General features: G+C 64.8%; 50 protein-coding genes and 1 pseudogene. 30 read left to right on the forward strand and 21 right to left on the reverse strand.

Annotated features, from left to right (window positions below; translation table 11 throughout):
* Together AOT83_RS26575 and AOT83_RS00805 are read left to right on the forward strand one after the other, a co-directional pair.
* A pseudogene (locus tag AOT83_RS26575) lies at nucleotides 1–447 on the forward strand (hypothetical protein); the annotation flags it as partial.
* Nucleotides 448–544: 97 nt separating this feature from the next.
* Nucleotides 545–1,885, forward strand: coding sequence for a UDP-glucose/GDP-mannose dehydrogenase family protein (locus AOT83_RS00805; protein WP_057965435.1), 1,341 nt, complete (start codon nucleotides 545–547; stop codon nucleotides 1,883–1,885).
* 13 nt (nucleotides 1,886–1,898) lie between these two features.
* On the opposite strand, the gene AOT83_RS27575 is transcribed toward AOT83_RS00805, so the two are convergent.
* From AOT83_RS27575 to AOT83_RS00830, 6 genes are all read right to left on the reverse strand, one after another.
* Nucleotides 1,899–2,570 carry a hypothetical protein gene (locus AOT83_RS27575; RefSeq protein ID WP_131726927.1) on the reverse strand — a complete coding sequence of 224 codons (672 nt, stop codon included), beginning with the start codon at nucleotides 2,568–2,570 and terminating at the stop codon, nucleotides 1,899–1,901.
* A gap of 39 nt (nucleotides 2,571–2,609) precedes the next feature.
* On the reverse strand, nucleotides 2,610–3,368 hold the full coding sequence (locus tag AOT83_RS00810) for a GAD-like domain-containing protein (protein WP_057965434.1): 759 nt from the start codon (nucleotides 3,366–3,368) through the stop codon (nucleotides 2,610–2,612).
* Between the two features lie 247 nt (nucleotides 3,369–3,615).
* On the reverse strand, nucleotides 3,616–4,926 hold the full coding sequence (locus tag AOT83_RS00815; RefSeq protein ID WP_044105377.1) for a pyridoxal phosphate-dependent aminotransferase: 1,311 nt from the start codon (nucleotides 4,924–4,926) through the stop codon (nucleotides 3,616–3,618).
* 7 nt (nucleotides 4,927–4,933) lie between these two features.
* Nucleotides 4,934–7,627 (reverse strand): (Fe-S)-binding protein, encoded by a 2,694-nt coding sequence (locus AOT83_RS00820; protein WP_057980004.1) that lies wholly within the window; start codon nucleotides 7,625–7,627, stop codon nucleotides 4,934–4,936.
* A 162-nt stretch (nucleotides 7,628–7,789) separates the two neighbouring features.
* Nucleotides 7,790–10,186, reverse strand: a complete 2,397-nt coding sequence (iniR, locus tag AOT83_RS00825) for an isoniazid response ATPase/transcriptional regulator IniR (protein ID WP_057966219.1) — start codon at nucleotides 10,184–10,186, stop codon at nucleotides 7,790–7,792.
* 74 nt (nucleotides 10,187–10,260) lie between these two features.
* Entirely contained in the window at nucleotides 10,261–12,105 is a 1,845-nt protein-coding gene (locus AOT83_RS00830; protein ID WP_057966220.1) for an Hsp70 family protein, read from the reverse strand.
* Between the two features lie 180 nt (nucleotides 12,106–12,285).
* Here AOT83_RS00830 and AOT83_RS00835 point away from each other — a divergent pair, with 180 nt between their 5' ends.
* The gene (locus AOT83_RS00835) at nucleotides 12,286–12,930 is read left to right on the forward strand and encodes an IniB N-terminal domain-containing protein (RefSeq protein ID WP_057966221.1); all 645 of its coding nucleotides are present in this window, start codon (nucleotides 12,286–12,288) and stop codon (nucleotides 12,928–12,930) included.
* Here AOT83_RS00835 and AOT83_RS00840 read toward each other — a convergent pair.
* The 5 genes from AOT83_RS00840 to AOT83_RS00860 are packed head-to-tail and all read right to left on the reverse strand — an operon-like array spanning nucleotide 12,927 to nucleotide 16,248.
* Nucleotides 12,927–13,352, reverse strand: coding sequence for a DoxX family protein (locus AOT83_RS00840; RefSeq protein WP_057966222.1), 426 nt, complete (start codon nucleotides 13,350–13,352; stop codon nucleotides 12,927–12,929). The genes AOT83_RS00835 and AOT83_RS00840 overlap by 4 nt on opposite strands.
* Nucleotides 13,353–13,380: 28 nt before the next feature.
* On the reverse strand, nucleotides 13,381–14,304 hold the full coding sequence (locus tag AOT83_RS00845) for a M56 family metallopeptidase (RefSeq protein WP_057966223.1): 924 nt from the start codon (nucleotides 14,302–14,304) through the stop codon (nucleotides 13,381–13,383).
* The gene (locus AOT83_RS00850; RefSeq protein WP_078284891.1) at nucleotides 14,301–14,663 is read right to left on the reverse strand and encodes a BlaI/MecI/CopY family transcriptional regulator; all 363 of its coding nucleotides are present in this window, start codon (nucleotides 14,661–14,663) and stop codon (nucleotides 14,301–14,303) included. The genes AOT83_RS00845 and AOT83_RS00850 overlap by 4 nt, the downstream gene beginning before the upstream one ends.
* Before the next feature lie 17 nt (nucleotides 14,664–14,680).
* Nucleotides 14,681–15,562, reverse strand: a complete 882-nt coding sequence (locus AOT83_RS00855) for a cytochrome c biogenesis CcdA family protein (RefSeq protein WP_057966224.1) — start codon at nucleotides 15,560–15,562, stop codon at nucleotides 14,681–14,683.
* Nucleotides 15,559–16,248 carry a thioredoxin domain-containing protein gene (locus tag AOT83_RS00860; RefSeq protein WP_057966225.1) on the reverse strand — a complete coding sequence of 230 codons (690 nt, stop codon included), beginning with the start codon at nucleotides 16,246–16,248 and terminating at the stop codon, nucleotides 15,559–15,561. The genes AOT83_RS00855 and AOT83_RS00860 overlap by 4 nt, the downstream gene beginning before the upstream one ends.
* Before the next feature lie 344 nt (nucleotides 16,249–16,592).
* On the opposite strand from AOT83_RS00860, the gene AOT83_RS00865 reads away from it, so the two are divergent.
* The 6 genes from AOT83_RS00865 (at nucleotide 16,593) to AOT83_RS00890 (ending at nucleotide 23,090) form a co-directional block, all read left to right on the forward strand.
* The gene (locus AOT83_RS00865; RefSeq protein ID WP_030097179.1) at nucleotides 16,593–17,810 is read left to right on the forward strand and encodes an IniB N-terminal domain-containing protein; all 1,218 of its coding nucleotides are present in this window, start codon (nucleotides 16,593–16,595) and stop codon (nucleotides 17,808–17,810) included.
* 126 nt (nucleotides 17,811–17,936) lie between these two features.
* Nucleotides 17,937–19,796 (forward strand): dynamin-like GTPase family protein, encoded by a 1,860-nt coding sequence (locus tag AOT83_RS00870; protein ID WP_030097178.1) that lies wholly within the window; start codon nucleotides 17,937–17,939, stop codon nucleotides 19,794–19,796.
* Entirely contained in the window at nucleotides 19,793–21,295 is a 1,503-nt protein-coding gene (locus tag AOT83_RS00875) for a dynamin family protein (RefSeq protein WP_057966226.1), read from the forward strand. The genes AOT83_RS00870 and AOT83_RS00875 overlap by 4 nt, the downstream gene beginning before the upstream one ends.
* Nucleotides 21,296–21,299: 4 nt before the next feature.
* Nucleotides 21,300–21,956 (forward strand): hypothetical protein, encoded by a 657-nt coding sequence (locus AOT83_RS00880; RefSeq protein ID WP_030097176.1) that lies wholly within the window; start codon nucleotides 21,300–21,302, stop codon nucleotides 21,954–21,956.
* 18 nt (nucleotides 21,957–21,974) lie between these two features.
* Nucleotides 21,975–22,628, forward strand: a complete 654-nt coding sequence (locus tag AOT83_RS00885) for a hypothetical protein (RefSeq protein ID WP_030097175.1) — start codon at nucleotides 21,975–21,977, stop codon at nucleotides 22,626–22,628.
* 78 nt (nucleotides 22,629–22,706) lie between these two features.
* The gene (locus AOT83_RS00890) at nucleotides 22,707–23,090 is read left to right on the forward strand and encodes a hypothetical protein (protein ID WP_057966227.1); all 384 of its coding nucleotides are present in this window, start codon (nucleotides 22,707–22,709) and stop codon (nucleotides 23,088–23,090) included.
* Here AOT83_RS00890 and AOT83_RS00895 read toward each other — a convergent pair.
* The 3 genes from AOT83_RS00895 to AOT83_RS00905 are packed head-to-tail and all read right to left on the reverse strand — an operon-like array spanning nucleotide 23,084 to nucleotide 25,057.
* Nucleotides 23,084–23,566 carry a hypothetical protein gene (locus AOT83_RS00895; RefSeq protein WP_030097173.1) on the reverse strand — a complete coding sequence of 161 codons (483 nt, stop codon included), beginning with the start codon at nucleotides 23,564–23,566 and terminating at the stop codon, nucleotides 23,084–23,086. The two genes, AOT83_RS00890 and AOT83_RS00895, sit on opposite strands and share 7 nt — an antisense overlap.
* Before the next feature lie 57 nt (nucleotides 23,567–23,623).
* Nucleotides 23,624–24,097, reverse strand: coding sequence for a hypothetical protein (locus tag AOT83_RS00900; RefSeq protein ID WP_030097172.1), 474 nt, complete (start codon nucleotides 24,095–24,097; stop codon nucleotides 23,624–23,626).
* A 24-nt stretch (nucleotides 24,098–24,121) separates the two neighbouring features.
* Nucleotides 24,122–25,057 (reverse strand): LLM class F420-dependent oxidoreductase, encoded by a 936-nt coding sequence (locus AOT83_RS00905; RefSeq protein WP_030097171.1) that lies wholly within the window; start codon nucleotides 25,055–25,057, stop codon nucleotides 24,122–24,124.
* Between the two features lie 113 nt (nucleotides 25,058–25,170).
* Between AOT83_RS00905 and AOT83_RS00910 the strand changes: the two genes are divergently transcribed.
* Together AOT83_RS00910 and AOT83_RS00915 are read left to right on the forward strand one after the other, a co-directional pair.
* Nucleotides 25,171–25,686 (forward strand): redoxin domain-containing protein, encoded by a 516-nt coding sequence (locus AOT83_RS00910; protein WP_030097170.1) that lies wholly within the window; start codon nucleotides 25,171–25,173, stop codon nucleotides 25,684–25,686.
* A gap of 15 nt (nucleotides 25,687–25,701) precedes the next feature.
* Nucleotides 25,702–26,553 (forward strand): cytochrome c biogenesis CcdA family protein, encoded by an 852-nt coding sequence (locus AOT83_RS00915; protein ID WP_030097169.1) that lies wholly within the window; start codon nucleotides 25,702–25,704, stop codon nucleotides 26,551–26,553.
* Nucleotides 26,554–26,557: 4 nt separating this feature from the next.
* Here AOT83_RS00915 and AOT83_RS00920 read toward each other — a convergent pair whose 3' ends face one another.
* Nucleotides 26,558–26,926, reverse strand: a complete 369-nt coding sequence (locus tag AOT83_RS00920) for a hypothetical protein (RefSeq protein WP_030097168.1) — start codon at nucleotides 26,924–26,926, stop codon at nucleotides 26,558–26,560.
* Nucleotides 26,927–27,349: 423 nt separating this feature from the next.
* On the opposite strand from AOT83_RS00920, the gene dnaK reads away from it, so the two are divergent.
* Genes dnaK through AOT83_RS00940 form a run of 4 tightly spaced genes read left to right on the forward strand, consistent with a single transcriptional unit; the run spans nucleotide 27,350 to nucleotide 31,526 of the window.
* Complete coding sequence (dnaK, locus tag AOT83_RS00925; protein ID WP_030097167.1) at nucleotides 27,350–29,218, forward strand: molecular chaperone DnaK; 1,869 nt, start codon at nucleotides 27,350–27,352, stop codon at nucleotides 29,216–29,218.
* A complete protein-coding gene (grpE, locus tag AOT83_RS00930; RefSeq protein ID WP_030097166.1) occupies nucleotides 29,215–29,907 on the forward strand; it encodes a nucleotide exchange factor GrpE in 693 nt (230 codons plus the stop codon). Before dnaK ends, grpE begins: the two co-directional genes overlap by 4 nt.
* Nucleotides 29,908–29,952: 45 nt before the next feature.
* Nucleotides 29,953–31,137 (forward strand): molecular chaperone DnaJ, encoded by a 1,185-nt coding sequence (gene dnaJ, locus AOT83_RS00935; protein ID WP_030097165.1) that lies wholly within the window; start codon nucleotides 29,953–29,955, stop codon nucleotides 31,135–31,137.
* Nucleotides 31,134–31,526 carry a MerR family transcriptional regulator gene (locus AOT83_RS00940; RefSeq protein ID WP_044105369.1) on the forward strand — a complete coding sequence of 131 codons (393 nt, stop codon included), beginning with the start codon at nucleotides 31,134–31,136 and terminating at the stop codon, nucleotides 31,524–31,526. Before dnaJ ends, AOT83_RS00940 begins: the two co-directional genes overlap by 4 nt.
* On the opposite strand, the gene AOT83_RS00945 is transcribed toward AOT83_RS00940, so the two are convergent.
* Together AOT83_RS00945 and AOT83_RS00950 are read right to left on the reverse strand one after the other, a co-directional pair.
* Nucleotides 31,523–32,677 (reverse strand): FAD-binding oxidoreductase, encoded by a 1,155-nt coding sequence (locus tag AOT83_RS00945; RefSeq protein WP_030097163.1) that lies wholly within the window; start codon nucleotides 32,675–32,677, stop codon nucleotides 31,523–31,525. The two genes, AOT83_RS00940 and AOT83_RS00945, sit on opposite strands and share 4 nt — an antisense overlap.
* 312 nt (nucleotides 32,678–32,989) lie before the next feature.
* Nucleotides 32,990–34,024: an ABC transporter permease gene (locus tag AOT83_RS00950; protein WP_057966232.1), complete on the reverse strand. Its 1,035-nt coding sequence runs from the start codon at nucleotides 34,022–34,024 to the stop codon at nucleotides 32,990–32,992.
* A 97-nt stretch (nucleotides 34,025–34,121) separates the two neighbouring features.
* Between AOT83_RS00950 and AOT83_RS00955 the strand changes: the two genes are divergently transcribed.
* From AOT83_RS00955 to ttfA, 6 genes are all read left to right on the forward strand, one after another.
* On the forward strand, nucleotides 34,122–34,745 hold the full coding sequence (locus tag AOT83_RS00955; RefSeq protein WP_030097161.1) for a TetR family transcriptional regulator: 624 nt from the start codon (nucleotides 34,122–34,124) through the stop codon (nucleotides 34,743–34,745).
* A gap of 72 nt (nucleotides 34,746–34,817) precedes the next feature.
* Entirely contained in the window at nucleotides 34,818–35,303 is a 486-nt protein-coding gene (locus AOT83_RS00960) for an SRPBCC domain-containing protein (RefSeq protein ID WP_232783365.1), read from the forward strand.
* A gap of 59 nt (nucleotides 35,304–35,362) precedes the next feature.
* Nucleotides 35,363–35,899: an SRPBCC domain-containing protein gene (locus AOT83_RS00965; RefSeq protein ID WP_030097159.1), complete on the forward strand. Its 537-nt coding sequence runs from the start codon at nucleotides 35,363–35,365 to the stop codon at nucleotides 35,897–35,899.
* Between the two features lie 39 nt (nucleotides 35,900–35,938).
* Nucleotides 35,939–36,856: an SRPBCC domain-containing protein gene (locus AOT83_RS00970; protein WP_030097158.1), complete on the forward strand. Its 918-nt coding sequence runs from the start codon at nucleotides 35,939–35,941 to the stop codon at nucleotides 36,854–36,856.
* Between the two features lie 141 nt (nucleotides 36,857–36,997).
* Nucleotides 36,998–39,544 (forward strand): ATP-dependent chaperone ClpB, encoded by a 2,547-nt coding sequence (clpB, locus tag AOT83_RS00975; RefSeq protein WP_030097157.1) that lies wholly within the window; start codon nucleotides 36,998–37,000, stop codon nucleotides 39,542–39,544.
* Nucleotides 39,545–39,702: 158 nt separating this feature from the next.
* On the forward strand, nucleotides 39,703–40,437 hold the full coding sequence (gene ttfA / locus AOT83_RS00980; RefSeq protein WP_030097156.1) for a trehalose monomycolate transport factor TtfA: 735 nt from the start codon (nucleotides 39,703–39,705) through the stop codon (nucleotides 40,435–40,437).
* On the opposite strand, the gene AOT83_RS00985 is transcribed toward ttfA, so the two are convergent.
* Both AOT83_RS00985 and AOT83_RS00990 read right to left on the reverse strand, forming a co-directional pair.
* Nucleotides 40,434–43,232, reverse strand: a complete 2,799-nt coding sequence (locus AOT83_RS00985) for an RND family transporter (RefSeq protein ID WP_057966228.1) — start codon at nucleotides 43,230–43,232, stop codon at nucleotides 40,434–40,436. The two genes, ttfA and AOT83_RS00985, sit on opposite strands and share 4 nt — an antisense overlap.
* Nucleotides 43,232–43,699: an MmpS family transport accessory protein gene (locus tag AOT83_RS00990; RefSeq protein ID WP_030097154.1), complete on the reverse strand. Its 468-nt coding sequence runs from the start codon at nucleotides 43,697–43,699 to the stop codon at nucleotides 43,232–43,234. Before AOT83_RS00990 ends, AOT83_RS00985 begins: the two co-directional genes overlap by 1 nt.
* Nucleotides 43,700–43,821: 122 nt before the next feature.
* Here AOT83_RS00990 and AOT83_RS00995 point away from each other — a divergent pair, with 122 nt between their 5' ends.
* The 6 genes from AOT83_RS00995 to AOT83_RS01020 are packed head-to-tail and all read left to right on the forward strand — an operon-like array spanning nucleotide 43,822 to nucleotide 48,318.
* A complete protein-coding gene (locus AOT83_RS00995) occupies nucleotides 43,822–44,613 on the forward strand; it encodes an SDR family NAD(P)-dependent oxidoreductase (RefSeq protein ID WP_057966229.1) in 792 nt (263 codons plus the stop codon).
* Nucleotides 44,600–45,172: an orotate phosphoribosyltransferase gene (gene pyrE, locus AOT83_RS01000; protein WP_030097152.1), complete on the forward strand. Its 573-nt coding sequence runs from the start codon at nucleotides 44,600–44,602 to the stop codon at nucleotides 45,170–45,172. The genes AOT83_RS00995 and pyrE overlap by 14 nt, the downstream gene beginning before the upstream one ends.
* Nucleotides 45,169–46,083: a hypothetical protein gene (locus AOT83_RS01005; protein WP_030097151.1), complete on the forward strand. Its 915-nt coding sequence runs from the start codon at nucleotides 45,169–45,171 to the stop codon at nucleotides 46,081–46,083. The genes pyrE and AOT83_RS01005 overlap by 4 nt, the downstream gene beginning before the upstream one ends.
* Nucleotides 46,076–46,759: an RNA methyltransferase gene (locus AOT83_RS01010; protein WP_044105366.1), complete on the forward strand. Its 684-nt coding sequence runs from the start codon at nucleotides 46,076–46,078 to the stop codon at nucleotides 46,757–46,759. The genes AOT83_RS01005 and AOT83_RS01010 overlap by 8 nt, the downstream gene beginning before the upstream one ends.
* A gap of 31 nt (nucleotides 46,760–46,790) precedes the next feature.
* The gene (locus AOT83_RS01015) at nucleotides 46,791–47,888 is read left to right on the forward strand and encodes a glycoside hydrolase family 76 protein (protein ID WP_057966230.1); all 1,098 of its coding nucleotides are present in this window, start codon (nucleotides 46,791–46,793) and stop codon (nucleotides 47,886–47,888) included.
* A gap of 1 nt (nucleotide 47,889) precedes the next feature.
* Nucleotides 47,890–48,318, forward strand: coding sequence for a thioesterase family protein (locus AOT83_RS01020; protein ID WP_030097148.1), 429 nt, complete (start codon nucleotides 47,890–47,892; stop codon nucleotides 48,316–48,318).
* A gap of 15 nt (nucleotides 48,319–48,333) precedes the next feature.
* Here the strand turns inward: AOT83_RS01020 and AOT83_RS01025 are convergent, their stop codons facing one another.
* The gene (locus tag AOT83_RS01025) at nucleotides 48,334–48,798 is read right to left on the reverse strand and encodes a hypothetical protein (protein WP_030097147.1); all 465 of its coding nucleotides are present in this window, start codon (nucleotides 48,796–48,798) and stop codon (nucleotides 48,334–48,336) included.
* 102 nt (nucleotides 48,799–48,900) lie between these two features.
* Nucleotides 48,901–49,560: a VTT domain-containing protein gene (locus AOT83_RS01030; protein WP_044105479.1), complete on the reverse strand. Its 660-nt coding sequence runs from the start codon at nucleotides 49,558–49,560 to the stop codon at nucleotides 48,901–48,903.
* 119 nt (nucleotides 49,561–49,679) lie between these two features.
* Between AOT83_RS01030 and fbaA the strand changes: the two genes are divergently transcribed.
* From fbaA to AOT83_RS01045, 3 genes are all read left to right on the forward strand, one after another.
* Entirely contained in the window at nucleotides 49,680–50,738 is a 1,059-nt protein-coding gene (gene fbaA / locus AOT83_RS01035; protein ID WP_109365472.1) for a class II fructose-bisphosphate aldolase, read from the forward strand.
* A 93-nt stretch (nucleotides 50,739–50,831) separates the two neighbouring features.
* On the forward strand, nucleotides 50,832–51,326 hold the full coding sequence (locus AOT83_RS01040; protein WP_232783366.1) for a hypothetical protein: 495 nt from the start codon (nucleotides 50,832–50,834) through the stop codon (nucleotides 51,324–51,326).
* Nucleotides 51,327–51,614: 288 nt separating this feature from the next.
* The coding region (locus AOT83_RS01045; RefSeq protein WP_205626752.1) for a hypothetical protein at nucleotides 51,615–54,032 on the forward strand (2,418 nt) is incomplete at its 3' end.

The following is a 54,032-nucleotide window of genomic DNA, read 5'->3' on the forward strand; positions in this document are numbered from 1 at the left end:
CCCCAGGCCCCGGCACCCGCGCCAGAGGCGCCCCCGCCACCGGCAGCACCAGCCCCCGAGGAACCCGCGCCGGTAGCACCCCCACCGGCCATCGTGCCGGTGCCGATTCCGTTGTTCCCGCCCGTATGGGAGCAGCCGCGGCGCCAAGAGAATCCGTGGTGGGCACCCCCGCGTAACCGGCCGACCTATACGCCGCCGGAGTACACCCCGACGTGGACACCGCCCGCTCAGACGCAGCAGCCGCCCATCATCTCGATTCCGGGCCTTCCTCCCATTGGCGGTGGAAACTCCGACGGCGGGTCCCGTGGCGGCTCACGCGGTGGTTCCGACAGCGGATCCGGTCGCGGTAGTTGGGGCGACGGCGGCGGCTCCCACGGAGGTGGATCGGGCGGCGGATCCGGCGGCGGCTCCAACTCGGGTTTTCCCTGGCAGTTTGGCGGCCATTAATCCGTAATTCACAGTGCTTTTCGCCGTACATCCGGCGTTAGGACACCGATGGTGCGGCGTATCCAGGTTGCTAACCCTGGAGGCCTATATAGGCAGTATGAGATGCACCGTTTTCGGAACCGGATACCTCGGCGCCACCCATGCAGCCTGCATGGCCGAGCTTGGCCACGAGGTGCTCGGCATTGACATCGACCCAGGTAAGGTCGCCAAACTCTCTGGCGGCGACATCCCGTTCTACGAGCCCGGCCTTCGAAAGATATTGCAGAGCAACATCGCATCGGGTCGGCTGCGTTTCACCACCAGCTATGCCGAGGCTGCGGAATTCGCCGACGTGCATTTTCTGGGCGTCGGTACGCCGCAGAAGAAGGGTGAATACGGCGCGGACCTGAGTCACGTCCACTCGGTGATCGACACCCTGGTTCCGCTGCTGACCCAGTCGGCGGTCATCATCGGCAAGTCGACCGTCCCGGTGGGCACCGCACGCGAACTTGGTCAGCGGGCAGCCGGATTCGCGGCCGAAGGCGTTGACGTCGAGGTGGCCTGGAACCCCGAGTTCCTGCGCGAAGGCTATGCCGTCAAGGACACCCTGCACCCGGATCGCATCGTGCTCGGGGTGCAGCAGAATTCGGACCGTGCCGAGAAGCTGGTCCGCGAACTGTACGGACCGATCCTCGACGAGGAAGTTCCCTTCCTGGTGACCGATCTGGAAACCGCCGAACTGGTGAAGGTTTCGGCCAACGCATTCCTGGCGACCAAGATCTCGTTCATCAACGCCATCTCCGAGGTGTGCGAGGCGGTGGGTGCCGACGTGACCACACTGGCCGATGCGCTGGGGTACGACCCGCGCATCGGGCGGCGATTCCTCAATGCGGGCTTGGGTTTCGGCGGCGGATGCCTGCCCAAGGACATCCGGGCCTTCATGGCCCGCGCGGGTGAGCTGGGCGCCAGCCACGCCCTGACCTTCCTACGTGAGGTCGACAGCATCAACATGCGCCGGCGCACCCGGATGGTGGAGCTTGCCACCAAGGCCTGCGGCGGATCGCTGCTGGGCGCCAACATCGCGGTGCTGGGTGCGGCCTTCAAACCTGAGTCCGATGACGTCCGCGACTCGCCCGCGCTCAATGTCGCGGGGCTGCTGCAGCTCAATGGCGCCGCGGTCAACGTGTATGACCCCAAGGCCCTGGAGAATTCGCGCCGCCTGTTCCCGACGCTGAACTACGCCACCTCGGTAGTGGAGGCCGCCGATCGTGCCGACGCCGTGCTGCTGCTCACCGAATGGCAGGAGTTCGTCGACTTCGACCCGGACGAGCTGGCCAAGGTTGTGCGCACCAAAGTCATTGTGGACGGGCGCAATTGCCTGGACGCCGCGAAATGGGTCAACGCCGGATGGCGGGTGTTCTGCCTGGGCAAGCGCGTGGAAGAACTAGCCCACGCCTGACTGGCGCGGGACATCATCCTTTACGGAATAGTCGCCTCCACCATTTCGGCTTGCTGGCCGATGACATGCTGATTTGCATGGTGTTGGGTGAAAAATGTTGCGTACGTACGAGCTGAGCATCTACTAGATTCAGCTTTTCTTGAATCCGCTTCATGGAGATCAGTTCCCAAGAAGGCAATGTGCCTGCGGACGTGCGACGCGGATAGTGTTGCGGTGTAGTGGATTCTGCCGCCAGTGACCCATGCTTTCGCCAGGGCATCCGGCGCCGGGGCTTACCTACCGGTTTCCATTTCGCGGGTTTGGCGGCATCAAACGCATCGAGCAGGGCGTCAGTAGCCGCGGCGAGATTGGTAAGCGCTTCTGCGCTGAACAGTGCCCGCACTGTAGACGTGTCGGGACGATCGATCCTGACCGCCAATCGTTGTTCTGCCACGTTGGCAGCACAGAGTCTGGCGGAAGCCTCATGCACGCTGAAGCCACGATCAAAGAAGGCCGGACCGGGGCAGTTCACCATTAGCCAGTCGATGAGATGGAAAACAGTTGAAGCATGTCCAACACCTCGGCTCGGGCCTCGGGGCGCTGAGCCTGCGACGGTGGCGTTTTGGAGCGCATCGAACAGACGAAGAAAATCATCTTCATCGAGGTCGATGACAGCACCGTCATGGAAGGCATTCACCAACTCCATTACGTGTTCCTCATCGGCCTGCTCGGTGATAGCACGGGGCTAATACGTACGCCAGCCACCGTTTATCGGTTTGGGGGTTGCTGATGTGCTAGCCGAGTCCGCCCAGAAGGCTTTGATACTCACTGGCGCATCGGGATCCTGGGTTTTCAACCAGGCCACGAACGCCTCCCTATCGGCTATCGCGGCACGCAGTAACGCCATGTGCGCGTGAATCTCAAACAGGTGGGTGTTTTCCGGCACAACCGGCCCGCCGAGCACGATGCCGGGGGCGAATCCATACACCTGATCGAACTGCAGTGGCCCGAGACGCTTGGAGACACGATCAAACATGTACTCCTCACTATTGTCCAGAAAATCGAACCTATCCTTCTTTGCGCCTCCGGAGAAGAATGCTTGAACTGCTGAATCGAGATCGCTGTTGGGACGACTAGCCTGCAGGGCGCGAGGGAAGGCTGTTCCGTCAGCCGGCTCGAGGATGAGAGTGATGCCGTAGCCGGGTGTCCAGAACCAGACCTTGCCGAAGGCGCTGCGGGCGATGGGGATGAACTGCGCATCTTCAGGTAGTTGCGGATGCCGGAGGCCGTCGAGTAGGAGTTCGGCGGTGGCTTTCCACTCGATGGGGTCGACAAACCACACGATTCCGTCACCGAAACCGGAGAACCCGAACTCTTGCCAATAGGAGATCAGAGCATCGGGAACCAGGCCCTTATAGGTGTTGACATGTTCGGCAGTACAGGCAGGACCGACCGCTGACAGCGGGAGCTTAGTCAGAAAATATTGAAAGTATTCGTCAGCCATAGCCGCCGCCCTGAGTAATTCTCCCACCGCATGAAACGCTGTGAAAAACCCTATTCACTCGCGCGGACGAAAGTTATCAACCGGAGTGCTTGTGCGCAATACCTACCCCTGGGCGCGATTCGACATACGGTGAATGTTCATAATGTCTATAAACAGTCGCCGTATTCAACTAAATTGCTAGCAATTCCTTCTAATACGCTTTTGTTGGAGGAAGCGCCCTTGATCGGTTTGCCGGGTTCGAATGCGCTTACTGGCGGTAGCTCACCAGGAAGTTACCGAGCCGCTCGATAGCGACCGCAAGGTCGCGGGCCCACGGCAGCGTGACGATCCGAAGATGATCGGGCTCAGGCCAATTGAAGCCCGTGCCCTGCGTGAGCAGGATCTTCTCGTTGAGCAGCAGATCCAGGACCAGCTGGTCGTCGTCGTGGATCTCGTGCACTTCGGGGTCCAGCCGCGGGAAGGCGTACAGCGCACCCTTCGGCTTCACGCAGGAGACGCCGGGAATCTCGTTGAGCTTGGTCCACGCCACATCGCGTTGCTCCAGGAGCCGACCGCCCGGCAGCACCAGGTCGTCGATGCTTTGATGCCCGCCGAGGGCAACCTGAATCGCATGCTGCGCAGGAACATTCGGGCACAGGCGCATATTGGCCAGCAGGTTGACGCCTTCCAGCAGGCTGGCGGCGTGATCCTTGGGGCCGGTGATGGCCAGCCATGCCGATCGGTAGCCTGCCACCCGGTAGGCCTTGGACAGGCCATTGAAGGTGAAACACAACAGGTCCGGGGCCAGCGATGCCACGCTGATGTGCTCGGCGTCGTCGTAGAGGATCTTGTCGTAGATCTCGTCGGCCAGCAGCAGCAGTTGATGCTTGCGCGCCAGTTCCACCATCTTGGTGAGGATTTCGCGCGTGTACACCGCGCCGGTGGGGTTGTTCGGATTGATGATGACCAGGGCCTTGGTGCGCTCGGTGATCTTGGATTCCAGATCCTCGATGTCCGGCATCCAGCCGTTGGTCTCGTCGCACAGGTAATGCACCGCGGTGCCGCCGGCCAGCGAGGTCGCGGCGGTCCACAGCGGATAGTCGGGCGCGGGGATGAGCACCTGATCGCCGTTGTCGAGCAGCGCCTGGGTGGTCATGGTGATGAGCTCGGAAACCCCGTTGCCCAGGTAGACGTCGTCCACGTCCAGGTACGGGAATCCCTCGACCAGTTCGTAGCGAGTCACCACCGCGCGCCGCGCGGGCAGGATGCCCTTGGAGTCGGAGTACCCCTGCGCATAGGGCAGCGCCTGGATGATGTCGCGCATGATGACATCGGGCGCCTCGAAACCGAACGGTGCCGGGTTGCCGATATTGAGCTTGAGGATGCGGTGCCCCTCGGCCTCCAGCCGGGCGGCGTGAGCGTGTACCGGACCCCTGATTTCGTACAGGACGTCTTGCAGCTTGGTGGACTGAGCAAAGACCCGTTGATGCTGCCGCGGGGAAAGACCGGGCACGCGCGGGGGCACGTCAGTCGGCAAGTTATCGGTACTCACGGTCTCAATGGTGGCATTGCTGTCCAGCCAATATCTAATTTCGGCGGCCTGGACGGCGTGCTCCCGGGGCCATACCCAGGCCCTTCACCGGTGGTTCCGGGGCCGTGCGGGCCTCGGTGGTCTCTTCCACAGCCTCTTCCGCAGGCTCGGCTTCGGCCGGTGCGACAGGTTCCGGCGTGGCCGCGGGCTGCTCAGGTTCTGCTGCGGGACTAGCCGCGGCAGGGGCCGCTTTCTTGGCGCCGGGACGCCGTGCACCGGCGGCAATGCCGAGACCCTTGACGGGAGGCTCTGGAGTTGCGGGAGCTGCCGGTGTTGCGGGCGCGGAAGGTGCCTCTGCCTCTGACTCAGCTTCAGGCTCGGGCGTCGGTGCGGGCGCAGACGCTGCTGGGGCAGCGGCGGGAGCCGCCTTCTTGGCTCCGGGGCGCTTGGCCCCGGTCGCCATGCCCAGACCCTTGACGGGCTTGGCATCGGCCGCAGGCGCTGCCGCTGTGGCCTCCGCTGCCGGTGCTTCCTCTTCGGCGACAACAGGTTCGGGCTCCGCGGCCTGGGTGGCGGCCTTCTCGGCCGCCGCGGCAGCGGCAGTGCCCTTGGCGGGCAATGCCTTCCGGACGTCATCGGTACGGCCCACGGATTCGAGCAGCAACTGCGCGACGTCGACGACCTCCACGGCAGCGGAATCGTCGCGGGCGGTCACACCGTCGGTCAGCATCACGCGGCAGAACGGGCAGCCCGTCGCGATCTTGGACGCCGGTGTGGCAAGGGCCTCGTCGACGCGGTCGATATTGATGCGCTTACCCAGCTGCTCTTCCATCCACATGCGGGCGCCACCGGCGCCACAGCACATGGAACGCTCTCCGTGCCTTGGCATTTCGGTGAGTGCGGCACCCGAGGCGCCGATCAGCTCACGCGGCGCGGTGTACACCTTGTTGTGACGGCCCAGGTAGCACGGGTCGTGGTAGGTGACGTCTTGTGAAACCGGTGCGACGGGAACCAGCTTCTTATCGCGCACCAGGCGGTTCAGCAGCTGCGTGTGGTGCACCACCTGGTAGTCACCACCGACCTGTGGGTATTCGTTGCCGAGTGCGTTGAAGCAGTGCGCGCAGGTCACCACGATCTTGCGCTGCTTGTGCTCCACGCCCTCGAACACCGAATTGAGCAGCTCGATGTTCTGCATGGCCAGCTGCTGGAACAGGAACTCGTTACCGGCGCGGCGGGCGGAGTCACCCGTGCAGGTCTCGTCGGCGCCCAGCACCAGGAACTTGGTTCCGGCGAGCGCGAGCAGCTCGGCGACGGCCTTGGTGGTCTTCTTCGCGCGGTCCTCGTAGGCACCCGCGCAACCCACCCAGAACAGGTACTCGAAGTCGGCGAAGCTGTCCACGTCCTGGCCGAACACCGGGACGTCGAAGTCGACCTCTTCGATCCAGTTGAGACGATCCTTGGAGTTCTGGCCCCAGGGGTTGCCCTTGTTCTCCAGGTTCTTGAACAGGCCCGCGAGCTCTCCGGGGAACTCCGATTCGATGAGCACCTGGTAGCGGCGCATGTCGATGATGTGGTCGACGTGCTCGATGTCGACGGGGCACTGTTCGACACAGGCACCACAGGTGGTGCAGCTCCACAGCACCTCGTGGTCGATGACGGCACCCTCGCCGCCGACCAGCTGACGCTCGCCCTCGGCGACCTCGGCCTCACTCAGCTTGGACTTGTCCTCACCGGCCAGCAGGTAGGGCGCCTTGGCGTAGGTGTGGTCGCGCAGCGAGGTGATCAGCAGCTTGGGGGACAGCGGCTTACCGGTGTTCCAGGCGGGGCACTGGCTCTGGCAGCGACCGCACTCGGTGCACGTCGTGATGTCCAGCAGGTCTTTCCAGCTGAAGTCCTCGACCTTGCCGGCGCCGAAGGCGTCGACGTCCGGATCGGCGCTCTCCATTTCCAGGACCTTGCCGCCGGACATCATCGGCTTGGCCGCGCCCAGCGCGACGCTGCCGTCTGCGTTGCGCTTGAAGTAGATGTTGAAGAAGGCTGCGAACCGGTGCCAGGCCACACCCCAGACGAGCTTGCGCCCGACCAGAAGCAGGAACATGCCGCCGGACACCATCTTGATGAAGGCGAAGATGGAGACCATCAACGGGCTCTCGGGCAGCAGCTGCGCGACGTTCATGGTGAAGAAGTCCGATGACACGTGTCCGCCGCCGAAGGTGGCGATCTTGCCGGACTTCACCAGCACCATGCCCAGGCCCTCGACCAGCACGATCGATTCGATGGTGTACGCCGCGATGAAGCTGGAGCCGCCGAAGCGGGACAGCCGTTCGGGCTTGCGGGGGTGATTGAGCTGCCGGATGACGATCAGCGTCACGATGCCGATGACCGTGCCGATACCGAGAATCTCGTCCCACAGGTGCCAGAGGAACGTGTCACCGATGATCGGCCAGTGAAACTCCGGATTGAAGGTCTGGCCGTAGGACTCGAAGTACAGCGGGAAGCCGCCCAGGAAGCCGACCATCACCAGCCAGTGCGCCCAGCCCACGGTGCGGAATTTGTTCATCCGGGTGTGTGCGACAACCTCGACGATGAGCGTCTTGACGCGTGGGACGATCGGACGCCAGCGGGTGCCGTCCGGCTGTCCGGAGAGGATGACGCGGATCATCTTCACCACGCCGCCGAAGAATGAGCCCCAGGCAACCAGGCTGAAGGTAACGCCGATGATTCCGAGAATGATCGTCGCGGTACTCACGGTGGTGCTGACCTCCCGGTCCCGAGAAGTTACTCGTCAGTAACAAGTGTAATGTTACTCGCGGGTAACTTGTGTCAGATGCGAGGTCATCGTCGCATTGACAGGGTCGAAAGTCCTAGTCAGGCTTACCTAACCCGCCGTACAGGGTGAACTTTGTCGCATTTATGGGGTCAGGATCGACCGCAACATCGAGAACATGTCAGAGCGCGATTCCGCCCCGAGGCGACGGCGAATACGGGCGACGTGATGCTCGACGGTCTTCGCCGAAATGAACAGCTGCGCACCGATATCGCGATAGGGAAGGCCGCGTAGCAGCAGCTCGGCGACCTCGCGCTCGCGATCCGACAGACGTGTGGATGTTGGCGAGTCGGCGGCCGAGGACGGCGCCGCGGCCGGGTCGGGACCGTCAGTATTGGCCGACGGCGTCCGCAGATCGCGGGCCAGCGCGAGCATCGCGGCGGCCACCTTCGGGTCGTTCGCGTGCAGCGCGGCCTGGCTGGCCAAGCGGGTCGCATCCCAGCCGAGGCCGGTATCGGCCAGCATCCGGGCGGCGCCATCGACCTCGGCGCCGTCCACCTGGTTGGCGAGCACCCGCAGCCACGTGCGCCCGGCCGTCGCCAGGGTGCGCGCATACGGGCTGACTCCCGCGGCCGCGGCGAGCGCCTGCCCGTGCGGGGCGAGATTCTCCGGAGAGTTGGTCAGGATCGCGGCATGCACGCCTGCCCATCGCAAGGGGGCAGACCAGGCGATGGGATCGCCGAGCTGCGCCAGAATCGCGAATGCGCGGTCGACATGATGCGTGACGGCATCCAGGGTGCGCAGCCGTGCCGCCGCCACCCAGAGCTCGCCAACCGGAAGCAATGTGTAGAGGTCGATCGAATACGCCGACAACGCATCCATAGCGGCCTGCCAGTGCTGGCGTAGCGGACCGGTGTCGCCGTGGCGCCGGGCGATGCCGGTCCGTAGCGATTCGGCGAACAGGCGATCGCGCCGGGAGAACTCGGCGTCGGCCTCAGGCAGCCATTGCGCGGCGCCGGTCAGATCACCGGACAGCATGGCAATCCAGGCGGCGAGCAGGCGATGCCGCACCGCGAACACGTCGTGGGGCAGGTCGGTACGGATCGCCCCGGCGAGAACGCCGCGGGCCCGCGCCGTCTCGCCGCTGTGCAGCATGGTCAACGCAGCCAGGGCGACGGTGCTGTCCGGGGTGAAGGAAGACGACGACGGCTGCTGCGTGACGGCCTGACCGAGCAGGGACAGCGCCTCGTGGCCACGGCCCTCAACCGACGCGATGACCCCCTGGGCGGCATTGCGCGTCGCGGTGGCCGATGTCGTAGGGGGCGCCCCCACGTTGTCTTCCAAGACTTTCCGTGCATTCGTCAACTGTCCGACACCCACGAAAACCGGCGCAGCGGACAGGGCCGTCAGGCCGTCCAGGCCGGTACCCAGCCAGTCGTACAACGCGACCGCCTGACCGGAGTCCCCGTTGTGGCACGCGATGGCCGCCGCGATACGCACGGCAGCCGCGCGATGTCCTGGATCGGTGGCGTTAAGCACCTCATCGGCCTGGGTGGCCGCCGCGGTCAGATCACCCGCGCGCGCCAGCGACTCGGCCAGCGGCACCCTGATCGGGCCCGGCTCGGCGCCCGCGGTCAGCGCGGCGCGGTACAGATCCGCCGCGGTGACGGGGTCGGATTCGGTTGCGGCCCACTCGGCGAGCAGTCCGGGGATCTGCGTATCGCGCAATCCGTGGGCTACCAGGGCCAGAGCCAGGTCGGTGGACACCGAACCGATGTCGAGCTGCGTGCGCAACAGCGATCGTTCGAGATCGAGGTGCCGCGCCGCACCCAGCAGTCGTGTGGCGCAGCCGTGCACTCTGGCCGCGAAGGCGATCTGACCAGGGGAGGGCACCAGCCCGCTTCCCAGAGCCTCGTCGACCAGATCCTCGGCGTCGGAAAGTGCAAGCGCCGCAGCGATATCTGAGGCCCCGATGCCGGGGTCCAGGGACATCAGCAGCACGGCGGCCTGGGCCGACGGCGAGAGGCGGCGCAGTTGTTCGTCGATGCGGGAATCGATCGCACGCAGTGCGGATTCGAGTGAATCTGCGCCGTCCAGGCGATCGACGGCCGCCGCCACCAGAGCCAGCACTCCGCCGGTGGCGGTCGCGATCTCATCGGCGAAGGCTGCTGAGCGAGCCGAAAGCCTGGCGATATCACCCTTGTCGACGGGACCGAGCGCGATGGTGGGTGATTCGCGCTCCAAGGACTGAAACAGTGCACGTAGCGCAGGCTGGCGCCGGGGTGTCGCGGCCACCACCACGATGGCCGTCGGATCGTTCTCCACGACGGCACGCAGGGTATCGAGCTGTGGGCCGCTGAGCGAGTCGGCGTCGTCGATGACGAATGGACCCAAGCCTTTTCCGGTCGTTGTCTCCGGGACATGGTTGACCGGCGCGGAGCCCGTGGTGCTCAGGACATCTCGAACCCGCGCCAGAATCGACGTCTTTCCGCTGCCGGCGGTGCCGCTGATGAGCACCTTCGCCGCGCCGCCCGCGGACAGCGCCTGCGTGATAGTCGTTACCGCCGAGGCGATTCCATCGAATGTCCCGGAGGTTCCGCTTTCCCGAGGGGCGCTCAGTTGCGCGGACCGATCGGGATCGGCGGCAACCCCGGGATCGTGATCATGGGGCGCGACGTGGACGTGGAGGGCGGCTGCGTGGTTGTTGTCGGCGGCTGAGTGGTCGTCGTGGTTGGTGGTGTCGTTGTGGTGGTCGGCGGGGTGGTAGTTGTCGTGGTCGTCGTTGTGGTGGTGGTTGTCGTGGTGGTCGGAGGTGTGGTTGTCGTCGTCGGTGGAGGCGGCGGAGGAGGCTCCGGCGAGGGCGGCGGCGGTTGCACCGACTGCGTCACGGTGTGGGTCTGCGGTGGTGGCGGAGGTTCGGGCGACGGGGGCGGCTCGGCCGGGGCATCGCCTGTGCTCGGCACCACGCTCACACTCGGTGTGGTTGGGGCGGGAGCCGGCGACTCATTGCTGGTCAGCGACACCATCATTCCGGTGAAGGCGATGCCGGCCACCGCCGCCGCAGCGATGAACCACACCAGCGGCCGGCGGTACCACGGCAGCGGCGGGTAGTCGTCGTAATCGTCGTCGGCCGCATACGGTTCGTGGCTGAACTGAAGCTCGGGACGGGCGGTGGTGGGTTCGGCCGGACCCTGGTACTCGTCGTCGAGGTCGACGGTGTATCCGGTGCTGTATCCGCTCTGGTAGCCGGTCTCTTGCAGCGGAGCCAGGTCGGGGGCCGAATCATCTTGGGACCACGCCAATTCCGGTGCATCGTTGGCGGCCGCAGCCACCGGAGCGGCAAAGGTTCCGGTGCCGGTGGGCGCCGGGCGCATCATGGTGGCATCGCCCGGCGGTTGCTCGACCGGCCGCATCGTGGTGGCATCTTGCGGCGGCAGATCGGGCCGGGTGGCCAGTAAGGCCACGCCCTGGGCGGCCGCGAGCTGTGGCTGGGGTCCGGTGATGACCGGTACTCGCATCCGCTCGGAAAGTTGTTGGGTGACAAGAGGAATGTTGGCACCACCACCCACCGAGGCGACCGCGTTGATGTTCGCCGGATGAATACCGTTGCGTTCCACGGTGTCCTGAATGGCGTTGATCAAGCTGGAGAGCGGGCCGCGCAGATGGTCTTCGAGTTCGGCGCGGGTGAGCCGAACGTCGGTGGTGATGCCGGGAAGCGCCACCGGCACCGAGGTCGCGGTCTCGCCGGAGAGCCGCTCCTTGGCCAACCGGCACTGATCGCGCAGTCTGGTCAGCGCGCCGACCGACGTGGTGCCCTCGGGATCCTGGTTCAGGTCGGTGAGGACCTGCGTCAGGAGCATCTGGTCAATCTGCTGGCCGGAGAACTCGACGAACCGGACGGTCTGCCCGATCTGCTGGAATCCCCGCGCCGCATCGGCCAGGGTGATGCTGGTACCCGAGCCGCCGAGATCGCACACCACCACGACACCGCGGTCGGGTACTCCCGGTCCCGTGGCCAGCGACTCCAGGGCAGCGCGCGCATCGGGGATCAACTTGAGCTGCCGGCCGCCCGGAGCGAGGGCGGGAACGCGGTCGATCGCGTCCCGGAGCGTGGCGACGGTCTGCGGGCTCCAATGCGCGGGAATTGAGGCGGACAGTGCCGGAGGCGCGGTGAATTCGGCAGCGGAGGCCGCGTCGGCGATCAGCACGCGCATGGCCTCGGTGAGTGCCCATTCGGCCCGGTGAACCGATCCGTCCGCCGCCACGATGCCGACGGGGTCGCCGACTCTGCCGACGAATCCGGTGAGCGTCAAATCTGGATGGCTCGGTACTCCAACCTCGGGTGGACCGTCCTCATGCAGGGTGAGGATCGAACTGCGCACCACGGGTTGGCTCTGCGAGTCGTCGGCTGTCGCGACCAGTTGAGTGGCGCCGATCGACAGTCCCAGTGCGTTGGCCATACCTATCCGTTCGTTTTGCGGCGCTGTGGCGTTTCACCCCGCAGCCCAACAGTAGGGGATGACGGTCGTCACACCCCCTAATGACGACATATCCCCTAACGCGCGTCCCCCAATGGGCACTGGTGGGAAACGGGTCGCGCCCCGTAGCCGAGGTTCCCGGTGGCTCCTACCATCGCAGACATGGGCAATAACCTGTTGGATTTCGTCATGGCACTGGTCCGTGACCAGGATATGGCTGCGCAATACGCGGCCAATCCCGAACAAGTCATTGCCGATGCGCACCTGGACGGAGTCCAGCCCGCAGATGTCTCCGCGCTGATCCCGGTGGTCAGCGAGTCGATACCGGCCGCCCTGGGAACACAGGCCTCGCAGTTCGCCGCGAACCCGGCAGCCACCGATCTGACGCATGCGGTGCAGACCGCAATTCCTGCCGACAACATCTGGGCAAGTGGTGCGGCGACCAGTGCCTTCGAGGCGTTCGATTCGCCGTTCACCGCGCCCACGCATGATCCGAGCCTGGATGCGGGTCTGCACGCGGCGACCAATGCGGTATCGGACCTGAGCGTTCGTCAGGACGCGATCACCGTCCCCGACCAGTTCGGTCCATCGGCCGACAGTGCGGTGGCCGCGATCGACCAGTTCCAGGCTCCGTTGCACGCATCCCCGTCCGGGTTGGACGCAGCCGGGTTCGAGCCCCAGCATTTCGGTTCCGAACTGGGAGCCGGCGGTTCCGGCGATGCGGGTCTGCAGGATCCGTTCTTCGATCATGGAGACCTTGGCCATCAGGCCGGAATCGATCACGATCCCGGAATCGACCAGTTCTAGCTCTCAGCGCTGCGGGCGCGCACACGGTCGAGTGATAGCCGGGTGTCATCTGCCACGAGGGCCAGGAGCAGGAACCCCCAGCAGAATGTGGCCGCGAAGGCTCCGCCGTTTTGCATGGGTTCCCAGTGCACCGGCAGGTGCTCGAAGAAGTACGCGTACGCCATCATTCCCGCCGCGAGAACCGCGGACACTCGTGTCCACAATCCCACTGTCAGCAGGACGCCGAGGGCGAGCTCGAACACGCCCGCCCACCAGTACGGCCAGTTGAGGAATGGCTCGGGATGTCCGGAACCGGTAGGTGATCCGCTCCACCAGCCGAAGATCTTCTGGGTCCCCTCCAACAGGAAGATGACGCCGAACACCAGGCGGGCGCCGGTGGGAATGGCCCAACGCGCGATCTGACCGGCGCGCTGAATGTTCATGAACTCTCCTCGTCGATCCGGCCGGGTCTCAGAACGTGCAATACGCCCTGAACAGCGCCACCAACACCGCGCCCGCAAGGGCCGTGGGAAGTAACGCGAAGCCGAGCATCAGTCGGTAGCGTCCTATCGATGCACGGCAGGTGGGTCCCTGGGCTCGCAGCCATATGAGTCGCACCGCCACCGATTCGCTGGACATGTTCAGTGCGCCACGCACGGCCATGCCCGACTTGCTCATGGCCAGCAGCGCGGCGTGCACGGTCCGCGGCCCGTGGGCCCGCGCTGCCGCATCGTCGGCTGCCAGCTCCACCATCAGCCGCACCATTCCCGGCGCACGGCGCATCAACGGCAGTATCGGCAGTGCCGCTGCCGCGATATCGGCACACAACACGGCCACGTGGTGCCTGCCGCGAATGTGTGCCAATTCATGCTCGATCACTGCCGCGCACTGCTTTTCGCCGAGGCTGCGGATGCCGTGAGTGGCGACCACCGCCCCGCGAGCACCCCCGAGGCTGTAGGCGATCGGCCGCGGGTCATCGATCCAATGGACTTGTCCGGAGCGGCACGTCGCCGCCCGCAGCATCCAGAAGTGGCGGGCGCGGTGCCGGCGCGCAGCGCGCAGGCCCCGAACGGCCACAAACGCGACCCGGGCCAGGATGGTCAGCGGCAGTAGCGAGATCCCAAGCTGAACAAGGGTTCCGAAGGATGAGTGCGGGATGGTTCCGCTCAGACATCCGCCCACCAGCGTCGTGACACCGCGGGTATCCAGTATGTGAGGAAAGAGCAGCAGCATCGCGGACAACGCCGTGAGTACGAGGAAGGCCATCAGCGCTCCGAGCCACGCGGCCAGCGCTGCGGCCGGCAGCAGGGTGGGACGCACGGTCGGCCGCAGACATGCCGGTCCGGCGACACCAATGAGGGCCGCACTCGCCATCAACACCAGGGCGACGGTCATGTCAGGCCGCCCCGGCGGAGGATTCTGCGCAGCACCGTGGATTCCTCGGGGGAGGCAGATCCCGCGAAGTGCAAAAGCACCCCTTCGGCATCGCCGCTGGCGGCCAGGACTTCCCGGACCATCTGTGCGGCCACGGCTTCCCGCGTTTGCGCCGCCCGGTAGCGAAACGCCCGCCCGACCTTTTCGCGGGTGACGTGCCCTTTGTTGTGCAGGTTGTCGAGGACCGTCATGACTGTCGTGTACGCCAAGGGGCGCTCCAGTCGATCCAGGACATCACGGACAGTCACCGGTTCGGCCGCGGACCACAGCACCTCCATGATCGTCGACTCCCGCTCGCCGAGGCCGAACATGTCACGCACGCGCTGTCTCCTTCTGGCTAGGTGCGGTCATCGGTGTCCTCTCTCGTTCTGTCACTTTGGTCTCGGGTGCCGCGCACCGTAGCGGTGCGGGGATACAGCAGACGCATCAGAACTACTGCGAATGCGGCGCAGGCGATCCCGAGCGCGACGGCCGCGTTCGGCAGGTGCGAGGTCAGGTCCTGCAGCCTCGCTTGCATGTCGAATTGAGTATCGCTGCCGGTGATCCCGCCGAGTGCAGCCGTCCCGTCGGTGGCCACAAAGAATATGCCGATCACGATGAACATCCCACCGGAGATGAGGTTTGTGGAATGGGTTCGCAGCCGTCCGATCCGGATCTCGGTTCCCCGCACCCAGCGTCGGTCAGCCAGCCTCAACCGTCCCCAGGCGAATGCCAGTACGAACAAGGGCGCCGCCATGCCCAGTGAGTACAGCGCCATGAGTAAAGCGCCATAGACCGGGCTGGAGCCGATGGCGGCCACCGTCAACACACTCCCGAGTATCGGCCCGGAGCAGAATCCCGCGAGCGCGTACACGGTGCCGAGCATCAGCACCGACAGGCCCGAGGACAGGTCGAGGCGAGCCGCCACCCGCGCCGCCGGGCCGATACGGAAGCCGAACCCGGCGATGATCGCCACACCGAGCGCGATCATCAACACGCCTCCGACCGTTGTCACCTGGGAACGGTATTCGGTAAGTAGCGCGCCGATCGCGCCCACGCCCGCACCTAACGGCACCAGCACGATGAGCATGCCCAGGTAGAAGAGCCCGGTCCTGCGCAGCAGCAGCCCGGCTCGGTCAAAGGAGTATGCGAAGAACGACGGCAGGAGCATCGCCGAGCACGGGCTGACCAACGCCAGCACACCACCGAGCAGGGCGCCGAGGACCCCGACATCGATCACCGCTGAGCCTGCTCGATGACCGATACGAAGACATCCAAGGGCTGCGCGCCCACCACAGGCTGGTCGTTGATCACGAAGACGGGCGTCGAAGACGCACCGATCGCCACAGCTTCCTGAATATCTTGTTGTACGGCAGGCAGTAGCCGATCGCCCGCGACCGCTGCCTGGAATCGCGGCAGATCCGGGACCCCAGCTTCGCGAGCTCGTTCGAGGAGGACCTCGTCAGTCAGCTCGGCGTGGCCGCGATCCGGTGCATGTCGATACACGGTCCGGTTGAACTCCCAGAACCTGCCTTGTTCCGCTGCTGCTCTACCGGCCTTGGCGGCCTGCACCGATTGCGCCCCGAAGATCGGGAGATCACGCCATTCGATGCGCAGCTTCCCGGTGTTGACGTACCGCTCGACGAGTTGCGGTTCGGTATCCCGGCTGAATTTTGCGCAGAAAGGGCAGCGGTAATCGGAGTAGACGACCAGCACTACCGGCGCATCGATTGGGCCGAGTGCCATCGGATCATTCGTGTGCAGCCGGGCCAGGCTGTTGTGGTGGGCGGTGGCCGCCGGTGAGCCGGCCGATGCGGTGCTCTTGCCGCTGTGATCGAAGAACAGGTACGTGGCCAGCACGACGATGACGACGCCCAGGGCCCCGGCGATCCAGATATCACGCTGACGGTTCTCGCTTCGCCGCACGGTTTCCCTCTTTCGATCTACTAACCGACTTAGTATTTAACTACTAGGAAAGATAGTAGATAAATACTAAGGCCGATAGTATTTAGCACGTCTGTGCTGTTCGGGGCGTTGTGGCCGTTCAGTTGTCGGCGACGGGAACCGGGCGATGGTGTAGCGATGAGCGACCGGAGAACCCGGCCCCTAGTAGCCCCCTAATCCCCTAATGGGGACGGCGGCGGACCCCCATGGGGGATTGGCGGAGAAGGGGAAGTTCTCCCGTTTCCAGGGCACTTGCAGGTTCGTAGGTTTGTATTCAGTTCGACCGGACAGACCCGGTTGACTCCGATCCCCCAAGGAGACCTCAAATGTCCATCATCGACTTCATCCTCAACCTCTTCCGCGACCCCGTGCAGGCCGCAAGCTACGTCGCCGACCCGCAGACCTCGCTGGCCAACGCCGGGCTGTCGGCCGTCACCGCCGCACAGGTGGGTGCGGTCATGCCGGTCGTCGCCGAATCGGTGGCCTCCAACTACGGCTACCAGTCGCAGTGGGTCAACACCGGCAACCCGATGAACGACCTGTCGGGCAACCTGCAGAACTACTACGCCGCACAGCCCGACGCCCCGAGCATCCTGTCGCCGTCTCTGCTGAGCCCCCGGGACAACTTCAGCCCCCGCAACAACGACTTCATGAGCCACAACGACACCGAGTTCGCGAGCCACAACCCGATCGCGAGCGGTAACCAGGTCATGAGCCCGAGCGGCAACGTCGACAGCTTCAACCGTGGCCCGCTACTGGACCTGAACTTCGGCGACCTGCAGTTCGGTAACCGCGACACCAACGCCATCGGCGACGGCGCGGTGGCCGTGGGCGGAAGCAACTCCGGTCCCATCGCCTCCGGCAAGGGATCTACCGCGGTCAACGGCGATGTGCGCGATAGCAACATCATCAACGCCGACCACGGCAGCAAGGTTGGTGTCGACCAGAGCCAGACTCGGGTCGGCGGCGATTACACCAACGTCAGCGGGCACGGCTCGGCCGGTATCGACAAGAGCGTGACCGTCGTGGACGACCACTCGCAGCGCAACACCACCAACATCAACGATTCGTTCAACACCGATCGCTCGACGAACATCGGCTCGGGTAACACCACCCACACCGACATCGCCTCGCACAACCAGGTGAAGACACAGACCGATATCGGCTCGCACAACCAGACGAGCACCAGCACCAACACCGATATCGCGTCGCACAACAAGGTGAACACCGACATCGCGTCCAACAACCAGGCGCACACCGGCACCTCGCTGAGCAACTCGCACACCAACGCGATCAACGACTCGCTGAACACCTCGCACTCCGCATCCAGCAGCACCGCGGTGAGCAACTCGCACAGCAGCGCCATCAACGATTCGCTGAGCAGCCCGCTCAACGCTTCGCACAGCTCCTCGATGAACGAGTCGTTCAACTCCTCGTTGGGGTCGCATGGCGCGGCCGGTACCGGATTCGAGGCCCAGGCACAGGCCCAGGGTCACGCGTCGGCCGCCGACCACACCACCCTTCCGGGAACCGAGCACCACTAGTCCCCGGGCGCGATGCCCCGCACCAGTAATGGTGCGGGGCATCGGCATGGATACCGGATTGAACTGTGCCGGCCAGAAGAAATGGCACAGTAATGAGGAATTTCGAGCCAGAAGGGTTAGGGAACCGTGTCGGACACCGCGCAGGACGGCCAGCAGCAGCTGGCGCTCGTCAACGAGCTGCTGGGGCATGTGCGCAAGATCGCGGGCGAGAACGATCGGGGCGATCTGATCGACCGCCTGGACCGGGTGGACAGCCTTCTGGTGGACCGTCCGTTGCGCGTGGTGGTGGCAGGACAGCTCAAGCAGGGCAAGAGTCAGCTGGTGAACTCGCTGCTCAACATGCCGGTCGCGCGTGTGGGCGATGACGAAACCACCTCGGTGACAACCGTTATCAGCTACGGCGAGCAGCCCTCGGCCGCCCTGGTGGTGGCTCCCGCCGAGCAATATGACGGCGGGGGACTGGCCGGGGAACCCGAGATCATCCCGATTCCGGTGGCCGATATCGGCAAGGACCTCAAGCGCGCACCGCAGGCGCAGGGCCGCGAGGTGCTGCGGGTGGAAATCAAGGTTGCCAGCCCGATGCTCAAAAGTGGTCTGTGCCTGGTGGATACGCCCGGCGTCGGCGGGTTCGGTCAGCCGCACTTGTCGAGCACCCTCGGGCTGCTGCCGGACGCCGATGTCATGCTCATGGTGAGCGATCTCAGTTCCGAATTCACCGAACCCGAACTGGTTTTCATTCAGCAGGCACTCGACCTGTGCCCCGTCGCGGCCATCGTCAACACCAAGACGGATCTGTACCCGCACTGGCGCGAGGTGGTGGCTGCCAACTCCGCGCATCTGCACCAGGCCAAGATCACCGTGCCCGCTATCACGGTGTCGTCGGCGCTGCGTTCGCACGCGTTGCAGCTCAACGACAAGGAACTCAATGCGGAGTCCAACTTCCCCGCATTGGTGACATTCCTCAGCAATGCCATCGCGGACCATCAGGCCAGCTCGCGACAGCAGGCGGTCGCCGAGATCGGTTCGGCATCGGAGCATCTCACGCTCACCCTGGACGCCGAGCTCAGCGCTCTGCAGGATCCGCAGAGCCGCGACGAGCTCACCTCAGACCTGGAACGCCGTAAGCGTGAGGCCGAGGAGGCGCTGGCTCATACCGCACTGTGGCAGCAGGTTCTCGGTGATGGCATCACCGATGTGTCAACCGATGTCGAGCACGATCTGCAATCACGATTCCGGCGGATCCTGCAGCGGACCGAAGAGGTGATCGACCGCACCGATCCCACCAAGAACTGGGCCGAGGTCGGCGCCAAACTCGAGCAGGCCGTGGCCAACTCGGTGGGAAACAACTTCGTCTGGGCACATCAGCGGGCGATGCACCTGGCCGCTCAGGTGGCCGAGACGTTCGCCACCGCCGGCATGGACTCGGTGAAGATGCCCCGGCTGCGGGCCAGCGAGATGGGCGCGGATCTGAGTGACCTGAAGTCGCTGTCGAAGCTGGAAGCCAAGCCGATCAAGTTGGGGCACAAGGCCATCACCGGGCTGCGTGGTTCCTACGGCGGTGTCATCATGTTCGGCATGCTGACCACCGTCGCAGGGCTCGGGATGTTCAACCTGATCTCGTTGGGGGCCGGTGCGATGCTGGGAAAGAAGACCTACAACGAAGACATGGAGAACCGGATGTTGCGCATCCGGGGTGAGGCCAAGACGAACGTCCGCCGCTTCCTCGACGACGTGTCCTTCGTGGTGCTCAAGGAATCACGCGACCGGCTGCGTCTGGTGCAGCGCCAGCTCCGGGACCATTTCCGCGATATCGCCAACCAGACCACGCGCTCGCTCAACGAATCGCTACAGGCGGCCATCGCATCGGCGCGGCTGGAGGCCGAGGATCGCGATGCGCGCACCCGTGAGGTGGAGCGCCAATTGCATATCCTGCGCCAGGTCAACACGCATATCGACGGACTGGAAGGGCTGCGTCCGTCCGCATGAGCACCATCGAGCGGGCCCGTGCCATCATCGGTGAGGCCATGCGCGCCTACCAGGGTGATTCGCGGTACGCGCGGATCGCGGAGCCACACGACGAGCTGAGCCGTATTGCTGCCCGGCTCGACGAACCGATCCGGGTGGCCATCGCCGGAACTCTCAATGCCGGCAAGTCAACACTGGTCAATGCACTTGTCGGAGAAGACATTGCACCCACGGATGCCACCGAGGCCACCCGGATCGTGGCGTGGTTTCGTCACGGCGCCGCTCCGCAGGTCACGGCCAATCTGTTCAGCGGCGTACGCCAGGACATCCCGATCCGTCGTGACGGCGGCCTTTCCTTCGAACTCGACCGGCTGGACCCGGCCTCGGTGGCAGACCTCGACGTTCACTGGCCCGCACCGGAATTGAATGAGATCACCCTGATAGACACCCCAGGGACTTCGTCGCTGTCCACCGAGGTCTCAGAGCGCAGTCTCGCGCTGCTGGTGCCCGAGGATGGAGTGCCACGGGTGGATGCGGTGATCTTCCTGCTGCGCAGCCTGAACGCCGCCGATATCGGCCTGCTCACCCAGATCGGCAAGCTTGTCGGCGGCGAGCGTGGGGGAGCTGTCGGGGTGATTGGCGTCGTATCGCGTGCCGACGAGATCGGGGTGGGCCGCCTCGACGCGATGCTCTCCGCGCGTGAGGTGTCCGCCCGGTTCGCCGGCGAGATGGAACGCACCGGGATCTGTCAGGCCGTGGTACCGGTCGCCGGGCTGCTGGCGCTGACCGCCCGCACACTGCGGCAAGCGGAGTTCATCGCACTGCAGAAACTCGCGGAAGTGGATCCGCAGATGCTGGCCAAGGCGCTGTTGTCCGTGGATAGGTTTGTACGCGAAGATGATTCGCTTCCCGTTGACCCACAGACCCGGGCCGCGCTGCTACATCGATTCGGGATGTTCGGTATCCGGATCGCGGTGGCCGTCATCCGGGTCGCGGGCACCTCCGAGATCACCGCCACCGGGCTGGCCGAGGAACTCCTCGAACGCAGTGGACTGGTGGAACTGCACAACATCATCGCCAACCAATTCGGTCAGCGCGCGGGCATCCTGAAATCTCATACCGCGCTGCTCTCGGCCCGTCAGGTGCTGACGTCCTACCCCGTCCAGGGCGGCCGCCCGGTGATCGACGACATCGACCCCCTGCTCGCTGACACTCACGCCTTCGACGAGCTACGGCTGTTGGCAGAGTTGTCGTCCCGAACCACCACGCTCACCGAACACGAGACGGTGCTCATCCGCAGACTGCTGGGAGCCTCCGGCACGGAACCGGCCGCCCGCCTGGGTCTGGACGAGACCCGCCCGGATCCGCGGCGTGCCGCCCTGGACGCGGTGGGACGCTGGCGCGCGCGGGCCGCGTATCCACTCAACGATCCGTTCACCACCCGGCTGTGTTTAGCGGCTGCCCGCAGTGCCGAAGGCATACTCACCCAGTTGTCTGCGTACGAGCGCCCGGCATACTGAGCAGATGATGATGCGCCTGTCTGCCGCGACCGTAATCCTGATGGCCGGATTCGGCACGGCGACGGCAGTGGCGGAGCCCACCCCCAATCCGGCCGGGCCCGCCCCCAGGCCGGTGCCCGCGGGCGTGTGGATCAGCCCCGGTGAGATCCCCATGAACAGCGAATACCACTGGTCAGCGGCCAACCCGACCGCAACCGGCAGGGCTTCCTTCCTCAGCATGCGGCTCTGTGGCGCCCCGTCGTCGGACGTCCTTCCGCCGGCCTCGGCCATCGCCACCCAGGCCGCGTCGGGCGTCGCGGCATCCGTGGTGCAGGCGGCGGGACAATGGCCCGAAGGAAATACCGATGGGGCCGCGGCCTTCCAGAGTGGTATTCGATCTCAGCTCAACTACTGCCCGGGAGTAGGCGACGTCATCAGCGTCGACCTGCGCCCGGCACCCTCGTGGTACGGCTTTGCGGCGACCCTGCTGATCGGCAAGGAGCGCGATAACCCCACCAGCGAGGTGCACATCTACAACGTGGTTCCGCCGGAGTCGGGCACCGTTTCCGAGCTTGCGGTCACCGTGCCCCGCACCGGCCGCGAGCCCTCGCCATGGAAGCCCGTCGATGACGCGACGGTTCTGCGCGCACTTGCCCAGCCGCTGTGCAAGGGCTCCTGCTAGCGAGGGATTTCTGTGACGATGCGCGGGTGGCAGCGGGCAATTCCGGCGATCGCTGTGATCGCCTGCCTGGGCATCGCGGCTCCGGCCGCGGCGGATCCGAAGCCTGTGCCCGACTCGGTGTGGATCAACCCGCGGGACGTCCCCATGGATCACGTCTCACACTGGGCTCCCTTGTCGCGCAACGCAACCTCGGTTGACCGCCCGGCCTTCTGGTCAGCGAATCTCTGCTTCTCGCTGGGAGAGAGTCTGCCGCAATCGCCCGAATCTGCTTCCTCGACAGTCACTTCGGATGATTCCGGGTGGACGGCGGTGGAGGTGATCGCACACTGGCCCGGCGACACGTCGGTGACAGACCAGTACGCGTCGACCGTCTATCGGTCGCTGCGCGCACGGCTGGATCACTGCTTCAACGCCGTTGGCGCCCAGGTCAATGTGGTCGACCTGCCCAATGGTCATGCGGCCACGGTGACGCTGCCGGCGCAAGGTGGCAAGCAGCCGCAGTACCGGCTTTATGTGGTGGAGCCGCCCGGTACCGGAACAGTGGCCGAGCTGACCGTCACCAACGCCGTCACGGGTGCTGTCGGTTCGCCCTGGGTAGAGGCCGATGAGCAGCAGGTTCTGCGCAATGTGGCGGCACCGATCTGCCGCACCGCCAAGAGCTCAGCCTGCTGAAACTCACGTCCAGTTTTTTGTCGCTTCGGATATCGAATCACCATCATTGCGTGCCCTTGACGGCGTAGCGTCCCAGGTATGCACGGACGTGGAGTCCTTTCAGGCGTATGCGGTATCGCGACGATCATCGCGATGGCCGTCCTGCTCACACCGGTGTCTATTCAGGTCGACACGGGCGGTGCCGCCCAGTCGGTGACCTGCGGTATGCCCGTGGGGCCCCGACTCACCCGGAGCGCGGAGCTGGACAAGATAAGTTCCGGTGCGAATCAGTCGACCAACTACCACGACCAGTGCGCCGCCAAGCTCGATACGCGTCGCCTCTGGGCTATCCCGATCGGTGTGCTGTCCTTCGTCGTTGCGCTGTGCGCGGCAGGTCACCTATGGAACGAGGCTTCCCCCGGAAAACCCGGCAGGACCCGTCAGGGCGTCACAGGTCCGCCGGGTATCCGGATGGCTCACTGACCGCCAACGGGCACCTGGACATTGCCGCCGCCTGGAATCGGGATCACCACTGAGCGTCCGGTCGTGGTGGTCGGCGGCGCCGTCGTTGTGGTAGTCGTCGGCTGAGTGGTCGTGGTGGTCGTCGTATCCGTAGTGGTGGTCGTGGTCGTCGGCGCAGTGGTCGTCGTTTCGGCGCTCTGACTCGGCGACTCGGAGACGGTCTCGGTCACCGTGGAGTTGCCGCCGGTGGTGCTACCAGAGCCGCCATGCCCCTCGTGGCCGCCGGAGTTGGCCGGTGCCGAACTGCTGGTCGTCGCGGATGTCACCGAGGTGGTGCTCCCAGCGGGGGCAGGCTTGTCGCTTCGGGTAATCACAAAGGCGATGATCACCGCAATGACCGCCACCGCCGCTCCTGCCAGGGCAATGAGTACGGCCGGCTGCTTGTACCAAGGGTTGGGCCCGTCAGGTCCCTGATCGTGGTACTGCTCGTTGTACATCGTCGGGTCTTCTGGCGGCTCCGGGTAGGACATGATCCGGAGCGTAACCCAACTCCCTTATAGCCCCGGTATTTGCGGGATCTGTGGAATAGGCGGGATTTGTGGGATCTGCGGAATCGGTGGAATAGCTGGCGGTGAGGGGATCGCGGGCGCCTGCCACTGGTATGTCGTCGAGGTCGGGGTGTCGTAGTACGTGGGCTCGGAGGTCGGCGCGGGCTGCACCGGCTCCTGCGTCGATTCGATGGTCGTGGTCTCGGTGGTGGTCGACGACGATTCAGGTGAAGGCTCAGTGGTGGTGGTACTCGGCGTCGGCGATGTCGTCGTCAGCGGTGTGTTGTCGTTGACCACGCGCTTGTCCGTGGACAACACGATGGTCATGAGCACCGCGACGATCGCGATGATGGCAGCGATGGTGCCGACGATCGCCGGCCCCGTTCGATACCAGGGCGTCGGCTTCTCGCTCTCCTCGATCATCCCTGAGAAGTAGCTCTCGTCGTCGTCGGGAGCGTTCGGTGTCTCGTGCTCACTCATCGCGCGGAGCCTAACCGAAGAACGTCAGCCGAACTGGGGGATTACCGTCGAAGCGAAGAACTCCAGGTGATCCAGATCCCGGATGTCGAGTAGTTGGGCGTAGACCCGCTGGACCCCGGCGTCGATGTAGGTGCCCAGCTTGTCCGCCACCGCGTCGGGAGTGCCCGCGAGCGGGCTGTTCTCGGTGATCTCGTCCACCTCGCGGCGGGCATTGGCCGCGCGGCGCGCGATATCGGCATCCGTATCGCCGACGCATAGTGCGAAGGCCGCCGAGTAGATCATTGAATCTGCAGGCCGCCCAGCGGCTTCGACCGCTTGCGCCACTCGTGCGTACTGGCCGGTGACGACATCGACGGGCTGAAACGGCACGTTGAACTCGGCGGCAAAACGGGCGGCGAGTGCCGGAGTGCGCTTGGCGCCGAGCCCGCCGATCACGATCGGCGGATGCGGCTCCTGCACAGGTTTGGGCAGCGCGGGGGAGTCGGTCACCGTGTAGTGCGTGCCCGCATAGGAGTAGGTGTCGCCGGTGGGTGTGGACCACAGGCCGGTGAGGATGTCGAGCTGCTCTTCCAGACGATCGAACCGCTCGCCCAGCGGCGGGAAGGGAATGGCGTACGCCTCGTGCTCCTCGCTGAACCAACCGGCGCCCAGGCCGAGATCTACTCTGCCGCTGCTCATCTCGTCTACCTGTGCAACAGTGATGGCAAGCGGTCCCGGATGGCGGAAGGTAGCCGAGGTGACCAGGGTGCCCAGCCGGATGCTGGTGGTCTCCCGGGCGATCGCTCCCAGTGTCACCCATGTGTCAGTGGGGCCGGGCAGCCCGTCGGCACCACCCATCGCCAGGTAGTGATCGGACCGGAAGAACGCGGAGAATCCCAGTTCTTCGGCGGCCTGTGCCACCCGCAGCTGATCGGAGTAGGTGGCGCCCTGCTGCGGTTCAACGAATACCCGGAAGTCCATGACTGCCAGCGTACGTAAGGCCGCACACCCGAGCGCGGGCGCGTTGCGTCGATGGTTACGGTGAGTGGGCGAGATGGGCGTGAGTTGATGAGAATGCGGCGAAACGAGGGAAAGTGATATCACGCGTTGCGGTTTCGGCTATCGCGGTGCTGGCTCTGGGTATCGGACTGGCGGGTTGCTCCGGGGCCGACAAGAACGACACTTCCACGGCCGGCTCGTCGTCGTCGCAGTCCTCGCGGTTGCTGAACTTCAGCGCCAAGACCATCGATGGTGCCGACTTCGCGGGCAGCAGTCTGACCGGTAAGAAGGCGGTGCTGTGGTTTTGGGCGCCGTGGTGCCCGACCTGTCAGAAGGAAGCGCCCGATCTGCAGCGGGCGGCCACTGCGCATCCGGATGTCACCTTTGTGGGGGTGGCGGCGCAGGACCAGGTGTCCGCGATGCGCGACTTCGTGACCAAGTACGGCCTCACCTTTGTTCAGCTGGCCGATACCGATGCCGCGGTGTGGGCGCTGTACGACGTCACCCATCAGCCGGCTTTCGCGTTCCTGGGATCTGACGGCAATGCCCAGGTGGTCAAGAGCCCGCTGTCGGGACCAGAACTCGACAAGAGAATCGGGCAGCTGCATTGATGCTGCGGTACTGACGTGATTGATACCGCAGCACTGACTTTCGCGCTGGGCGCGGGGCTGGTGGCCGCGCTCAATCCATGCGGCTTCGCTTTTCTCCCGGGTTATCTCGGGCTGGTGATCGCCGGTAGTGACGGCACCGCATCGAGGCTGACCGCTGTGGCGCGGGCAGCGACAGCGACGGTGGCGATGGCCGCCGGTTTCCTGACGGTGTTCGGGATTTTCGGGCTGGTGATCTCGCCGGTGGTCGCCTCGGCGGGGCGCTACATGCCCTTCGCCACCGTAGTGATCGGTGTCGCGCTGGTAGCGCTGTCCCTCTGGCTGCTGTCCGGGCGTGAGCTCACCGTCGTGCTGCCCAGGGTTTCGGGCGGGGCGCCAACGGCCTCGCTGCTGTCCATGTACGGCTACGGGCTGACCTACGCGGTGGCATCGCTGTCCTGCACGGTCGGCCCGTTTCTGGCGGTTATCAGCACCACCTTCAAACAGGGGTCCATCGTCTCGGGGGTGCTGGCTTTCGTCGCGTACGGGGCGGGGATGGCCGCGACCGTCGGCGTCGCGGCATTAGCCGTTGCACTGCTGGGAAATTCGGTGCAGGCCACCATGCGGAAGGTCTTGCCTTATGTGGGCCGCATCGCAGGGGTGATCGTGCTGCTGACCGGGCTGTACGTCGCCTACTACGGCTATTACGAGATTCGGCTGAACTTCGGCGCCGGGAGCGCCGACGACCCGGTGATCAACGCGGCAAGCGAGGTGCAGACCTGGCTGGTGAGCGTGGTGGACGAGACCGGCGTGTGGCCACTGCTGGGCGGCATCGCGTTGATTGTGGTTGTCGCGGCGGCGAGTTCGTACGCCGTGCGCAGACGGCGCTGAGTTATCAGCTGGCCGGCGGAAGTGGGCAGTGGTTGCTTTGTTGCAATTGGCTGACCAGGCCCGTCAGTGTGTCTTGCTGGGCGGACGCCTGGTCGAGATCCTGCTCCTGCGAGGCGGACATGGGGTGCCAGGTTCCGTCCTCATCGGACACGGTGACTAGCTGGTACTGATTCTGCAGGTCGTTGATCGTGCTGGTCAGATTCCGCAACGGAACGTCAAGGGCAGTGATACGCGCGTTGGCGTTCACCTGGTTCATGTAGCTCACCCCGTGAGTGAGTTGCGTGATGTCGTACCTTCTCAGGCCGCGAGGCTGAAGGCCCGCACCGATGTCGTCGTTAAGGCTTTCGGCGATCTGCCCTAGAGCTGTGCACACGGGCTGGGATGGCGCAGGGTCAGCCCACGCGATCGGTGCCAGCACACCCCCTGCGATACCAGCCAAGATGACAGAAGCCGCGACAGTACGTCGGGAAACCATGACCCGCCTCTCACTGCAAGATTTGTTGTCTACCGAATCAAGCTAGTGACGAATTCTGGGAACGAACTGAGGATGGTCAGGCTCGCTTGTTGCGGGATCGGGGGTGGCGCTGCGCAGACACTTCACAAGGACCACCTGCATCGATGTGTCGTGGATGCAGGCGAGTAGGTACCGGGAACAAATGTCGGCGGTGGCCCGTTGACCAGTATGTCGAACTTGAGTCATGTAGGCTCAACTATGGCTTGACGAAAAGATCCGGACGAGGCAAACTTGAGCGGATCTCACTGAAGGCATTGAGGTAACCAACAGGAGGAATGAACTATGGCTCGTGCGGTCGGAATCGACCTCGGGACCACCAACTCCGTTGTCGCCGTCCTCGAAGGCGGCGACCCGGTAGTTGTCGCGAACTCGGAAGGCTCTCGCACCACCCCGTCCGTCGTTGCGTTCGCGCGCAATGGCGAGGTGCTGGTCGGGCAGCCCGCCAAGAACCAGGCGGTGACCAACGTCGACCGGACCATCCGGTCGGTTAAGCGTCACATGGGCACCGATTGGTCCGTTGAAATCGACGGAAAGAACTACACCCCCCAGGAGATCAGCGCCCGCACGCTGCAGAAGCTGAAGCGCGACGCCGAGGCCTACCTGGGTGAAGACATCGAGGACGCCGTCATCACCGTGCCGGCGTACTTCAACGACGCACAGCGTCAGGCGACCAAGGAAGCCGGCCAGATCGCCGGTCTGAACGTCCTGCGCATCGTCAACGAGCCCACCGCGGCCGCCCTGGCCTACGGCCTGGACAAGGGTGAGAAGGAACAGACCATCCTGGTCTTCGACCTCGGTGGTGGCACCTTCGACGTGTCGCTGCTGGAAATCGGCGACGGCGTCGTGGAGGTCCGTGCGACTTCCGGCGACAACCACCTCGGTGGTGACGACTGGGACGAGCGCATCGTGACCTGGCTCGTCGACAAGTTCAAGGCCAGCGCCGGTATCGACCTGACCAAGGACAAGATGGCCATGCAGCGTCTGCGTGAGGCTGCCGAGAAGGCGAAGATCGAGCTGTCCAGCTCGCAGTCGACCTCGATCAACCTGCCGTACATCACTGTTGACGCGGACAAGAACCCGTTGTTCCTCGACGAGCAGCTGACACGTGCCGAATTCCAGAAGATCACTCAGGATCTGCTGGACCGCACCCGCAAGCCGTTCCAGTCGGTCATCAAGGATGCCGGTGTTTCCGTGGCCGACATCGATCACGTGGTGCTGGTGGGTGGTTCCACCCGTATGCCCGCGGTGACCGATCTGGTCAAGGAGCTGACCGGCGGTAAGGAGCCCAACAAGGGCGTCAACCCCGACGAGGTTGTCGCCGTGGGTGCCGCGCTGCAGGCCGGCGTGCTCAAGGGTGAGGTGAAAGACGTTCTGTTGCTTGACGTCACCCCGCTGTCCCTCGGTATCGAGACCAAGGGTGGCGTGATGACCAAGCTCATCGAGCGCAACACCACCATCCCCACCAAGCGGTCTGAGACCTTCACCACGGCAGACGACAACCAGCCGTCGGTGCAGATCCAGGTGTACCAGGGTGAGCGCGAGATCGCTTCGCACAACAAGCTCCTGGGCTCCTTCGAGCTGACCGGTATCCCGCCGGCTCCGCGCGGTGTGCCCCAGATCGAGGTCACCTTCGACATCGATGCCAACGGCATCGTGCACGTGACCGCGAAGGACAAGGGCACCGGCAAGGAGAACACGATCAAGATCCAGGAAGGCTCCGGCCTCTCCAAGGAAGAGATCGACCGGATGATCAAGGACGCCGAGGCACACGCCGACGAGGACAAGAAGCGCCGCGAAGAGGCCGATGTCCGCAATCAGGCCGAGTCGCTGGTCTACCAGACGGAGAAGTTCGTCAAGGAGCAGCGTGAGCCCGCCGAGGGCACCGAGAAGGTCGTCTCTGATGAGACGCTCTCCAAGGTGGACGACGCCATCGCCGATGCCAAGAAGGCACTGGAGGGCACCGATATCGGCGCCATCAAGGAAGCGATGGAGAAGCTCGGCGAGCAGTCGCAGGCACTGGGTCAGGCCATCTACGAGGCCGCGGCCGCCAAGGCTGGGGCTGAAGGCGCCGGCGCCGAAGGTGGCGCTGGCGCTGCCGACAGCGATGTCGTGGATGCCGAGGTCGTCGACGAGGAGAAGGACAGCAAGTGACCCCGTCAGGTGGGCAAGATCGGGATGAAGAACGCGAACCGGTGACCGTTACCGATAAGCGCCGGATCGATCCCAACACCGGCGCGGTTCGCGAAGAGGCGAAGGTGGCTGAAAAGCCAGCCACCGCAGCGGAACCGGGTGCTTCGGCACCCGGGTCCGCGGCCTCCGGGGGCGAGTCGGATGCGGATGCCAAGGTGGCCGAACTGACGGCCGACCTGCAGCGTGCGCACGCCGACTTCGCCAACTACCGCAAGCGGGTGGAACGGGACCGGCAGGCCGTCATCGATTCGGCCAAAGCGTCTGTAGTCGCTCAGCTGCTGGGTGTGCTGGACGATCTCGACCGCGCGCGCGAGCATGGCGACCTGGAATCAGGTCCGCTGCGCAGTGTTTCGGACAAGCTGTCCGCGGCCCTCGAAGGGCTGGGATTGGCGACATTCGGTGCCGAAGGAGACGACTTCGATCCCTCGCTGCATGAGGCGGTTCAGCACGACGGCCAGGACGGCCACCCCGTGCTGGCGGCGGTGCTGCGCAAGGGTTACAAGATGGGTGATCGGGTGCTCCGTACCGCGATGGTCGTGGTAACCGACGGAAGTCCCAGTGATCCGGCAAGTCCCGAGGGCGGCGACACGACTCAGCAGGAACCCGGAACAACGGGTGCCGAAACGCAATCCAAGACAGAATCAGAGTAAGAACTGCACAGCAATACCCGATGGACGCGAAGGAGGTGATGTCGGGTGACGCAACGTGAATGGGTCGAGAAGGACTTCTACAAGGAGCTCGGCCTCGCCTCCACCGCGAGCCAGGACGAGATCAAGAAGGCCGCACGCAAGCTGCTGGCCGAAAATCACCCGGACAGAAATCCGGGGAACCAGGCCGCTGAGGACCGTTACAAGGCCGTCAGCGAGGCCAAGGACGTACTGTCGGACCCGGCCAAGCGCAAGGAGTACGACGAGACCCGTCGGCTCTTCGCCGGTGGCGGGTTCGGACGGCGCTTCGGCGACAATGGATTTGGTGGCGGCGGCGGATTCAGCGGCGGCGCCAACAGTGCCGAGTTCAACCTGAACGACCTGTTCGGTAACGCCGACACCTCCGGTGGCGGCGGGATCGGCGATCTGTTCGGCGGCCTGTTCGGGCAGCGCGCGCAGCCGCGTGCCAGTCGCCCGCGCCGCGGCAACGATCTGGAAACCGAGACCCAGCTGGACTTCGTCGAAGCATGCAAGGGCGTATCGGTTCCGCTGCGGCTCACCAGTCCCGCTCCATGCACCACCTGCCACGGCAGTGGCGCTCGCCCGGGTACCAGCCCGAAGGTCTGTGGCTCCTGCAATGGCAGCGGCGTCATCAATCGCAACCAGGGTGCGTTCGGATTCTCCGAACCGTGCACCGATTGCCGTGGCACGGGCTCGATCATCGAGAACCCGTGCACCGACTGCCAGGGAACGGGCGTCACCACCCGAACCCGCACCATCACCGTGCGGATTCCTCCGGGAGTGGACGACGGACAACGTATTCGGCTGGCCGGACAGGGCGAGGCCGGACTGCGCGGCGCTCCTTCGGGCGATCTGTACGTCACCGTGCACGTGCGGCCCGATAAGGTGTTCAGCCGCGACGGCGACGACCTGACTCTCACCGTTCCGGTGAGCTTTACCGAATTGGCTTTGGGTGCCACGGTTTCCGTGCCGACACTGGAAGGCCGCGTTGGGGTGAAGGTGCCCGCGGGTACCTCCGACGGACGCATCCTGCGGGTGCGTGGGCGCGGCATTCCGAAGCGTGCGGGCGGTAACGGCGATCTGCTGGTCACCGTCAAGGTGGCGGTGCCCTCGAAGCTGGAAGACAGTGCGCTGGAGGCGTTGCAGCGCTATCAGGTGGCCGAGAAGGCCAGCGGATTCGATCCGCGCGCAGGCTGGGCGGGTGCACGATGACGGCCCGCCGTCAGCCGGAGCGAGGAGCCCGCACCTTTCTGATCTCCGTGGCCGCCGAGCTCGCCGGGATGCACGCGCAGACCCTGCGAACCTATGACCGGCTAGGGCTGGTCATCCCCGAACGCACCAGTGGTGGCGGTCGGCGCTACTCACAGCGTGATGTGGACCTGCTGCGCGAGGTGCAGCGGCTGTCGCAAGATGAGGGCGTCAATCTCGCTGGCATCAAACGCGTTATCGAGCTGAGCAATCAGGTGGAGGCTTTGCAGGCCAAGGTCGCAGAGCTCACGGCCGAGGTGGCCCAGTTGCGCGCGGCGACGGCGGGCCGTGAGGTCGCAATCATCCCCAAGAGCACCGCGGTCGTCGTCTGGCAGCCGCGTCAGCAACGCTAGAGCGGGTCGTGCTGGATTCTGGAGGCGTCGGCCCCCTTTGAGACCAGCGCCTCCTTGGTGGCCTGGATCATCGATGCGGAGCCGCCGAGCAGAATCTGGCGATCGCCCCAGCCGCCGTAGGCCGTCACCACCTCCGAGAGCAATCCCGTCTGGCGGACGTGCAGGCCCCGTGGCGGTGTCGGATCGTGGTATTCGTTGGCCCAGTCCGGGTTTCGGGGGTATTCGGACACCGGTGTGACCGACAGCCACGGATTCGTCGAGGCGATATGCCACAGTGTCCACAGGTCGTAGAGTTCCTGCGGATAGCGGGCCCCGTAGAACAGGTGGACCCGCGGATTCTCGGCCCATTGCGACAGCTCCATGATGAGACACCGCAGCGGTGCGATGCCGGTGCTGCCCGCGACCATCAGCACATCTCCACCGTCGCGGTTCACCGACAGCGCGCCCAGTGGCGGCGAAATTCGCCAGGTGTCACCGACTTTCGTCTTGTTGACCATGTCACCGCTGACAAGTCCGCCGGGTACGGCCTTGACGTGAAATTCGATGTAGCCCTCGGGGTCCGGCGGAATCGCCAAGCTCAGATAGCGCCAATTCCGCGGGCTCTGCGGTACCTGGACATGTACGTACTGCCCGCAGTGGTAGTCCATGGGTGCGTTGAGTTTCAGTCGGATCAACGCAAGATCCCTTGAGGTGCGGTGGTATTCGATGACCTTCCCGTCCCACCAGGGCTGGCCGCTGTCCGAGGCGGCGGCGCTGCGCATCACCTCGACCATCACCGTGTAGACCTCGGTGGCGGTGGCTTCCATCCGCTGGTCCCAGATCGGTTGCAGCACCTCGCGTGTGGCGTCCAAGAGGGCCTGACGCATGGTGCCGTACTGGCTGTCGGTGGCCCCGAACTTCCGATGATCCCGGCCTAGCTGCGCCAGGAAGTTGACCAGGCCTTCGGTCCGGTAGGCCGCCATCTCCCAGAGCACGAACTGCAGCGCCTGACGGAAGTGTTCGCGCGGTGTCGACATGTCGGCGGGGAAAAGGTCGCCGACGGCGGGGTCGACGGCGAACCAGCGGCTGTAGAAGCTTCGGACAAGTTTGTCGCCCGATAGCTCGACCCCGCCGACCAAGTCGTGCAGTGCTTCGACGTCCTCAAGCCCCACGAGCTTCCGTTGCCTCGCCTTTCCTGGTCCTGCCCACCAAGAGGCCAGTCTAGGAGGGAAGTTTGTGGACCGTCTGGGACTGGATGAGGTCAGAGGGGAAACGGGTGACTTACGGGCCGCATACTCGTGTGCTGAGGGCGCTGCAGGGCTAGTTGTTTGCACTACAGGCGCATGTTTGCGACTTGAGCATTTTTGCCAAGTGGTGCACCGGCGGCGTGGGGGGAATCACCGAGGACCTTCCGGGCCGATCGAGTGCGAGCCTGACGCGGGCGTTGGGCTCGAAAACCGCGTCAGGTTCGCACTCGACAGTTGTCAGACCAGCTCCGGTTTACGAAGTTCTGCCACGTTCGCGCCGCGCGCCATCGCACGCTGCCGAGCCCCATCGAGTGCCAGCATCGCGACCCCGAGGCCCACCCAGCAGCACAGGATCAGGATCACTCCGGCCGAGCCGGCTCCGTCGAAATAGGCCAGGGATCGCAGCAGCGTGCCGTTGGCCCCTGGTGGCAGGAATTGCCCAAGTAGGCCAAGGCCTTTGGGCAAGAACTCGGGCGCACTCGTCAGCCCCGAAAGCGGGTTCCCGATCAACACGGCGACAGCTGCTCCCAATCCGATTCCCGGATATCCCAGCAGGGCGCCAAGGCCGGTGATACTCAACGACATCGCCATCATCCCCAGCGTGAGGCCGGCGGTCACTCCCCAGAAGTTCTCGGTGATGACGCCCAGCCAGGAATCCAGGATGACGCAGATGGTGAGTGCCGCCAGGAACGAGAACCCAGTGGCAGTGGCCGCTTTGAGCCAGGTTCTGCCGGGAAACAACAGGGTGAGAGCGACCGCCGGAAGCAGCCCGCCCAAGGTCATGGGCAGCGCCGCCGCGGCCAGGCCGATGCCGCGCGGATCCGAGGGCGGCAGTGGAGCGAGGTCCTTGATGGACACCGCCATCCCGCTCTGCTTGCCGATTTGTTGACCGATGCCGGTCAGTGCTTGTGCGACGGCAGGGCTGCCGCCTGTCGCGACTACGACGGTCGGTGCCGGGGGCATGAGGGCGAATCCGCCGTAGACGGAGCGGTTTCTGGTCGCCTCCTCGAGTTTGGTTTGACTCGGGTAGTGGGTGACGGCGAACGCGCCGGGTGAGGCACCCGCCAGTCGCTCGGTGAGCATGGCCACCTGCGCCGCCGACCCGGTGACGCCGATCGGCACGTCGCGCGGTGCGGTGCGTGCCGAGGGCCAGGCGAAGGCGATGAAGATGACCCCGAGCGCGCACGTCAGCAGGGCGGCAACGGATGTGGCCCGTGCCCAGTCCGGCACCTGGTGATGAGCGCCCGGTCGGAGTTCGTGTTGGCCCGTCATCTCATCCTCCATTTCATTAAGTGTTGAATTAATTGAGATGAGAGTAGATCGCATGTGGCCTTTTTTCAACACTTGTGGAAAATTGATACCGTAGAGCATGGCAACCAGCACGAATACCGCCCGTCGGGGCCGCCGTCGCGGGGAAGCGGTGTCGCGAGAGCATGTGCTCGACGTTGCGAAGCGCTCATTCGCCGAGCGCGGCTATGAGAAGACGACCATCAGGGGTGTTGCCCGCGATGCGGGTATCGATCCGTCCATGGTCGTGTACCTCTTTGGGTCGAAGGATGAGCTGTTTCGTCAGTCGATCCAGCTGGTGATCGATCCCAACGAGCTGGTGCTCGCTATTCGCGAGGGTGAGGGCACGGTCGGTCAACGCTTCGTCAACGCGTACCTGTCGATGTGGGAACAGGCAGGCACGGTCGACACGATGCTCGCGATCCTGCAGTCGGCCACCACCAACGACGATGCCCATCGCGCGTTTCGGGATTTCATGCAGAACTACGTGTTGGCGGCGATCAGCGAGGAACTGGGTGGGGGACCGGAGGTGCGGACGCGATTCGCGCTGGCGGCCACCTCGATGGTCGGGACCGCGCTCCTGCGATATGCGCTCAAGATCGATCCATTGGTCGCGCTGACCAGGGAGCAGATGGTCGCCATATTGGCCCCGACCGTTGATCGGTATCTGACGGCCGATGCTTCCGAATTAGGTTTGCTTAGCTAACCGATCTAATTACGGCAGTCGCCCAGGTTCACGGAGTACAAAGGTCTCACCACCGACAATGGAGTGTGTGCCGTGGGCGATCTCGATGATCGGCCGGATGCCGTCGCCGATTTCTTCTATCCACACGCTCCCGAACGCGTGTGGAACGTCTTGGTCGACCCCGATGCCATGGGGGATTGGTTCGTCGAACAGGTTGGGTTCCGCGCGGTGCAAGGTACGCGCTACCGGCTCACGGATCTTCCGATGCCCATTGCCAACTATTCCGGGGACATCGCGTGCGAAGTCTTGGTGGCTATTCGCAACGAAATGCTGGTGATTTCCTGGTGGGATACGAAATCTCCGGACCCGGTGGCCTGGCGAACCGCGTGGACGTTGTGCGAGGTTCCCGGCGGCACCGTGGTCACCGTGAGCCGGCCGGCCTTCAGTAGCGATGACCCTGCTGTGCGCAGGATGGCCGCTCTTTCCGATCGGTTCTGGCCGACGGCGATGGCCAAGCTCGGGCGCCTGATCGAGTGTGCAGCGACCACCCCGATCGACGGGGGCGCCGTTGAGCCCTAGTTGGGTGAGTTTGCCTGGCTAACAGATGCGAACACGGCGGTAACCCAGATTAGTGGGGTATGAAAGATAACCCCATCAATCTGGAGAGTGCCGTGCTCGACGACGCGAACGACATCGCCACCATTCTTCTCGACCATTTCTATCCGCATCCGCCCGCGCGGGTGTGGAGCGTGATGGCGTGCCCAGACGCCATGGAGGAATGGCTGATGGACCCGATTGGATTTCGGCCCCAGGTCGGCACCCGGTTCCGTTTCAAAGCATTCCCCCTGCCCATGGCCGACTTCTCGGGCGCGCTGTCCTGCGAGGTCCTCGCGGCTACCCCGAACAGGGTGCTGTCGATCCGCTGGTGGGATATGAAATCGTCGAAGCAGCGGGTGTCGACGGTGACGTGGACGCTGCACGAGGTTCCGGGCGGCACCATGGTCACGTTCCGGCACGAAGGGTTCGATCTCAGCGATTCCGCGTCGCGTATCTACCGGAAGATCTCCGAGCTTGGTTGGCCCGGCACGATGGGGCGGCTCGGGCGATGTATCGACACCGCGCCGTGCACCGAGAATCGGCCTCCGCACCGTCTGGTCACCGATGTATCCGCCTGATCGTCCGCACACATCACACATCTGCGGTATCCCAGGGGTATGACCGCCTCGCGGGACGACCTGACATCGGTGACGGTCGGACAGTTCTTCCCCTATCCCGCCGAGCAGGTCTGGCTTGCCATCACCTCGGCCGCTTCGGTTTCGGACTGGACCACCGAGGTCGACAGGGATGCGGTGGAGGCGGGCAGGTCGTTCTCGTTCACCACCTTTCCGATGCCCGAGGTGAACTTCGGTGGCCGCGGGAACTGTGAGTTCACCGACGTCGTACCGGGTGAACGCATGGTCTATAGATTCACCACGCCGGAGAACTCCTGGGATCTGCGGGTCACGTGGACGCTCCACCCCGAGCCGGGAGGAACGCGATTACTGGTTGTGCACACCGGCTTTGACCTCGCGAACCCCGCTCATGGGAGGCTTCGCGCTCTCGTTCGGGACTTATGGGCGTTGGTCATGTCGCGTGTCGAGGAGCTCTTGGTCTTTCCGGAGTCCGACGCAGATCCCCCACCCGATGATGCGACGGCCTTCAGTTTGGGCGAGTTCTATCGCTATCCGCCGCGCACGGTGTGGCAGGTGGTCACCTCCAAGGAGTTCGTGGGGGACCTGGTGAACGACCACGATTTGGTGTCGGTGGAAGCCGGTAGCCGGCTGTTCATCAGCACCTATGCGATTCCGCTCGTCGGATTCGCCGGACGGGTCGAGATGGAGTTCCTGGAGGTGCGCGAGCCAGAGCTCATCGACAGCACCTTCGAGATTCCGATCCTGGGTGGAATCACCACATTGCGCATGACCTGGCGACTGATTCCCAGGGATGGCGGTACCCAGCTCTGGTTCACGCTGAGCGGGTTCGATCCGCAGTCGCCGCTCAATCGCCAGTTGCGGTCGGTTCTGCGTGGCGGAGCGCTTCCCGTGTTGTCGCGCGTCGGCGAGCTGCTCGAGGGGCGCGGCGATCGCGTGTGATCCCCGATTCGGTTCGGAGCACACCGGGGTGTGATGAGCTAGACACGGCACCGCGAAAATTCTCAAAGTTGAGCGGAACAGACTCAAGGTTGGCTGCGTTGGAATTACTGACAAGCATTTCTCTCAACCCATGGAGGTGTTGTGGACTCGTTCAATCCGACCACGAAAACCCAGGCCGCGCTGACTGCTGCCCTCCAGGCAGCAACTACTGCAGGCAACCCCGAAATCCGTCCCGCCCACCTGCTGGTGGCGCTGCTGAGCCAGACCGATGGCATCGCCGCGCCGCTGTTGCAGGCCGTGGGCGTAGACCCCGCGACCGTGCGCAACGAGGCGCAGGCTATCGCCGACCGGCTTCCTCAGGTCAGCAACGCCAGCGCCAACCCGCAGCTCTCGCGCGATTCCATCGCCGCGATCACCACGGCGCAGCAGCTCGCCACCGAGCTCAATGACGACTACGTATCCACCGAGCATCTGCTCGTAGGCTTGGCCACCGGTGATTCCGATATCGCCAAGCTGCTCGCCAACAACGGTGCCACTCCGAACGCGTTGCGCGACGCCTTTGTTCAGGTGCGCGGCAGCGGCCGGGTGACCAGCCCCGAGCCCGAGTCGACGTTCCAGGCGTTGGAGAAGTACTCCACCGATCTGACCGCCCGTGCCCGCGAGGGAAAGCTTGACCCGGTGATCGGTCGCGACACCGAGATTCGCCGCGTCGTGCAGGTGCTCAGCCGCCGGACCAAGAACAATCCGGTGTTGATCGGTGAGCCCGGTGTCGGTAAGACCGCCATCGTGGAGGGGCTGGCGCAGCGCATCGTGGCCGGCGACGTGCCCGAAAGCCTGCGCGGCAAGACCGTTGTCTCGTTGGATCTGGGATCCATGGTCGCGGGCGCCAAGTACCGAGGTGAGTTCGAGGAACGTCTCAAGGCCGTCCTCGACGAGATCAAGAACTCTGCGGGACAGCTGATTACGTTCATCGACGAGCTGCACACCATCGTCGGTGCGGGTGCCACGGGTGAGTCGGCGATGGACGCCGGCAACATGATCAAGCCCATGCTGGCGCGCGGTGAGCTGCGTCTGGTCGGCGCCACCACACTCGACGAGTACCGCAAGTACATCGAGAAGGACGCCGCCCTGGAGCGCCGGTTCCAGCAGGTGCTGGTGGGGGAGCCTTCGGTGGAGGACACCGTCGGCATTCTGCGCGGCATCAAGGAGCGCTACGAGGTTCACCACGGCGTGCGGATCACCGACTCCGCGCTGGTGGCCGCCGCCACCTTGTCCGACCGGTACATCACCTCGCGATTCCTGCCCGATAAGGCCATCGACCTGGTCGACGAGGCCGCATCGCGTCTGCGCATGGAAATCGATTCGCGCCCTGTGGAAATCGATGAGGTCGAGCGCGTCGTGCGTCGTCTCGAGATCGAAGAGATGGCGCTGTCCAAGGAAGACGATGAGGCCTCCAAGCAGCGTCTGGTGAAGCTGCGTGAGGAGCTGGCCGACAAGAAGGAACGCCTCGCCGAGTTGACCGCTCGGTGGCAGAACGAGAAGAACGCCATCGACGTGGTCCGGGAACTCAAGGAGCAATTGGAAACCCTCAAGGGTGAATCCGATCGCGCCGAGCGAGACGGAGACCTCGGCAAGGTCGCGGAGCTGCGCTACGGGCGCATCCCGGACCTGGAGAAGCAGCTGGAGGCCGCGCTTCCCGGAGCCCAGGCACGCGAAAGCGTCATGCTCAAGGAAGAGGTCGGGCCCGACGACGTCGCCGACGTGGTGTCGGCCTGGACCGGTATTCCGGCCGGCCGGCTCATGGAGGGTGAGACCGCCAAGCTGCTGCGCATGGAAGATGTGCTGGGCGCGCGGGTCGTGGGCCAGACCAAGGCCGTCGAGGCCGTTTCCGATGCGGTGCGCCGTGCTCGGGCCGGTGTCGCCGACCCCAACCGGCCCACCGGTTCGTTCCTGTTCCTGGGGCCCACTGGTGTCGGCAAGACCGAGCTGGCCAAGGCGCTCGCGGACTTCCTGTTCGACGACGAGCACGCCATGGTGCGCATCGACATGTCTGAATACGGCGAAAAGCACTCCGTGGCAAGACTTGTCGGTGCCCCGCCCGGATATGTCGGATATGACGCCGGTGGTCAGCTGACCGAGGCGGTGCGGCGGCGCCCGTACACAGTGGTGCTTTTCGACGAGGTCGAGAAGGCGCACCCGGACGTGTTCGACGTGCTGTTGCAGGTGCTCGACGAGGGACGGCTCACCGACGGTCAGGGCCGCACGGTGGACTTCCGGAACACCATCTTGATCCTCACCTCCAACCTGGGTGCTGGTGGCTCCGAGGAGCAGGTGATGGCGGCGGTGCGCGCCAAGTTCAAGCCGGAGTTCATCAACCGGCTCGACGACGTGCTCATCTTCGAGCCGCTCAATCCCGAGGAGCTGGTGCGGATCGTCGACATCCAGTTGGCGCAGCTGCAGAAGCGGCTCGCCCAGCGGCGGTTGACGCTTGAGGTGTCCGAGCCCGCCAAGAATTGGCTGGCCCAGCGCGGATTCGATCCGATCTATGGGGCGCGTCCGTTGCGCCGCCTAGTGCAGCAGGCCATCGGCGACAAGCTGGCCAAACAGCTGCTGGCCGGTGAAGTGCACGACGGTGACGTCGTTCCGGTGAACGTCAGCGCCGACGGCGACTCGCTCACCCTCGGATAAGTAGCTGTCGAGTGTCGACTTGTCGCGGTGTCCATGGGGACTTTCCCGCGATAAGTCGACACTCGCTGCTGTCTGGGCCCATCACGGAGCGGTAACTCTGGGTCACGATCCGAGCGCTGTGCGCAGCAGTTTGGCCGGCACCGGTTAGGCTGTCGCGGATGGCTCTACTTTGGTTCACGCTGTCCGCACTGTGCTTCGTCTGTGCGGCCGTGCTGCTGTATGTCGATATCGGCCGCCGCCGCAGTCGCGGACATCGCCGAAAGGCCTGGGCGCGATCTCACGGCTTCGACTACATGTCGCAGGACAAAGAGATCGTCAAGCGCTGGAACCGCGGCGTGATGTCGAGTGCGGGATCGGCCGCGGCCGCCAATGTGGTCCTCGGACAGATCCGCGGCGAGGCCGTCTACGTCTTCGACCTGGAGGACGTCGCGACCATCATCGCGCTGCACCGCAAGGTGGGCACCAACGTCATGGTGGACCTGCGACTCAAGGTCATGCAGGAACCTCGCGAAGCCGATATCTGGCTGCTCGGCGCCATCGGCCCGCGCATGGTGTACTCCACCAACCTGGACGCCGCCCGTCGGGCCTGTGACCGGCGCATGGTCACATTCGCCCACACCGCGACCGAGACGGCGGAGGTGTTGTGGAATGAACAACACTGGACGCTGGCCGCGCTACCCATCAACAGCAACCGTGAGCAGTGGGACGAGGGCCTCAAGGCCGTCCGCCAGTTCAACGACCTGCTACGGGTGCTGCCTCCCTCAGGGGAATCGGCACCCTCGCCCATCCAGGCCGCCGAGCGCCCCAGCCGGCCCGTCGGCAGCAGCTCCGCCCCCGCCGTAGATCGGCAGCCCGCTCCTGTGGGTCAGGGCGGCCAGCCGCTCGGCCACTAGGAACGCCGCCAGAGCTGGTTCATCGGCAGCGGCCACCAGAACTTCTTGTCGAGAATCACCGCCAGGGTCGGCACCGTGAAGGTGCGCACCACGAACGTGTCGATGATCAAGCCCAGCCCGATCGTCGAACCCATCTGCGCGATGTTGATCAGACTCGACCCCATCATGGCGAACTGCGTCATCGCGAACACCAGACCTGCCGTGGTCACCACCCCGCCGGTGCCGGCGATGGCACGGATGACCCCTGTGCGGATACCGGCACTCATCTCTTCCTTGAAACGCGACGCGACCAGCAGGTTGTAGTCGGCCCCCACCGATATCAGAATCGCGAAGACCGCCACCGGCACCGACCAGTGCAGCTGAATGCCAAGCACGTGCTGCCAGATCACCAGGGCCAGCCCGAGGGTCGAGGCAAAGGACACCAGCACCGAGCCGATGACGATCAGCGAGGCCACCAAACCGCGCAGCAGCAGCAGTACCACCGTGAAGATCACGGTCAGGCAGCCGATCATGATCAGCTTCTCGTCGCGATCGAGCATCACCCGCATATCGCCGATGAGCGCCGCCGGGCCGGCGATCTCGATCACGCTGCCCTCCAGGCGAGTGCCCTTGAGGGCGTACTTCATCTCATGGGCCAGATCCCGGACGCGCTGGATGCCTTCGTCGCCGTAGCTGCTGCCGCTGCCTATGACGATCATGCGGGTGGTGGTGCCGTCTTCGGAGAACATCATCTTCAGGTACGGCTTGAATCGCGGGTCCGAGAGCATCTGCGCGGGGAAGTAGAAGTAGTCCCCGGTGCCGGCGCTGCTTCGGCCGAGGTCCTGCATGAGCGAGGTCATGGTGTCGATCTGCGACATCATCTGCGTCATCTGCTCATTTGTCTCGGTCATCAGATCCTGCATCGAAGACATGGATTCGAGCATGCGTGGCATCGTCCGCGCGGCCTGGGTCAAACCTCCGGTCACGGAACCCGATGTGCTGACGAGGCTGCGCATCTGGTCGGTGACGCTGGACATGTTCTCGAAGTTCGACAAGGTTGATTGCGCACCCACGCACATCGGGTCGGCGGCGCAGTTGGGTTGCGCACGTACCGCCTCGCGAACGGGACCCATTGCCGAATTTAGTTGTGACTTAAGCTGATTCAAGCTGGACTGAATGGGCTGCGCAGCGGCACTGAATTGCTTGGCGCCCTGCTGCGCGGTTCGCAAGGTGCCTTGCAGGCCCTGGAGCGTGGACATCATCGAGTTCATGTCTTCGGTCATGGCGTGCATCCGCTGCTGACGTTGCTCCATCACAATCTTGTTCTGCGACATCATCGTTCCGGCCATCCCCACGCTGTACATGAGCGATGTTTGATCCATCGGCATGCCGGTGGGCCGGGTGATCCACTGCACCGATGCCACGCTGTCCAGCTTGGTGATCTGCTGCGCGGCCTTCTCCAGGAGCCCGATGTTGGCCGAGCTGCGCAGGTCTTCGGGAGCCCGGATCAAAATCATGTCGGGGTTCATCTGGCCTGCGGGAAAGTGCTCCTGAATTGCATGCATACCGGCCGCGCTGGGCATGTCCTTGGGGATGAACTGCAGTTCGTCATAGTTGAAGGACGCGGTGGGGATCACCATCATGAGCAGGATCAAGGCGGCGAAGGTCGTGACGAATATCGGTCTGGGCCAACGCGCCACGCGGATACCGACCCGGCGCCACAGCCGAGTCGATCGGGCGGTCGAGCGGGGCTCGAACCAGCCGAAGCGGCGTGCCCCGATGAGTAGTGCGCCGGGCGTCACGGTCACCGCGGACAGCACGGTGAAGATCATGGTGATGGCCCCCGGTATGCCCATCGATTTCATCATGTCCAGTTGGGCGAATGTCATGCAGGACAACGCACCCGCCACGGTCAGGCCGGACGCGATCACGACCGGTGCCACGCCCCGATAACTGGCGCGGAACGCTTCGTCGACGCTCAGGCCGCAGCGTCGCCCCTCCTGATAGCGGCCGATGAAGAAGATGGAGTAGTCGGTGCCGGCGCCCAGCGCCAGCGCACCCATCAACGCATTAGTCATCATGGATGTGGGAATCAGCCCCGCCAAGGTGAGGAAGCTGGCGATCGGGGTGGCGATACCGACGGCAACACCCACGGTGATCAGCGGCAGGAACGCGACCACGAGTGAGCGGTAGACCAACAGCAGCAGGCCACCCACGAGCACCAGCGAGAGTCCTCCGATGATCACGACATCCCGCATCATCGTGTTGATCTGGTCGGCGGCGGCCTGACTTGTTCCGGTGGCATAGATCGTGGTGCCCGGCGGCTTCTCGATGTCATCGATGATGCGCTGCACGGCCTTGGCCGATTCCATGGCTTTGGGACCGCCGATCTCCCCGGCCAGCTGCAGTTGCGCCAGGGCCACCTTCTTATCGGGGCTCTCCGATGCGGTGGCGAACTGAGGATCGGACCACATGTCCATACCCGGTTCCACGTGCGCGGTATCGGCCCGCAGCTTTTTCATCAGTTCGGCACGGAACTGACGGTCCTGCTCGGTGAATGGTTGATCCTTGACGACGACCACCGCGGCGGTGTTGTTCGATTCGGACTCCCCGAAGGCCTTGGCCATGTGTTTGAGCGCGGCCGCCGATTGGGTGTTGGTCGGCATCATGGGACTGCCGTGGGTGAGGGCCAGTTCCTCGAGGTTCGGCGCCGAGGCCATCAGGCCGCCGGCCACCATCATCAGGAACCCGATGACCAGGACGGCGTGCCTGCTGATGATGCCGGCGAAGCGTCCGAATAGGGGACTGTCGTGCATCAGTGACCGCCTTGTGGGTCGAGTTTCTGGAATGCGACGAGGTTGCAGCTCACCGAGGGCGTGCGACCGGTGTCGGTCTTTTCGTCGGCCACCTTGCCGTCGACGGTGATGCGGCAGGTGACGGTGTTGGTCGATATCGCCGTGACACCCGCCGCGAACGCCAAGTCGCTGGTGGTCAGGCTGGTGCGCCACGGCGCGGGGCCGTTGAAGAGCTTGGATTGGCCCTTTTCGTCGAGGTAGGAGACCGTGACGGGACGGCCATCGCTGGACACCTCGTAGGTCACCGTCTTGGGCTGGCTCAGCGACATGGCGCTGACCGCCTGTCTGGTCGGAGTGACCTCGGGTGTCGGCAGTGCAACCTTTGGGGCGGTGGTTATGTAGGTGCCCGCGGCGATCCACAACACGGCGAGTACCGGGTAAATCCAGCGCTGACGCTCGATGAGCCACACCACTAGCCGGTCAAACATTTCGCGATGCTAGCAACGCTTGCTCCCGCAAGCGGCAGTTTCCGGACAATTTGTACTAGTAACATTTAGTACCGGTTATACGGCGGGTTGAGGCGTGTGGCCAGCCGGTACGCTGACCAACCATGGCAGCCCCCAATTCGGCGCGACCCGTGGCGCTGGTCACCGGCCCCACCTCGGGCCTGGGGGGTGGCTTCGCCCGCAAGTACGCCTCCCTCGGATACGACGTGGTGCTCGTCGCCCGTGACGAGCGGCGCCTGGGCGCTCTCGCCGACGAACTCACCTGCCGGTACGGCGCGCACGCGGAGGTGCTGCCCGCCGACCTCGCGGATGCTGCCGATCGCGCGAAGGTCGCCGAGCGCGTCGCCGCCGGGATATCGGTGTTGATCAACAACGCCGGGTTCGCGACCGCCGGTGAGTTCTGGACGGCGGCGCCCGAGCTGTTGCACTCGCAGCTGGACGTCAATGTCACCGCGGTCATGGAGCTCACCCGTGCGGCCCTTCCATCGATGGTCGAGGCGGGCGCCGGCACCGTCATCAACGTGGCGAGCGTGGCGGGCCTGGTCTCTGGACGCGGGTCGACGTATTCGGCCTCCAAGGCCTGGGTGGTTTCTTTCACCGAGGGATTGGCAAATGGGTTGTTGGGCACCGGAGTTGGTATGCACGTGTTGTGCCCGGGATTCATTCACACCGAGTTTCACGAGCGGGCCGGAATCGAGATGGGCACCATTCCGGAGTTCATGTGGCTCCAGGTCGACGATGTGGTGAACGCGTGTCTGCAGGACATTGCGGCAGGTAAGGTGCTCAGCGTTCCGGGCATCCAGTACAAGGCGATTACCTCGGTAACACGGCTAATACCAAGAGGTTTGGTGCGGAAATTCAACAGCGTGGTAGGACGGGGTCGTGGCAGAACTTGATTTAGGACCGGCTCTCAATGCGGCCGAGCGTGATGAGTTGGCGGCTTTGGTCCGCGATATCGCGGTGGTGCACGGCAAGGTGACCTTGTCGTCGGGCAAGGAAGCCGACTATTACGTCGACCTGCGCCGGGCCACCTTGCATCACCGGGCAGGCGCCCTGATCGGCCGGCTGGTGCGCGAGCTGACCAACGACTGGGACTACGCCGGTGTCGGCGGACTCACCCTGGGCGCCGATCCCGTCGCGACGGCGGTCATGCATGCGCCCGGACGGCCCATCGACGCATTCGTGGTGCGTAAGTCGGTGAAAGCTCATGGCATGCAACGGCTTATCGAGGGATTTGAGGTGACCGGGCAGCGGGTGCTGGTGGTCGAAGACACCAGCACCACTGGTGGGTCCGCACTCACGGCCGTGCAGGCGGTCCGTGAGGCCGGAGGCGAGGTGATCGGGGTGGCCACCGTTGTGGACCGTGATACCGGTGCCGCCGAGGCGATTCGCGCCGAAGGTGTTCCCTATCGGTATGTGCTGGGACTGGCGGATCTCGGCCTGGCCGGATCGTGACCTTCCGTCGGGCCCTCGCCGCGCTGGTCGCCGGGGTCCTGGTCTTGACGGGTTGCTCGAAAGACCCCGAGAAGGAACTGGTTTACGGTGCACCGACTGCCAAGGTCGGTGAGACGCAGAGTCTGCTGGGCTGGAATCTCAGCGTCGCCAACCTGCGGTTCCAGAACGGGTATGTGCTGGTTGATATCACGGGGGCGGCCGCGAAACCGGAGGAGAAGCCCGCCGCTGCCGGTGATCTGCGTTTCGGTTTGTACGGGTCCTTGGCGCATCCATTGGAGGTGCCGGCCCTGGGCAGTTGTCGCGACGTGGCCGACCTTTCCGTGCATCCGCTGACCGCGACTCCCTCGCCGGGCGCCGCGACCGGCCTCACCGGCACGGTGTGCCTGGGGCCGATGCAGAACCAGAGCGCGGTACGGGGGGTGTACGCGTACTCGGCCAAGGACCGCATCGCCGGGTCCACCGTGGCGTACCCGGTGGCCTACCCGATGGGACTGCTGCCCACGCCGCAGAACGACTCCGGTCTGGTGATCGTCACCAAGAGCATGGAGGCCTGGCGGGCCAGTGGGCAGCAGCTCAGCCAGGTGGACCTGGGTGATCCGAATGCATTCAACGGCAACGGATTCTCGCTGCTGGGTCTGAGTATTTCGGGAGTCGCGGCACGTTACCGGGACGAGTCGGCGGCGCGTGGTGGACCGCTCATGGTGACGGTGGCGCCGACACTGCCCGGGGAGGGGTTGGCGCGCAGCTGTGCCCTCTACGGAGCATCCGTGCTGGTGCTACCGGACTCATCCCTGGATGCTGTGCAGATGCAGCCGTCGTTATGCCTGCAGGGCGAGATCAACGCCGCGGTGCTCGCCGGCACCCTCTCGGTGATCGGTACCCACGCCGCGGTGTGGACGACTCGTGAGTGAGGTGCCCAAGACCGGCGGGGATGAGCCGGCCGAGCCGTCTCTGTGGGGTGCCACCGGCAATGGCGTGGGACCGTGGGCTGAGGAACGGGGCCTGCCGCTGCCGACAGACCCGCGCTACGACCCCGAGCTGTTGCGCGATGGTGATGCCCGCAATGTGGTTGATGCCTATCGTTATTGGCACCGGGAGGCAATCGTCGCCGATATCGACACGCGGCGCCATCGACTGCACATTGCCATCGAGAATTTCGAGAATGATGCCAACATCGGCACGGTGGTGCGCACGGCCAACGCGTTCGCGGTGCACACAGTACACATTGTCGGCCGGCGCCGCTGGAACCGGCGTGGCGCCATGGTCACCGATCGCTACCAGCATCTGATGCACCATGACAGCACCGAGCAGCTTCTGGAGTACGCCAAGCTGACCGGCCTGACGGTGGTGGCCGTTGACAACGTCCCGGGATCGGTGCCCCTGGAGACCGCGGTGTTGCCCGCGGACTGCTTGATGGTGTTCGGGCAGGAGGGGCCGGGTGTCACTGATGTGTCGAAAGTCGGTGCGGTGATGACGGTTTCGATCGCACAATTTGGATCCACCCGCAGCATCAACGCCGGGGTCGCCGCGGGTGTGGCCATGCACGCGTGGATCCGCCAGCACGCCGACCCGACGAAGGCGTGGTAGCCCGGGGCGGGCCACCCCTAGTATCAAGTGCATGGATGTGCTGTGGGCCAACCGCGCCAGTAGCGCCGAAGCCGCAATCACCGCCAGACACTTCTCGCCGCTGTGGCACCTGCCACGCATGCGCCTGGGCATCGTGACCTGGCCGCCCGCGCCGGGCGCTACCTGGTTCAAGAACTGGCACTACTGGTGGCAGGCGCATCTGCAGGACTGCCTGATCGATGCGCAGCTGCGCGACCCGCGCCCGGACCGGCTCAAGTACATCGCGGATATGCAACGCGCACACCGGTTCCGCAACGTATTCATGTGGACCAACCAGTACTACGACGATATGGCCTGGTTGGCGCTGGCCATGCAGCGTGCCTCGGAGCTGTTGGGCCTGGAGCGTCCGCGTGCGCTCAACCGGCTGCGTCAGCAGTTCCTCGATGCCTGGATGCCGCAGTACGGCGGCGGCATACCGTGGCGCAAACAGGACAAGTTCTTCAACACCCCAGCCAACGGCCCCGCGGCAATCGTGTTGGCGCGCACCGGAAGAGTGTGGCGGGCCGAGGTGATGTCCGACTGGATCGACAACACCCTCGTCGATCCAGAATCGCATCTGGTGATCGATGGAATCCAGGAGGACGGCACCCTAGAACGGGCCACCTACACCTATTGCCAGGGTGTGGTGCTGGGGCTGGAGACCGAGCTCGCCGTGCGGACCGGGGAATCCCGGCATGCCGAGCGTGTGCATCGGCTTGTGCACGCGGTCAAGGATCACATGACGGCCGAAGGCGTGATTCGTGGCAGCGGCGGCGGAGATGGCGGGCTCTTCAACGGCATTCTGGCTCGTTATCTGGCGTTGGTGGTCACCACGCTGCCGGAGAACTCCCCGCAGGACACCGATGCCCGGGCCGTCGCCCGTGACATCCTGCTGACCTCGGCCGAGGCGGCCTGGGCGAATCGGCTGACGGTGGAAGACCTTCCGCTGTTCGGTGCGGATTGGACTCGCACGGCCGCGCTGCCGACCGTGCAGTCCCCGGCGTCGCAGTTCATCGCGGGGGCGGTCAATCCGTCGAAGGTCCCCGAGCGTGATCTGTCGGTGCAGTTGTCCGGGTGGATGCTTCTCGAGGCCGCGCACGTGGTGGCCTGACATGGCACGTGAGGATTTCAGCTTCTTTCATCCGTTGCGCGTGCGGTGGGCCGAGGTCGATATGCAGGGCGTCGTCTTCAACGCCCACTACCTGGCGTTTTTCGACGCCGCGCTCACCGAATACTGGGCCGCGTTGACCGGTGCGCGTAACGCCGAGGGCGACGGAGTCTTTGAGCACATGTACGTGGTGAGGTCGGTCATCGATTATCACGCGCCCGCCCGCTTCGACGACGTCCTCGATATCGGGGTGCGCATCGCCCGGATGGGGAGGGCGAGCATGACCTGTCACTTCGAAATACATCGCGGCGGAGAGCATCTCATCACCGGCGAGACGGTGTACGTGCACGCGATCGACGGCACCTCCACCCCGTTCCCGGATGATTTTCGGGGCAAGGTGGCCGCGTTCGAGACGACGCCGGTGCGTGCCTAGTTGAGACGGGCTTTATCAGGGTTCGTCGAGGCGCCCCTCGTTGCGGGCATGGCATACCTTCCATGAGCCATCGACCTTCTCGGTGTGATAGACCAGGTTGATCCCGTTGCCGCCCGGATCCTGCGGGTGGTGCTCGGAAGTCAACTGGGCCAGCAGATCGACCTGGCCGGGCGGTGATCCCAGCTCTACCGGATGCAAGACCTCTATGTGGGCCAACCCGATGCGGTCGCGTTGAGACTGCATGACCTGACGGACCTGTTCGTCGGTGCCAGCGGAGGTGGCGGCGGCAAGGCGACCGCACACCGTGGCACGTATCAGGGGCACGTCGACGTTGTTGGTTGCGTTTATGTACGTCTGCACAGCCTCCGACGCACCCGCGACATCCGCCGGTGCGGGCTCGGCGCCGGCGGGCGCCGCAAAGCCCCAACCCATCAGCGCGATCGCCGTCAACGCTGTCAGACAACTGTTGATCTTCCCCACAGCGCGACATTAGCGTAGTTTGCTACGGCGCGCACCTGGGCATATTCACCCGCATTTGGTGGGTAGCCGTGGATCTGATTGGCGAGTTGTTTCGAGTGCGTACTAAGCCTCGGGAGCGGCCTCCGGCTGCGTCGCCGCCTTACGACGGCGCATCCATTCGAAGAACATCGGGGCCACCGAGACCAGCACGATCAGAATGAAGATGGGTTCGAGCAGCTTCTGAATGATCTCGAACTGGCCCAACCAGTAGCCCAGCAGCGTGAGACCGACGCCCCAGACGACGGCGCCCAGGATGTTGTACAGGGCGAAGATCGGGTAGCTCATCTTGGCCGCGCCTGCCGTGATCGGCGCCAGGGTCCGCACGATCGGAACGAACCGGGCGATCACGATGGCGAACGGGCCGCGCTTCTCGAAGAAGGCGTGCGCCTCCTCGAGGTACTTCTGCTTCAGGAAGCGGGCATCGGGCTTGAACATCGACGTGCCGATCCCGCGACCAATCCAGTAGCCGACCTGACCGCCCAGGATGGCGGCGATGGGAATGAAGACCAGCAGCTGCCACAGCTGGAAATTGGCCTGCGGGGCGCCGTCCGCGGCGGCGGCTGCGGTACCGGCCGCCAGCATCCCTGCCACGAACAACAAGGAATCACCGGGTAGCACCGGAAACAGCACGCCCGACTCCACGAAGATCACCACCAGCAACCCGAGCAGCGCGAGGGTTCCGAAGTGGCCGAGTAGTTTGACCGGATCCAGGAAATCCGGCATGAGTGCCAGGGTGGTGACGGATCCGGGTGCTGCCAGCAAGTTCACGGCGCCAACAGTACCGTCGATATCTGTTGTAAACCTGGCTGCCTTATGGTGAGGGGCGAATCCGCAGAGCTGACATGGAGGTCGTCGAAGTGCCCATCGCCACGCCCGAGGTCTACGCCGAAATGCTGGACCGGGCCAAGGAGCATTCCTTTGCCTTCCCGGCCATCAACTGCACCTCATCGGAAACGATCAACGCCGCGATCAAAGGTTTCGCCGACGCGGGTAGCGACGGCATCATCCAGTTCTCCACCGGTGGTGCGGAATTCGGTTCGGGCCTGGGCATCAAGGACATGGTGACCGGCGCGGTCGCGCTCGCTGAGTTCGCGCACGTGGTCGCCGCCAAGTACGGGATCACCGTTGCCCTGCACACCGACCACTGCCCCAAGGACAAGCTGGACAGCTTCGTGCGTCCGCTCATCGCCATCTCCCAGGAGCGCGTGGCCGCCGGGCAGAACCCGCTGTTCCAGTCCCATATGTGGGACGGCTCGGCAGTGCCCATCGGCGAGAACCTCGAGATCGCGCAGGAACTGCTGGCGGCGACCGCGAAGGCGCACATCATCCTCGAGGTGGAGATCGGTGTCGTCGGCGGTGAAGAGGACGGCGTCGAGGCCGAGATCAACGAGAAGCTCTACACCTCGTCGGAGGACTTCGAGAAGACCGTCGAGGCGCTCGGTGTCGGCGAGAACGGCCGGTATCTGCTGGCCGCGACCTTCGGCAACGTGCACGGTGTGTACAAGCCCGGAAACGTGAAGCTCAAGCCGGAGGTGCTGGCCGAGGGGCAGCGCGTTGCCTCGGCCAAACTTGGTCTGGCAGAGGGCTCCAAGCCGTTCGACTTCGTGTTCCACGGCGGGTCGGGCTCGCTGAAGTCCGAGATCGAGGACTCGCTGCGCTACGGCGTCGTGAAGATGAATGTCGACACCGATACCCAGTACGCATTCACCCGGCCGATCGCTGGGCACATGTTCGCCAACTACGACGGTGTGCTCAAGATCGACGGCGAGGTGGGCAACAAGAAGACCTACGACCCGCGCAGCTACCTGAAGAAGGCCGAGGCCAACATGACTGAGCGTGTCATCGAGGCCTGCAACGACCTGAAGTCGGCGGGCCGGTCGGTCTCGGCCGGATTGGCGTAGTCGCCTCCGGTCGTTCCCGTTCTCCTGCCAGCGGCCAACAACTGGTGGGAGACTTCCTCCCGCGGGTGATCACGTCCGCGGGAAGAGGGAGTCGTGGCGGATCTCTGGCGGAAAGTTCTGGTGGTCCTCGAGCGGTCGGCGGGAGTGGCGGCCCTGGTCGCACTCGCGCTGGCGGTGACGGCGTTGGTGCTGGTCCTATCCCGTGGGCGGGCACCGGCTCAAGCTGATTACACGGCGGCGCAGCGGGCCGATGCGAAGACGCAGGCGTGTGCCAGCGCGAGTTTGGTTCGTAACGCCGTCATGCTGAACACCAACCGGGCGCTTCCCGAGAACGCCGGCGTGGTGGGGACGCTGGCCAGCGCTGCCAACGCACGGATCGCACTTTTCAATGGCGGGCAGTATCTGTTGGCGCGGCTGGACCCCGCGACCCCGCCCGATCTCGCGGCGAGCATTCGGGACTTCGGCAACGCGCTCATGGACGTGGGTGCGGCGGCTATCGCTGAGACACCGAACACCGACCCGAAGCAGGCGCAGCGGCTGACCAAGGCCGACGAGCTGAGCAAGCACATCGTCGAACTCTGCAAATAGTACTTATCTGACACGTGTGCAGTGATCATGCTGTTCGCGCCGTTCATATTTCGCTATGCGCGCTCGTTTTCGAGAGATTTCTGGGACGCCGAATCCCAGTGGGGCGTCGCGTGGCTACGGCACTACATCCTTAGTAGACACGGTTGTCAATTGTCCATTACCTGACTCGGGAGTCAGGTAAGTAGCAAATTCCTTGAAGTTTCACTAAATTGGGCATTTATACGTTCTTAAATGCATGTTTAAGATTTTCTCAGGTTACTTTTCTGATTCTCAGCGCATTTTTGTGCCATGACGTCTAATCTCGCCGTTACCGGCTCACATCGGCGTGTGTCGGATGGTCAGGCAAGTGAGGCAGTCATGCAGGCGTCGCGATCCCAAACTGTCCTCGCAATATTTGCGACAGCGGTCCTTCTGGCAGGTGGCAGTAGTTCGGTCTCCAAGTCGCTCATCGAGAAGCAACGATTACTCTTCAGCGGCGACACCAGCCTGACGGCGTACTCGGGATCCCTGCCCGCGGTGGCTGTGACACCAAACTCGGCCCCGACCTCCGAAGCGCAGGGCTATGCGGACACCGCTGCCGGCGCCGCCGCAGTGGCCGACCTGATGGCCAAGGCCGCCGCCGATGCGGCCGCTCGCGCGGCACTGCGCAAGGCCGAAGCAGATAAGGCGGCAGCCGAGGCCGCGGCCAATCCGGCGGTCGCGGAAAAGCAAGCGCAGGCCGCGGCGGCCGCCGCGGCGGCCGAACAGGCACGCCACGACGCCGACGATGCGGCGCGGGCGGCGCTGGACGCACAGGCGGTTCTCGAAGCCGCGGCCGCCAATCAGAGCGCCGCGCAGGCGGCTGCGGCGGCCAACGAGAAGGCCTACCAGGATGCGAAGGCTGCCGCCGATGCCGCCGCAGCTCAGCAGCAGGCCGCCGATGCGGCGAAGGCCGCCGCGGAGCAGGCATTTGCCGATGCGCAGAGTCATGCTGCGGCGGGGGACAAGGCGTATCAAGATGCCAAGGCGGCGCTCGACGCCGCCAGCGCCGCACAGCGAGCTGCCGATGCGGCCAGGGCCGCTGCCGACGCCGCGTTGGCCGAGGCGCAGAGCAAGGCCGCGGCCAACGACAAAGCCTTGTCTGACGCTACCGCCGCCCAGGCGGTGGCGGACAAGGCCGCCGCAGATGCCTTGGCGGCCAAGACCACTGCCGACACCGAGCGCGCCAACGCCGACAAGATCGCGTCGGATGCGGCTGCTGCCAAGGATGTTGCGGCGTCGAAGGCTGCGGATGCGGCCAGGGCTGCTGCGGATGCGGCGGCGGCGAAGACGGCTGCGGAGCAGGCTTTTGCTAATGCGCAGAGTCATGCTGCGGTGGGGGATAAGGCATATCAGGATGCCAAGGCTGCGTTGGATGCGGCGAATGCCGATAAGGCGGCCAAGGACGCCGCCAAGACCGCCGCCGATGCGGCACGCGCCGAGGCCGACAGGGTCGCGCAAGCAGCGGCCGCCGCGGCAACCGAGGCGGCCGGAAAGGCGGCTGCGGCGCAGCAGACGGCCATTGACGCGGCGGCGCAGAAGTCCGCTGCAGACGCCGCGCTGGCGGATGCCTCTAGGGCGGCCGCCGATGCCGCAGCCGCGAAAGACGCTGCCGCGTCCAAGGCCGCGGATGCCGCGAAGGCTTCGGCGGATGCATTGGCCGCCAAGACAGCTGCTGATGCTGTAGTGACCGACGCACAGGGCAAGGTTGCCGCCAGTGAGAAGACCCTGGCCGACGCCAGCGCGGCGAAAGCCGCCGCCGATGCCGATAAGGCAGCCAAGGATGCGGCTAAGACTGCCGCCGATGCCGCCTTGGCGGATGCCTCGAGGGCCGCTACCGATGCTGCCGCTGCCAAAGATGCTGCCGCGTCGAAGGCTGCGGATGCGGCCAGGGTCGCCGCGGATGCGTTGGCGGCCAAGACCGCCGCGGATGCGGCCTCCACGGACGCGCAGACCAAGGCCACTGCCGCCGCCGCGGCCTCGGCTGATGCTGCTGCCGCCAAGACCACCGCCGATAAGGCTGCCGCAGATGCGTTGGCGGCCAAGACCACTGCCGATCAGGTGGCTACGCAAGCGAAGTCGGCCGCTGATGCGGCCGCCGCTGACAAGGCAGCGAAGGACGCCGCGCAGGTCGCCGCCGATGCCGATAAGGCCGCCAAGGATGCGGCGAAGACTGCCGCGGAAGCGGCGTTGACGGATGCCTCGAAGGCGGCGTCGGATGCGGCTGCTGCCAAGGATGTTGCGGCGTCGAAGGCTGCGGATGCGGCCAGGGCTGCTGCGGATGCGGCGGCGGCGAAGACGGCTGCGGAGCAGGCTTTTGCTGATGCGCAGAGTCATGCTGCGGTGGGGGATAAGGCATATCAGGATGCCAAGGCTGCGTTGGATGCGGCGAATGCCGATAAGGCGGCCAAGGATGCCGCCAAGACTGCCGCCGACACCGCGCTGGCAGATGCACAGGCCAGGGTCGCCGCCAGCGAAAGCGCCTTGACCGCGGCCACCGCTGCGAAGGTGGCGGCTGATCAGGTGGCGGCGGATGCGTTGGCTGCGAAGACTGCTGCGGATCAGGCGGCGGCGCAGGCGAAGTCGGTTTCGGATGCGGCGAATGCGGATAAGGCTGCTAAGGATGCTGCGAAGGTGGCGGCTGATCAGGCTGCTGCTAATGCTGCTTCGGCCAAGGCGGCGGCCGAT

Source organism: Mycobacteroides sp. H001 (assembly GCF_001440005.1).
Lineage (GTDB): Bacteria > Actinomycetota > Actinomycetes > Mycobacteriales > Mycobacteriaceae > Mycobacterium > Mycobacterium gwanakae.

Excerpts from the sequence above, each read along its gene's own strand:
- AOT83_RS00805 (WP_057965435.1), top strand. The coding sequence starts at position 545 with ATGAGATGCACCGTTTTCGGAACCGGATACCTCGGCGCCACCCATGCA.
- AOT83_RS27575 (WP_131726927.1), bottom strand. The coding sequence starts at position 2,570 with ATGGAGTTGGTGAATGCCTTCCATGACGGTGCTGTCATCGACCTCGAT.
- AOT83_RS00810 (WP_057965434.1), bottom strand. The coding sequence starts at position 3,368 with ATGGCTGACGAATACTTTCAATATTTTCTGACTAAGCTCCCGCTGTCA.
- AOT83_RS00830 (WP_057966220.1), bottom strand. The coding sequence starts at position 12,105 with ATGGCCAACGCACTGGGACTGTCGATCGGCGCCACTCAACTGGTCGCG.
- AOT83_RS00835 (WP_057966221.1), top strand. The coding sequence starts at position 12,286 with ATGGGCAATAACCTGTTGGATTTCGTCATGGCACTGGTCCGTGACCAG.
- AOT83_RS00840 (WP_057966222.1), bottom strand. The coding sequence starts at position 13,352 with ATGAACATTCAGCGCGCCGGTCAGATCGCGCGTTGGGCCATTCCCACC.
- AOT83_RS00845 (WP_057966223.1), bottom strand. The coding sequence starts at position 14,304 with ATGACCGTCGCCCTGGTGTTGATGGCGAGTGCGGCCCTCATTGGTGTC.
- AOT83_RS00865 (WP_030097179.1), top strand. The coding sequence starts at position 16,593 with ATGTCCATCATCGACTTCATCCTCAACCTCTTCCGCGACCCCGTGCAG.
- AOT83_RS00875 (WP_057966226.1), top strand. The coding sequence starts at position 19,793 with ATGAGCACCATCGAGCGGGCCCGTGCCATCATCGGTGAGGCCATGCGC.
- AOT83_RS00880 (WP_030097176.1), top strand. The coding sequence starts at position 21,300 with ATGATGATGCGCCTGTCTGCCGCGACCGTAATCCTGATGGCCGGATTC.
- AOT83_RS00885 (WP_030097175.1), top strand. The coding sequence starts at position 21,975 with ATGCGCGGGTGGCAGCGGGCAATTCCGGCGATCGCTGTGATCGCCTGC.
- AOT83_RS00890 (WP_057966227.1), top strand. The coding sequence starts at position 22,707 with ATGCACGGACGTGGAGTCCTTTCAGGCGTATGCGGTATCGCGACGATC.
- AOT83_RS00895 (WP_030097173.1), bottom strand. The coding sequence starts at position 23,566 with ATGTACAACGAGCAGTACCACGATCAGGGACCTGACGGGCCCAACCCT.
- AOT83_RS00900 (WP_030097172.1), bottom strand. The coding sequence starts at position 24,097 with ATGAGTGAGCACGAGACACCGAACGCTCCCGACGACGACGAGAGCTAC.
- AOT83_RS00905 (WP_030097171.1), bottom strand. The coding sequence starts at position 25,057 with ATGGACTTCCGGGTATTCGTTGAACCGCAGCAGGGCGCCACCTACTCC.
- dnaK (WP_030097167.1), top strand. The coding sequence starts at position 27,350 with ATGGCTCGTGCGGTCGGAATCGACCTCGGGACCACCAACTCCGTTGTC.
- AOT83_RS00940 (WP_044105369.1), top strand. The coding sequence starts at position 31,134 with ATGACGGCCCGCCGTCAGCCGGAGCGAGGAGCCCGCACCTTTCTGATC.
- AOT83_RS00950 (WP_057966232.1), bottom strand. The coding sequence starts at position 34,024 with ATGACGGGCCAACACGAACTCCGACCGGGCGCTCATCACCAGGTGCCG.
- AOT83_RS00955 (WP_030097161.1), top strand. The coding sequence starts at position 34,122 with ATGGCAACCAGCACGAATACCGCCCGTCGGGGCCGCCGTCGCGGGGAA.
- AOT83_RS00965 (WP_030097159.1), top strand. The coding sequence starts at position 35,363 with ATGAAAGATAACCCCATCAATCTGGAGAGTGCCGTGCTCGACGACGCG.
- AOT83_RS00970 (WP_030097158.1), top strand. The coding sequence starts at position 35,939 with ATGACCGCCTCGCGGGACGACCTGACATCGGTGACGGTCGGACAGTTC.
- ttfA (WP_030097156.1), top strand. The coding sequence starts at position 39,703 with ATGGCTCTACTTTGGTTCACGCTGTCCGCACTGTGCTTCGTCTGTGCG.
- AOT83_RS00985 (WP_057966228.1), bottom strand. The coding sequence starts at position 43,232 with ATGCACGACAGTCCCCTATTCGGACGCTTCGCCGGCATCATCAGCAGG.
- AOT83_RS00990 (WP_030097154.1), bottom strand. The coding sequence starts at position 43,699 with ATGTTTGACCGGCTAGTGGTGTGGCTCATCGAGCGTCAGCGCTGGATT.
- AOT83_RS00995 (WP_057966229.1), top strand. The coding sequence starts at position 43,822 with ATGGCAGCCCCCAATTCGGCGCGACCCGTGGCGCTGGTCACCGGCCCC.
- AOT83_RS01015 (WP_057966230.1), top strand. The coding sequence starts at position 46,791 with ATGGATGTGCTGTGGGCCAACCGCGCCAGTAGCGCCGAAGCCGCAATC.
- AOT83_RS01020 (WP_030097148.1), top strand. The coding sequence starts at position 47,890 with ATGGCACGTGAGGATTTCAGCTTCTTTCATCCGTTGCGCGTGCGGTGG.
- AOT83_RS01030 (WP_044105479.1), bottom strand. The coding sequence starts at position 49,560 with ATGCCGGATTTCCTGGATCCGGTCAAACTACTCGGCCACTTCGGAACC.
- fbaA (WP_109365472.1), top strand. The coding sequence starts at position 49,680 with ATGGAGGTCGTCGAAGTGCCCATCGCCACGCCCGAGGTCTACGCCGAA.